Below are 54,398 nucleotides of genomic sequence, written 5' to 3' on the forward strand. Positions count from 1 at the left end.
ATCACGGAGAAGTACCGCCACCACGGCAAGGACGTGAAGATCGTGGGTCTCAACGACGCCAGCGTCCGAATGCGGGAACGGCTCGGCGGGAAGCTCGGCGCGGGGCACTGATCCCCGACGGCGTGCCCCGGGTCTGAGTTCAGGGCCTACGTCCCGGGCTTCGAGTCCTTGCCGTCGAGCCACAGGGTGTCGGTGGCATCGCTGTGCGCGCCCGTTGTGCCGACGTGCTTGGCGCTGATGCCCGGGCCGTGCTTGAACACATGCACCAGGGCCATCCCGTGGCCGCGGCCCAACCCGTAGTCGGCCTTGAGCCAGTCGAGGATCTCCCCGGCCTTCACGGAGGTGCCCGTCAGGCCCCGCTGGTGGGCGGCATTGAGGAACTCCCTGGGGGTGAGTCCGGTTTTAGCCTCGATGGAGTCAAGGTAGGCCTGAAATGACATCGATGTCCCTTCGTTGGACCGTCTTTTGAGCGTTTGGGGGCCACTCTAGGCACGGGGCGGGGGCCGCGCCAGAGCCGGAGGGGCCCTCCATGCGGGCCTTCGAGAGCTTCCGGCGGGTTTCGGGCGGGCCTCCGGCGGGTCCGACGACGTGCGTCCCATCCCGCCCGCCCGCGGATCATCGTGGCGCGGCATGCCGCCGGGTGTTTTACTAAGGCCATGACTGACGCCACGCTGCACGCCAACGAACCGCACGACGAGAGCATTGCCGCCAGGCTGAACTGGTTGCGGGCCGGCGTCCTCGGCGCGAATGACGGCATTGTTTCCGTCGCCGCGACCGTGGTGGGCGTGGCAGGTGTAACGAACGATGTCACCCCCATCCTGGTGGCCGGCGCGGCCGCCGTCGTTGGTGGCGCGGTATCTATGGCTCTTGGGGAATATGTCTCCGTCAGCAGCCAGAGCGACAGCCAGCGAGCCTTGATCGAGAAGGAGCGCCGCGAATTGGCGGAGGATCCCGAGGGCGAACTGGCGGAGCTCGCCGCGATCTACCAGGCGAAGGGACTCTCGGCGGCTACGGCCCAGACGGTGGCACGGGAATTGACCGACCATGACGTGCTGGGTGCGCACCTTGAGGCCGAGCTGAAGATCGACGAGCACGAGGTGGTCAGCGCCTGGCACGCCGCCATGGCCTCGGCCATCGCCTTCACCGTTGGCGCGATCCTGCCGTTCCTGACCATCATCCTGACCCCCGCGGAGGTGCGCATCCCGCTGACCTTCGTCGCCGTCGTCATTGCACTGGCCATCACGGGCACCATCAGCGCCAGGATCGGCGGCAGCTCCAAGCGGAAGGCCACCCTGCGCCTGGTGATCGGCGGTGCGCTGGCCATGGCGTTCACCTACGCCGTGGGCCTGCTGCTCGGCACCACCGGCATCGCGTAAAGCCCCTGCCGGAGGTCAATGACAGCGGCGGCGTCGCCCTGAGGCGTTCCCTCGGGTGGGTCAGCGGGAGAGGACGATGCTGGCGGACACCGCCGCGGCGAGCAGGAGGACCGCACCGGCGGCCGTGCGGAGCAGGGCGGCGGACGGGGCGTCGGTGCCGCGCCGCAGGACCCGGGCCCGGACAATGACGCAGCCCGCGATCAGCACCGTTGCCGCCGCGGCGGCCGCGGCGGCAATTCCGAGGCCCAGCGCGTAGCCGCCGGGTCCGCCCTGTTCGGGGATGTGTTCCTGGCCGTGTTCCAACCCAAGGTGAGTGAGCCAGGAGCGCCAGATGAAGAAGTCCGCCACTAGGAGCGCCAGCAGGGTCCGCCGCCAGGCCAGTGAGGTCCGCTCCGGCTGGAGGCCGGGGTCCCGGCCCGGGACCGTTCCGCCGTCGGCCGCGGCGCTCATCGGCCCAGCAGAATCAGGACTGCGAAGACGACGGCGGCCGCGGCGATGACTCCGGTCATCGCCACCAGCAGCCAGGCATGTGGGAGTTCGCGGTTGTTCCGCATGGCTTGTTCCTGCAGGGCCCAGCGGCGGTAGGCCTCGACGGCCAGCAGGGCGCCAATGACCGAGAGCACCAGGCACAGCACCACCCGCACAGGCTGGGGTGCGATCTGCGGCGTGAGCTGGTCGATGGCGATGGCCCCCGCGAGGATGGCCATCGCGGTGCGGATCCAGGCCAGGAAGGTACGTTCGTTGGCCAGGGAGAACCGGTAGTCGGGCATCTGCCCCTCCCGACGCCAGCCGGGTTCGCGGGACAGGATCTTCTTCACGGGACTCCCTTCCCCGGCCTGAGGGCCGGCGGCGGCCCGGGTGGCCACCGGATCTAGGCTAGCCCGGACATGGCAATGGCGGGGGAGCCGACCAGGTCAGCACCCCCGCCATTGCCGGGTTACGCGGTACTTAGACGCGCGAGGATCGTCCACGGACGAAGTGGAAGATCAGGACGATGACGGCGACGACGAGCAGCAGGTGGATGAACCCGCCGCCGATGCTGCCGAGCAGGCCGAGCAGCCAGAGAACGGCCAGGATGATCGCGATCCAAAGCAACATGATGACTCCTTGATGACTCTTTGGGTGAAGATATGGATGGTTCTTGGTGAGTCCCGGCCCGGGGGCCGCTTCAGAGGAAATAGTAAGGGTGCTTGCGATCTTTTGCCAAGCGGCGCGCCGATGATGCGTCTGGCATGGATCCGCAGGTCAGGTGGGTCAGCCCGTGCGGCCGCCGGTGGTCAGGATCCTCCTTCTAGAACTGAGTGGTTCCCCGTAGCTGTCGGGGCCGGCCATCCGGGTCGACGATGAGCCGGTAGAGCGGGTCCGCCCAGAGCCGCTGCAGCCGGGTCACGGTCTCGACGGTGTGGCGGCGCACCTGGCCCGCGGGTCGGGGCCCCGTGCGGCCGCCGTCGTGCCAGTGCTGCAGGGCGGCGGCCGTCCCATTCCAGAGGTCTCCGCAGGAATCGGCGTCGTCCATCCGGGGGTCGGCCGGGTCCAGGCCCAGGTGCTCGGCCCAGAGTTCGTGCCGGAGCTGCCGGGCCAGAGCCGGGGCCACGACGGCGCAGGTCAATTCGCTGTCCGTGGTCCAGGACCGGAGGTTGAAGTTGTCCGAGCCGCACGTGAACCAGGTGTCGTCGATGATGCAGACCTTGGCGTGGACGTACACCGGGGTTCCGGCGGCGTTTTCCAGGTCGAACACGGACACCCGGTCCGGGGCGGCCCGGTGCAGCCGGTGCAGGGCCTTCAGCTGGCCAAGCCGGCGCGGCGGACCGCCCAGGGTGCCGTCGGAGTCGGGATAGCGCGGCACGACGGCGATCACCCGAAGGTCGGGATTGCGTTCCAGGGCCTCGGCGATCCCGTCCGCCACCTCGAGGGACCACAGATACTGGTCCTCGATGTAGATCAGCGACCTCGCTCGGCCGAACGCCTTCGCGTAGGCGCGGGCGATGCTGCGTTCGCCGTCGGGCGCAAACGGGAAAGGCGGCCGCTTTACCCCGTAGGTGCGCAGCAACTGGACCGCGTGGCCCCCCGCCGGTGGGGGCGGCGGGGCTGTCTCCGGAAGCGGTTCTGGATGCCGCGGCATCCGGGCCAGGCGCTGCAGCAGCATCCGGTAGGGGGTCTTGCGGTCCAGGGGGTGGGGATCGTTCCAGCGTTCGGCGAAGACGGCCAACACGTCCGCCACGACGGGACCGCGCAGCTCCAGGGCGGCGTCATGCCACGGCGGGCGGTCACCATAGCGCGGGTCCATCTCGACGGCCTGCGGATCCCCGGCGTGGCCGGCATCGTCCCTGCGGCTGTGCGACAGGTCCAGGCCGCCGACGAACGCCACGTCCCGGGCCGGATCATCCCGGCGACGGATCACCACCAGTTTCTGGTGGTGGGAGCCAAACATCCTCACCCGCTGGTCGAGCAGGACTTCGCCGCCGGCGTCATTGATCTCACGGCCCAGCAGTTCGTTGGAGCGGCCGCTGATCGGTGCGGAGATGCGCTCACCGTGGGAGCGCCACACCAGGCCGCGGACCTCGACGCCGGAGCGCGCCAGGGATGCCAGCAGGTCGCCGATGGTGGGGCCGTCGGGCACCAGGCGTTCGTCGGCGTCGCCGCGCCAGTCCGTGAACCAGACGCGGTCGCCGGCGGTCAGTGAGGACAGTTCCTCGTGCAGGCGGGCGAAGTAGGTGGCCCCGTGCACTAGGGGCCGGACCAGGTTCCCCTCCGACCAGGCGGGACCTCCGTTCCGGCCGTCCTGGACTTCGCTGGCGGGGTTTCCCCGCTCCGGGCCGCTGAGGAACCATGCACCGGCGTCGCTGTCCATCCAGACCTTCTTTCGGCTGTCGGGGCGGGAGGTAGCCTGCCGCCTGCCTCCAAAGGTAGCCGCTGGCGCGCCCGGACGGGTTCGTCCTGCCTTTGCCCGGGCGGTGTGTGGATCCGTGCCTGAGGTCCGGGGGGCGGGGCCAGGCCGTAGGATGTGGCCGTGAAGCCGCTGATTCGACCCGCCCTTGAGGCCGACTTCGAGGCCATCGAGCGGATTGAAAACTCCGCTGACCACCTCCTGACCGACTGGCTGAAGGTCGGCCCCTGGGATCCGGCGCCGATTGGCGCGGAGCGGGCGGCCGAACCGGGATTCCTCCTCATCGCGGAATCCCCGGAGGGCGGCGCCTCCGGATTCGTTCATGTCATCGAACGGGACGGTGCTGCGCACCTTGAGCAGGTGTCCGTCCTTCCGGAGCATGGCCGTCGTGGAGTGGGCACCGCCCTGGTGCTTGCCGCGAAAAACGAGGCGGCGGCCAGGGGCTACCTCGAGCTGACGCTGCGGACCTTCGTTGACGTGCCGTGGAATGCACCGTTCTATGCCCGGCTCGGGTTTGTCCCGTCGGTGCCCACGACGTCGCTCCAGCGACTGCTCCTTGAGACGGAAGGGCGCCTGGGCCTGGAAGGCTACGAGGCCCGGCAGCAGATGACGGCTAGTCTCGAAGCACACCGCCCCTGATACCGCCGGAGGAACCCGCACCCATGACCGCCGACAGTCCCACCATCCTCGCCACGTCCGGCGGCCTGCGCCCCGGCACCCGGACCCGTTTCGAGTTCAACAAACTGGTGCATCACGCCGTCGAACTGTCGGGGGTCTCCGGGCGGGCGCCGCGGATCAGCCATGTCGGCACGGCCAGCGGCGACCAGCGCTGGTTCAACCACGAACTCAGCGAGGCCAGCAGGGTAGCCAAGTTCGACCTCAGCCACCTGAACCTGTTCACCATGCCGAACGTCGGGAACATCGAGGAGTACCTGCTAGGCCAGGACGTCGTTTGGGTCAACGGCGGCTCGGTGGTCAATCTCCTGGCGGTCTGGCGCGCACACGGCCTGGACGGCATCTTCCGCCGCGTCTGGGAGGCCGGCGTCGTCCTCGCCGGGGTCTCCGCCGGCTCCATCTGCTGGTTCAAGGGAGGCACCACCGACTCGTTCGGCCCGGAACTCCGGGCCGTGGACAACGGGCTGGCACTGTTGCCGTACGACAATGGCGTCCACTATGACTCCGAGGCCGCGCGCCGTCCAACGGTGCACAGGCTGGTGGCGGACGGCACGCTGGGGGAGACGCACTGTACCGACGACGGCGTGGGCCTGGTCTACCGCGGCACCGACCTCGCCGACGTGGTCACCGAAGCCCCAGGCAAGGCGGCCTATCGGGTCCGGCTCGAGCGGCCCGGAACACCCGACGCCACCGTGGTCGAGGAGAAGCTGGAGCCGACGGCCCTCTAGCTCCGCTGTGTCCTACCCCTTGGTGAGTCGGTAACGCTCGATCTGCTTCAGGCGGCGCAGCAGGCTGTCCCGGCGGGGGTGCGGCACTGTATCGGCGGGCTCGGCCGTGAGGTCGATGTGAGCGTGGCCGTACTCCCAGAGCAGCAGGTCATCGAGCAGCCGATCCGGCCCGGGCGAGTAGCGGTGGTCCAGGGCCTTGCGGACCTCGGTGATGCGGGCAGCGCTCAGCAGCCCCGCTAGTTCCACGGTCTGGTTCAGCCCGTGGGCCGCCATCAGTTCCGCGGCCCAGCCCCAGTCGTCGTCGACCTTCCGGTCAACGTGCGGCAGCAGGGTCCGCCAGACGTCGCGGATCCGGTTCGGCGTCAGCTGCGCGGCGCCCTCGCCCTCCATGTCCCAGTAGCTGCGGACCTCCTCGTAGCGTTCGTGCAGGTCCGCGAACGCGCTTTCCACGGTCTCGAGCATCGCGGCGGTCGCGGTGAACTGCCGGTCGAACTGCGGGGTCCAGGCGCGCGGGTCCTCGGCCTTGAAGCGGATGTCGTGCTCGATCTCGCTCCAGGCGTGGGCGAAGACCGTCCGGATCTGGCATTCGAAGAAGTAGCTCCCGTTGGGCTGGGCCTCCGGGTTGAAGACCTGCTGGTACTCCTTGACCGCCTCATTCTGGATGCTGCGCAGGATCAGGTGCCGGCTGGAGTACCCGTAGGTCCCCGACTCGATCGAGCCGATGTCCTTTTCCCGGTCACCGCGGCAATCAAAGAGCTGCCGCTGCCGCTTGATCAGGTTGGCAACGACGGCATTCTCTGCCGGAAGCTTGGTGATCACCCGGATTCCCACCATGTCATTGAGCGTCCGGAACGGGTCCGGAAACTTCAGCACCGGCGGCGCCCCGGGTTCCACGGATTCCTCCACCCGGGAGATCTTCTCGCGGAAGGATTCCACCGTCTTGGTCCGTCCGGTGACGAACAGCGGGGTCACCTCGGTGCCCTTCAACATGGTCCGCAGCGTCAGCAGCACGTCCCGGGTCACGAGTTTCAGGGCAGGGCGGACCCGCTCGTAGAGCTCCACGTTTTCCTGCACCGATTCGCGCAGTGCGGGGTCCAGACGGTCCCAGTTGCTTGCCATGCGCCCCAGCATACGGTGCGGCACCGACAGCGTGCCCGGACCCCGCCGCCCTCCGGTTCCCCGCGGAGACGTCCGCCCGGGCCTCCGCCGTCCGGCCTCGGGCCCACGGTAGGCTCTGGGCATGGCTGATCTGCGGCGTCGGGTGTTGCTCGGTGCCGCGGCTACGGCGGCTCTGGGGGCCGCCGCCGTGGCATGCTCACCCGGCCCCCGGGAGGACACCGTGAAGCGGCAGAAGTATCACTACGGGGACGACCCCAGCCAGTGGGCCGAGTTGTTCCTGCCCGGCGGCACCGAAACCAGGGGCGTGGCGGTGGTCATTCACGGCGGCTACTGGCGTTCCCAGTACGGGGCCGAACTGGGCGAGCCGCTGGCCAAGGACCTCGCGAGCCACGGCATGGCCGCCTGGAACCTCGAGTACCGACGGGCCGGCAACGGCGGCGGCTGGCCGCAGACCTTCGCGGACGTCCTGAACGGCATCGACAAGCTCCGGGATGCCGCCGGCGAGCACGGCCTGGGCCTGGACCGCGTGGTGGCGCTGGGCCACTCGGCGGGCGGCCACCTGGCCGTCTGGGCCGCGGGGCGGAGCCGGCTGGGCGCGCTGGGACTTCCGGACGCGGACCGGCAACTGCAACGCAACGACGACGGCGCCGCGGTGCACCTGACGGGCGTGGTGAGCCAGTCCGGGCTGCTGAACCTGGCCGAGGCGGACCGGCTGGACCTCAGCAACGGGGCCGTCAGCAACTTCCTGGGCGGCTCTTCGGAAAGATACCCCAAACGGCATAAGTATGCGGACCCCATGACCGCTGTGCCCTTGGACGTGCCCGTCGTCGCGCTCCACACCACGGAGGATGACACCGTCCCGATCAGCCAGTCCGAGAGCTATGCCGCCGCCGGCCGGGCCGCCGGAGCCGCGGTTCAGCTGGTCAAGGTCCCCGGCGACCACTTCGCCCTCATCGATACGAAGGCGCCGGCCTACCGGAAGTCGCGGGAACTGGTCCAGCAGCTGCTCGCCTGAGCCGGCGGCCGGAGCGGCCATCGGTGAGCCGGGCCCATCGCCTAGACTGGAGTCAGGTGCGCCGGGAAGTCTGGTCGGCATGATTTCGTCGAACCCACCGTGAGGACTTCCCAGATGAGCCAGACACCCACGACCCCTTCCCCGCAGCCGCCGGGCCCGGGGACGCCGGGACCGAAGCAGCCCGCCTCCCGTCCCGCCCTGTTCAGCCGCGGCAGCTACGCCGAATCACTGCGCATCGGCGAAATCCTTCGCAAGGAAACCGTCGGCGGCGCGCTGCTGGTGGCCGCCGCCGTTGTCGCCTTGATCTGGGCGAACTCCCCGGCGTCGGGGAGCTACTTCGCGCTCCGTGACCTTACCATCGGCTACGAACCCTGGCATCTGAACCTGAGCCTCGGCGCCTGGGCAGCGGACGGCCTGCTGGCGATCTTCTTTTTCCTGGTGGGGCTCGAACTCAAGCGCGAGTTCATTGCCGGCGACCTCCGGCAATTGAACAAGTCGATCGTCCCGGTGGCGGCCGCTGCCGGCGGTGTCCTGGTGCCGGCGGTGCTGTACGTGCTGGTGAACCTGGGCAACGCCGAGACGCTCCGGGGCTGGGCCATTCCCACCGCAACGGACATCGCGTTCGCCGTTGCCGTCCTGGCCATCATCGGCTCGCACCTGCCCAGTGCCCTGCGGATCTTCCTGCTCACCCTCGCGGTGGTGGATGACCTGATCGCCATCACCATCATCGCGGTGTTCTATTCCGGGGAATTGCACGTGCTGCCCCTGCTGCTGGCGCTCGTGCCGCTGGGCCTCTACACGTTCCTGGCCCACCGGTACCGGCGATTCTTCGGCCTGAAGGCTCCCGCCGCCTGGCTGATCCTGCTGCCCCTGGGTGTCATCACCTGGGCCCTGGTCCACGCCTCCGGAATCCATGCCACGGTGGCCGGCGTGCTGTTGGGCTTTGCCATCCCGGTGATCCGTTCGCGGGCCAGCGGCGGACCCGAGGCCGGGCCCGGCCTCTCGGAGATCTTCGAACACCGCTTCCGGCCCATCTCGGCCGGCGTGGCCGTCCCGGTCTTCGCGTTCTTCTCCGCCGGGGTGGCGGTCGGCGGCTGGGAGGGCCTGGGCTCGGCGCTGACCGATCCGGTGGCTCTGGGCATCATCGTGGCGCTGGTCCTCGGGAAGCCGATCGGCATCCTGGCGACCACGTGGCTGCTGACCAAACTGACCCGCGCCCGGCTGGACGGCTCGCTGCGCTGGATCGATATCACCGGGGTGTCCATCCTCGCCGGCATCGGGTTCACCGTCTCGCTGCTGGTGGCAGAGCTGAGCTTCGGCCAAGGCAGCCCCCACGACGACCACGCGAAGGTGGGCATCCTGGCGGCCTCATTCATCGCGGCCCTGCTCGCCGGCGCGGTGCTCACCACCCGGAACCGGCAGTACCGGATCGCGGAGGAAGAGGAGCGCCGGGACTCGGACCAGGACGGCATCCCGGACGTCTACCAGCGGGACGCGGCGGGTTCCTAACGACGACGGCGGGTTCCTGACGACGGCGGCGGCCGGGACGGGGCGCGACGGCGGCCCCGCCTTGCGGTCGTTTAGCGCCGGTGGTCCGTGCCGCGCATCCGCAGGGCTACCACCACGCCGGACGCCGCGGTGAGGGCGGCCACCACCATGATCGTCGACGGAATCCCGTAGGCGTCGGCCAGGATGCCGGACAACAGTGCGCCCACGGCGAAGCCGCCGTCGCGCCAGAGCCGGTAGACGCCCACGGACCGTGCCCGCCAGCCCGGATGGGCGACGTCGCCGATCGCTGCCAGCAGCGTGGGGTAGACCATGGCCGTCCCGACGCCCATCAGCACGGCGGCGGCCAGCCAGACGCCGAACCCGTGGCCCGCCGCGACCATCACCAGGCCCACCGCCTGCACGCCCATCCCGCCGGCGATCAGCCACTTTCGGCCGAAACGGTCGGACGCCGCCCCGGTGACCAGCTGCACCGCGCCCCAGACCGCCGGGTACACGGCGGCCAGGATCCCCACCTGCTCCAGCGGCAGGCCGGCGCCGGTGAACAGCACCGGAAACAGTCCCCAGGCGAGGCCGTCGTTGAGGTTGTTCACCATGCCGGCCTGGCTCACGGCGGACAGGGAGCGGTCCCGGAAGCTGGTGAGCGTGAAGACCTCGCGGCTGCTGAGTCCGCCCGAACCCGCCCTGGAGTCCGCCGTCGCAGCCGGCTGGCTCTCCGCCACGGAACCGGAGCGTGATGCCGCCTCGGCCTTGGCGTGGTGGTGCGTTTCGCGGACGGTGAGGATGGACAGGCCCAGACCCACGGCAATGAATGCGGCGCCCAGTAGGAACGGGGCCGGCCGCAGGCCGTAGGTCGCCGCGAGATAGCCGGTGAAGAGTGCGGTGCCGGCGACACCCAGGTAGCCTGCCGCCTCGTTGAAGCCCATGGCCAGGCCCCGGCGGTGCGGTCCCACCAGATCCATTTTCATCACCACGGTGGTGGACCAGGTCAGGCCTTGGCTCACGCCCAACACCACGTTGGCGGCAACGATCCAGGACCAGCTGGACCCGAAGATCAGCAGCAGCGGCACCGGGAGGGCGATCAGCCAGCCGGCCACCAGCACCGGCTTGCGCCCGAACCGGTCCGACAGTGTTCCGGCGGCGTAGTTGGTGGCCGCCTTGGCCAGCCCGAAGGCCAGAATGTACGTCAGGGCGGAGCTGTAGGAGTCAAGGTGGAACACGTCGCCGGCCAGCAGCGGCAGCACGGTGCGTTCCTGGCCCAGGGTTCCTCCCACCAGGGCGTTGACCGCCACCAGCAGCAGGAACTGCGGGAGGTTGCTGCGCAGGCCAAGGATGACGGCGGAACCGACGGCATCGCGGCGCGCGGCATGGCTGGGGGCGGAAGTCGACATGCCTCAATGATATACCCCGGGGGGTATTGTACGAAAGTCGCCCGGGAGCGGCGCCGTGCAGGATTCTCTGGCAGAGTATGACCATGCTCACAGTCATTGGCGAGGCCTTGGTAGATGTCGTCCAGCGGTCCTCCGGCACCCGGGCCCACGTCGGCGGCAGCCCCTTGAACGTCGCCATCGGTTTGGCCCGGCTGGACCACCCTGTCCAGTTCATCGGCCGCTACGGACGGGACGAGTACGGCGACGCGGTGGCGGCCCACCTGAAATCCGGCTCCGTGCTGCTGCCTCTCGGCCCCGATGACCTGCCCACCTCGGTGGCGACGGCACTGATCGACGACGCCGGGGCGGCCAGCTACACCTTCGACCTCGCCTGGCAGCTGCCGAACCTGACCGAGCGGCTGCCGCTCATGCTGCAGGCCACCACTCTGCTGCACACCGGTTCCATCGCCACCATGCTGGCGCCCGGCGCCGCCGCCGTGTTTGCCGCCGTCGAACGCGCCCATCCCTCCGCCACCATCGGCTTCGACCCCAACTGCCGCCCCAGCATCATCACCGACGCCGACTATGCCCGGCACCAGGCCGAAAAGTTCGTCGCCCTCGCAGACGTCGTCAAGGCCTCGGACGAGGACCTCGAATGGCTCTACCCCGGCGTGGATCCGCTGGATTCGGCGCGGCGCTGGCTCACGCTGGGCGGCTCCGAGGGTCCCGCGCTGGTGGTGGTCACCCGCGGCGCGGACGGCCCCTGGGGCGTCAACGCCGACGGCGAAGCGCAGGCCCCGGCGCCGCGGGTCAAGGTGGCGGACACCGTGGGGGCGGGGGACTCCTTCATGGCGGCGCTGCTGTCCGGCATCGTGGACCGCGGCCTGGACGGTGCGCAGAACCGCGGCGAGCTGCGCTCCCTTTCCGCCGGCAGCCTGCGCGAGCTCCTGGTGCACGCCGCGGCGGCCGCCGCCGTCACCGTCTCCCGGGCCGGCGCCAACCCGCCCGGCCGCGCGGAACTCTCCGCAATGGAACTTGGTAGCGTGAACACCAGCACGGCCCCGTAAGCTCCCGACCTCCGCGTTAGACCTGAAAGGCAGCCATGACCTCCCACGACCCGTATGCCCCGCTCCCGGACGTTCCCGCCTTCGACCTCCGCAGTGAATCCTTCGCCGACGGGGAAACCCTCCCGCCGCCGCAGCGCAGCGGACTCATGGGCGCCGGCGGCAAGGACGAATCCCCGCAGCTGAGCTGGAGCGGCGCCCCGGAAGGCACCAAGAGCTACGCCGTCACCGTCTACGACCCGGACGCGCCGACTGCCAGCGGCTTCTGGCACTGGGCCGTCCTGAACATCCCCGGGGACGTCACCTCGCTGCCGGCCGGCGCGGGCTCCAAGGACGGCGCGCACCTGCCCCAGGGTGCCCTGCAGCTGAAGAACGACGCCGGATTCGCTGGCTTCGTGGGGGCAGCGCCGCCCAAGGGCCACGGTCCCCACCGCTATCTCGTTGTGGTGCACGCCGTCGACGTCGAACACCTCGACGTCGACGCGGACGGCAGCCCCGCCTTCCTTGGCTTTAACCTCTTCAGCCACAGCATCGGACGGGCCCGGCTGACCGGCATCTACGAACAGCACTGAGACTTTCCGAACAGCACTGAAGCGTCGGCGCCCCGGGCCACCGCCCGGGGCGCCGACGTAGACTGGCAGCATGCGGCTGGTAGCGAGCGATATCGACGGAACGATCCTGGGACACGACGGCAGGATCAGCGAACGGACCGTCCGCGCCTTCCACGCCTGCCGCGACGCTGGCGTTGAGCTGGTGTTCGTCACCGGCCGGCCGCCGCGCTGGCTGCACCCCCTCCGGGACCAGCTGGGCCACACCGGAACCGTGATCTGCTCCAACGGGGCCGTGGTCTGGGACCTGGAATCCGACCGGGTCATCTCCTCCCGCGCCTTGGCCCTCGAATCAGTCTTCGAGGCCCGGCGGATCATCCAGGGCATCCGGCCGGACGCGCTGTTCGCCGCCGAAACCCTCGACGGCTTCCACCTGGAGCCGCACTTCCTGGGCGGCAACTCGGCCGGCCTGCTCGACGAGGTCACCCCGGCCCCGCTGCACGAGACGCTCCGTCCTGGCGATTCCGTGGTGAAGCTGATGGCGATCATCCGGGAAGGCACCGCCGACGAGTTCCTCGCGGACGTCTCGCCCGCCGTCGCCCACCTGGCCGCCGCCACTCACTCCGCCCCCAACATGGCCCTCCTGGAGCTCTCCCTCCCGGGCGTGAACAAGGCCGTGACCCTCGCCGAATATGCCCGCGCCCTGGGCCTCGGCGCCGAGGACGTGGTGGCTTTCGGGGACATGCCGAACGACATCGAGATGCTGCGCTGGGCCGGCCACGGCTACGCCATGGCCAGCGGCCACCCCGACGCCATCCGCGCCGCCGCGCACACGGCCCCGCACTTCGACGACGACGGCGTGGCCCAGATCCTGGAGGCACGGCTCGCCGACCTTGGTGTCCGCCAGCCCTGACGCTCCGCCTTCTGTCCTGACCCGCCGCGCCGCGCTGACCCGCCGCGCCGCGCTGACCCGCCGTCGCGCCGCCCGCCCCGCCGTCGCGCCGCCCGCGCCGCGGACATGTGATTCCCAGCTGGCGGCCAACTGCCGTTCACCTTGGCCTCCTACGCTCAAATCACTGAACGGATCGGATGACTGAGGGCGGGCAATCATGGCCAGGAACGTGAAGCGACACATTGACGACCAGCCGCTGCGGCGCGTCACCCCGGACGCCCACTGGCGGAGCCTGCGCCAGGGCGACCGGGTCCGGGTGCGGCTGTCCCCGGGCTACGAGGCGGCCGGATTCGTGGACGCGCTCACCGTGGACCACACCACGGTCTGGGTGGACCTCGACGGCGGCGGACGCACCCTGCTGCACTGCAGCGACGGCGTCGAAATCCTGCCCCACGGCTAGGACCGCGGCTTCGGTACGCTGACCGGATGAGCGCAGAGCACCCCTTCCTCGCCCGCGACGGCGCCCCCGACGCCCCTGTGGCCATCGCCCACCGGGGGTTCTCGCCGGAGGGTGCGGAAAACTCGATGGCCGCGTTCCGCGCCGCCGTCGGCCTCGGCTACCGGTACCTGGAAACCGACGTCCACACCACCGCCGACGGCGTGCTGCTCCTCTTCCACGACGAGACCCTGGACCGGGTCACCGACGGGGCCGGACGGGTGTCCGAACTCTCCGCCGAGACGGTAGCCCGGGCCCGGATCGCCGGCACCGAACCCATCCCGGAGCTCGCCGAACTGGTCGCCGAACTCCCCGACGTCCGGCTGAACCTGGACGTCAAGGACTGGAACTCTGTGGAAACCCTCGCAGCCGCGATCGAACGGCACGGGCTGCACGACCGGGTGCTGGTGGCCAGTTTCTCCGACCGCAGGCGCCGCGCGGTCCTCCGCCGCCTGAGCCGGCCGGCCGCTAGCTCCGCCGGCATGGCCTCCAACGCGCTGTTCGTGCTGCTGGGTCCGCTACTCCCGGCGCCGGTGCTGCGGCGCGTGACGGCGCGGGCCCTGCGCGGGGTCCACGCCCTGCAGGTCCCGGTCCGGTTCGGTGCGGTCCCGGTGGTGACGGCGGGCTTCGTCCGGCGCGCCCACCTCCATGGCCTGCATGTCCACGTCTGGACCATTAATGAGGAGGCGGAGATGCACCGGCTCCTGGACCTCGGAGTCGACGGCATCGTCACGGACCGGGCGGACCTGCTCAAGGCCGTGCTCCAAGACCGCGGCCAGTGGCGGGACTGACGGCACGTCCCTGGCTGTCTGCCCCGGCTGGCAGGATGGACCCATGCGCATCCTGATTGCCCCGGACAAGTTCAAAGGCAGCCTCACCGCGGCCGAAGCCGCCGCCGCCATGGCCGAGGGGGCCCTCCGGGTCTACCCCGAGGCCTCCGTGCTGCAGCTGCCCGTCGCCGACGGCGGCGAGGGGACGCTGGAGGCCGCAGTTGCCGCGGGCTACGAGGAGCGGCTGAACGCCGTCGTCGGGCCCATCCTGGCGCCGATCGGCGCGGCCTGGGCGCTCAGGAAGGACGCCTTCGGCGGGGCCACCGCCGTGATCGAGACCGCCCAGGCCTCCGGGCTCGCCCACATGGAACCCACGCCGGAAAACGCCCTGCGTGCCCACAGCTACGGCTCCGGGCAGTTGATCGCCGCCGCCCTCGACGCCGGCGCCACCGAGATCATCCTCGGCGTGGGCGGGTCCGCGATGACCGACGCCGGGAGCGGCGCCCTGCGCGCCCTGGGCCTCAAGCCGCTGGATGCCAACGGCAACGTAGTGCCCCTCGGCGGCGGCTCGCTGGCTGACGTCGTGGCCGTCGACGTCAGCGGACTGGACCCCCGGCTGTCGGCCGTGACGCTGCGCATCGCCGTCGACGTGCAGAACCCGCTGTACGGCTCCGACGGCGCCGCGCACGTCTTCGGTCCGCAGAAGGGCGCTGACGAGGACGCCGTCGAACGGCTCGACGCTGGCCTGCGGAACTGGGCCTCCGTGCTCCGGCAGGCCACCGGCCGGGACGTCAACGTCCCCGGCGCCGGCGCGGCCGGGGGCTTCCCCGCGTCGTTCCTGGCCTTCAGCAACGCGGCCCTGGAGAGCGGTTTCCAGCTCGTGGCGGGCCTCACCGGCCTCGCCGACAAGCTGCGCGGCGCAGACCTGGTGATCACGGGGGAGGGGTCCCTCGACGAGCAGTCGCTGACCGGCAAGGCCCCCGTGGCGCTGGCCGACGCCGCGCACGCCCTCGGCATCCCGGTGATCATGGTCGCCGGCCGGATCCTGGTCACCCCGGAAGACCTGGAACGGCGCGGCGTGGTTGCGGCGGCGCAGCTTGTGGACACGGCCCCTTCGCCCGAGGAGGCGCAGGCGAAGGCGGCCAAGTACCTCGCCTGGACCACCAGCCAGGTGCTCGAGGGCGCCTAAGTGGCGGTGAAGACTCTGGTTTAGCGGCTCCCCGCTGAATAAGATTGCTTCATTGGGGGCCGTGACCCCCTGCCAGGGCCACGCGCATACCGGTGGCCGTGACAGGAGATCCGCATGTCCATGAAGCGCAGCACCGCCCGCCGCCCCAAGCTCCGCGAACGGCGGCTCGAGGTCGAACACATCAATGTCGTGGACCGGCGCGTGATGCGCAAGGCCCTCGGCGGAACCATCGTCGGCAACACCATGGAATGGTACGACGTCGGCGTGTTCGGCTACCTGATCACCACCATGGGCCCGGTCTTCCTGCCCGAGGCGGACAAGACCGTCCAAAACCTGTTCCTGCTGGGAACCTTCGGCGCCACCTTCGTGGCCCGGCCGCTCGGCGGGGTCTTCTTTGGCTGGCTCGGCGACAAGATCGGCCGTCAGCGGGTGCTCGCCATGACGCTGATCATCATGGCCGCGTCCACCTTCGTGGTGGGCCTGCTGCCCGGGTACGCCACCCTCGGCATCTGGGCTGCAGTGCTGCTGGTCGCCACCAAGCTGATCCAGGGGTTTTCCACCGGCGGCGAATATGCCGGTGCCACCACGTTCGTCAGCGAGCACGCCCCGGACGCCCGGCGCGGTTTCTTCGCCAGCTTCCTGGACCTGGGTAGCTACATGGGCTTCGCCATCGGCGCCGCACTGGTCACGCTGCTGCAGGTCACCCTCGGCGAGGACACCATGCAGGCCTGGGGCTGGAGGCTCCCGTTCCTGATCGCCGGCCCGCTGGGCCTGATTGCCATCTACTTCCGGATGAAGATCGAGGAATCCCCGGCATTCCAGGCCAGCCTCGATGCGCAGACCGGCGGAGCGGAAGGCGAATCTGCGGACGCCAAGGGCCCGGTAGCCATCTTCGCCTCGCACTGGCGCGGAATCCTGTTGGCGATGATCCTGGTGGCCGCGGCCAACACCGTGGGTTACGCGCTCACCTCCTACATGCCCACGTACCTGACCTCGAACAAGGGCTACGACGAACTGCACGGCACCCTGCTCACTATCCCCATCCTGGTCCTGATGTCCGCCGCGATCCCGCTGACGGGCAAGCTTTCGGACCGGATCGGCCGCCGTCCGGTGCTCTGGATCGGCTCGCTGGGCACCGTGGTCCTGGCCCTCCCGGCCTTCCTGCTGATCGGTATCGGCGCCATCTGGTCCACGCTGCTGGGGCTGGCGTTGATCGCCTTCCCGCTGACCTTCTACGTGGCCAACCTCGCCTCCACGCTTCCGGCGCTGTTCCCGACGGAAAGCCGCTACGGCGCCATGGGTATCGCCTACAACTTCGCCGTCGCCATCTTCGGCGGCACAGCGCCGTTCATCATCGCCTCCCTCATCGCCGGCACGAACAACGAGATGATGCCCGCCTACTACCTCATGGCCACGTCTGCGGTGGGTGCGGTCGCCGTCTACTTCATCAAGGAAACGGCCGGCCGGCCGCTGATGGGCTCGATGCCGAGCGTTGACACGGTCGAAGAGGCCCACGAACTCGTGGCGGGGCAGGAGGATAACGAGCTGCTGGATCTCAACGAGATGCCGTTCGACGAGACCTATCATCCGGCCGAGTCAGACCATCCGGCCTCGGACCAGCGCGCGTCGGACGCGTCGGACCGGGAGGGTGACGCCGGTCGAAGGGAACACCCCGCCGGCTAGTGGTCAGCGCCATTCACGGTGCTGCGCCCCGGGGCCTTCCGCCGAAGCCGGTCCGGCACCAGGACCAGTAGCACCAGCAGGACCGCCAGGAGCGCTGCGCCGGCCACAATCCCGGCGGTCCGCCCGATCGTGACGTCGAAAACCAAAGCCGACGTCCCGACGCTGAGAAGGGCGACGGCGGCCAGGGCGGTCTTCGCGATCCGGTCCGCGCTGGAGACCAGAACCTCCTTCAGGCCCTGCCGGAACAGCCGGCGATGAGCGCTGACCGGCAAGAGAATCAGGGCCGTGGTGAGCGCAGCGAGGACCACGTTGCAGAGGTAAAGCCCGATCTCGAAGCCGTCCAGCTTCTCGAAGCGGCTCTGGAACGGCAGCGTCAGCAGGAAGCCGGCCAGGATCTGCACGCCCGTCTGCAGCACCCGGAGTTCCTGCAGCAGCTCGCCCCAGTTGCGGTCCATCTTCTCGTCAAAGGTCTCACTCCGCCCGGCCTCCCGGGACTCATCGGCGCGCGCCATCGCTGCTCCTCACCTGAGATTTCGCTCTGGTACTAAGCTTACTGACGATTTTCGGGTACGGTGGAAGAGCAGGGAAATTCTGCCAGGCTGACCGCCGGCCGCCGCTAACCAGGAGGAAGCACATGTCTGAAGACCAGCACCGCGTCGTCGAGGAAGAAGCAGGCGGCTACGGCACACCCACCGCCGAGCAGGAGATGCCCGGCGGCGACACCAAGAGCTTCGCCCAGCCGCGCGACGAAGAAGCGTTCGACGCCGCGGGCCTGAACCAGGACAGCCCGGACGGTGAGACCTTCCCGGCCGGCGCCCCGGATCTGAGCCAGTTCGGCGCGGAAGACCAGGACAGTGCAGGAGAACCCGGAGCGGGACGCTTCGGAGGAACGGAGGAGCAGATGAACGCGGAAAACGAGAGCACCGAGCAGGGCTTCGAGTCCGGCGACGAGACGGCAGCCGAGAACGGCGGCGCCGTGCCGTCGTCGGAAGCTGACATGGACTCGGCCAACACCGAGGAAGCCGAACCGGGCCGCCCGTTCTCCTCGGAGTCCGGGCAGGACGCCGCCGGCATTCCGGACGGCTCCGGCACGGACCTGCCGGAGGAGCACTCACCGAAGGATCGCGACGACGAGGACAAGGAGTCCTTCAACGCCGGCTAACCACCGGCTTCGGCAGCAGTAAACACCAAGGGCGGCGCCACTCCTTCCCGGGAGAGGGGCCGCCCTTGCCGTGTTCCAGGCCGCGGGTCCACGCTTAGCGGCGCTTCTTGGGGGCGCGCTTGGCGGCGGCGTTCACGGCGCCCCGGGCAGCGGCGGCGACTGTGCCGTCCCCGGTCTCCGGTTCGGCGACCGTTCCGCGGGCCTTCGCGATGGCCTTCATGCCGTGGTAGATCACCAGGGCGGCGGCCGAGCCGAGGGCGATGCCGGTGAACTTGAGGTCGCCAATGGTCCAGGTGTAGTCCGCGATGCCGACGATCAGGGCGACGGCGGCCGTGGTGAGGTTGACCGGGTTGGAGAAGTTGACCTTGTTCTGCACCCAGATTTTCACGCCGAGGACGCCGATCATGCCGTACAGCATGGTGGCGGCGCCGCCCAGGACACCTGCCGGGACGGTGGCGATCAGTTCGCCGAACTTCGGCGAGAAGCTGAGGATCACGGCGAAGAGGCCGGCAACCCAGTACGCCGCCGTCGAATAGACCTTGGTGGCGGCCATGACGCCGATGTTTTCGGCGTAGGTGGTTGTGCCGGAGCCGCCGCCGAGGCCGGCGAGGACCGTTGCGGCGCCGTCGGCCATCAGTGCGCGTCCGGAGACGCCGTCGAGGTTCTGCCCGGTCATGGCGGAGACGGACTTCACGTGGCCGATGTTCTCGGCCACCAGCACCAGGACCACCGGCACGAAGAGGCCGACGACGCCGAGGTGGAACTCGGGCGTCTGGAAGTGCGGCAGGCCGATCCAGGCGGCGGCGTCGACCTTGGCAAAGTTGACCTCGCCGCGGATGATCGCGACGAGGTAGCCGACGACGACCCCGACCAGGATGCTCAGCCGGCCGAGGATGCCGCGGAAGAAGACGCTGACCACGATAATGACGGCGAGCGTGATCAGGGCGGTGATGGGGGCGGCGTCGAAGTTGTTCTTGGCCGCGGGGGCGAGGTTCAGGCCGATCAGGCCGACGATGGCGCCGGTGACGATCGGGGGCATCAGGCGGTTGATCCAGCCCGCCCCGAACTTCTGCACAATCGCGCCGATGATGGCGAGGCCGATGCCGGCCATCACCACGCCGCCGAGCGCACCGGGGATGCCGAACTGCTGCTGCGAGGCCATGATCGGGGCGATGAAGGCGAAGGAGGAGCCGAGGTAGCTGGGGACGCGGCCCTTGGTGATCACCAGGAACAGCAGGGTGCCGACGCCGGAGAAGAACAGGGTGGTGGCCGGGGGCATGCCGGTGATGATCGGAACCAGGAAAGTGGCGCCGAACATGGCCACGACGTGCTGCATGCCGACGCCGATGGTCAGCGGCCACGCCAGGCGCTCGTCGGGCCGGACGACCTCGCCGGGGCGGATGGACTTGCCGTTTCCGTGGATCTTCCAGTTGGTTCCGAGCATGCTCATGGCAGTGAGCCTTTCAAAAAGGGTGTCGCGGGGCTGGGAAGGAATCTTCCGGGTGACACTTTACCGCGACGGCGTCAGCGGGCGGCGGTCCGTGGCTGCGGTCCGGTGTCTTTGTGGAAAAGGAGCACGGCCTGGGGCTGCTTCTCCGACTCCCTCGGCGGCCGGAGCAGTTGCTCCAGCGGCGCGAAGCCGTGGGCGGCGAAGCTGCGCGTGACGTCGCCGGGGTTGTGCAGTTCGGCGCGGAGCACGACGTCGTGCCCGTACGCGCGCGTCACGGTGCGGGAGCCGCTTCCGGCCTGGAAAGCGACCAGCGCGGCGCCGCCCGGCCGGAGGACCCGCGCGAACTCGCGGGCGACGGCCGGTATGTCGCCGGGCTCGAGGTGGATGATCGAATACCAGGCCACGACGCCGTCCACGGACCCATTGTCGGCCGGCAGTGCGGTGAGCTCGCCCGCTGCGAACTCGATTCCTGGGTGCAGACGCCCGGCCACCCGGACCATGGTCGGTGAGAGGTCGACGCCGGTGACGTTCAGCCCGGCGCCCGCGAGGTGGGCGGCGAGCCGGCCGGTGCCGCAGCCGGCGTCGATCACGCTTCGGTCCGGCGAGGCGCCGACATCCTTTACGAAGCGCTGGATCATGGCCAGATCTTCGGCGGATTCGAAGCCTAGGTCCGGCAGGACCCGGGCGTAGGTTTCAGCCACCGTGTCATATGCGGACCGGACGGCGGCGTGATCGGCGGGCTCCGGCATGGCCCGAGCCTACCGCGGCATGACAGTGCCGCCCGGCGATGCCGCTGTATCGTGGGCCCGATGACGACGACTGAGCTCCTCGCGGCCTATGACCAGCAGCTTCGCACCGACGCCGAAACCCCAAGTGCCGTGGCCGTCGAACGGTTGGGTCCGCTGCGTCTCGTCACCTTTTCCGGCGGCCGGGGGTTCGTGACCTACCGGGATCTGGACGGGGCAGATGCGCCGGCGATCGCCGGGTGGGTGGCGGAGACCGTCGAGTATTACCGCGCCCAACCCGGGATTGACCGGTTCGAGTGGAAGACCCGCGGCCACGATCACGCCCCCGGCCTGCATGAGGCGCTTCTCCAGAACGGTCTGGAGGCCGACGAGACTGAGTCGATCATGATCGGCGCGGCCAGCGGCTTGGCGGCCGACGTCGACCTCCCGCCGGGTGTGACCGTCCAGCAGGTGTCCGACGAGCCGGCCATCCGGGCGATGTGCGCCATGCAGGACGAGGTCTTCGGCAGTCCGGCCTCTGACGGCAACGCCGAGGCGGTGTTGCGCCGCGCGGCCAGCGAGGACGGGATGCAGCTTTGGGTGGCCGAACACGACGGCATGATCATCAGCGCCGGGCGCCTGGAACCCGTCCCCGGAACCGATTTCGCCGGCATCTGGGGTGGTGCAACCCGGCCGGAATGGCGCGGCCGGGGCATCTACCGCGCTGTCACCGCCGCCCGGGCGCGTGCGGCGCTGGACCTGGGCAAGACGCTCATCCACAGCGACTCGACCGAGTTTTCGCGTCCCATCCTGGAACGCTCCGGACTGGTCCGGGTGTCGACCACGACGCCGTATCTCTGGCGGCGTTCGTCCGGAGCCGACGGGAACTGATGACCGAGGAGGCTGCCTCGGCCTGAGGAAATCCAAGTTGGTGGCTCCTTGCCCTCGGACTGACCGCCGGGCTTCAGCGGAGTCCGTGCGCCGCAAGTGGCCGTCGCCGTTACCGCAGCCTCTGCCCACGCAGGCAGTTGCTTCTGCGGCGCGCCCTTCTCGAGTCAGTGCCTTGTAGATCGGCGTGACGCTCCATACCGTCCGCGCCCGTCCGGTCTGCCTTCACTATGTGAAGTAGTGGTTTTGTCGGGGTTTTTGGTGGGGGTCGAGGTGGGGTGGCGGGATGTACCAAGGGGTTCCGGCCCGGGATTGGATGGTCCATTGTTCTTTGTGGATCAGGTGATGGTGGTGTGAGCACAACAGGACACCGTTGTCGGTACTGGTTGGGCCGCCGCGGGACCAATAGTCGATGTGGTGGGCCTCGCACCAGGGAGCGGGGATGGTGCAGCCGGGGAAGGTGCAGCCTTTGTCGCGGGCGGTGATGGCTTTGCGGATGTGTGGTGGGAAGATTCTGCTGGTCCGGCCGATGTCCAGGACGCGGCCCTCGCTGCCGAGGAGGACGGGGATGATGTCTGCGTCGCAGGCGATTTTGCGGATGGTGGCGGCGGTGACGGGTCCGGTGAAGGCCAGCGTCCCGGTCCCGGCCAACCCGAGGGGCCCGGTTCCGGGCTCGTTCCGCACGTGGCTAGCGGTGCCGCCGTCGGCAGCCCCGGCGCCGGTGGTGAGACGGGTGAGGAGGTCGCGGTAGTCGATGGTGACAAGGACTTGGGGCCGGAGGCCTCCGGTAGCGGGCAGGCCGCCGGAGGCGAGGGAGATTTTGGAGCCGGCGACCACGCCGTCGAGCAGCCGTTGTGGGCGGGTCCGGAGGTCCAGCCGCTCGTCGGGTACGCCGGGTTCGGCGGCGAACGGGTCCCCGGCCCCGGCCGGTGTCCCTGCAACCTGACTGGTTCCGGTGCGGGGGTTGGTGGCGGTGTTCATGACCGTGAGGAGTTGTTCGAACTGGTCGGTGGTCGCGAAGATTTCCAGGTGCTGGAGACCGTGCCGGGGACGGCGGATGAACGCGCCCTGTAACTGGCGGAGGAGTTCTTCGGTGGGTTCGGTGCCGTCCTGGTCGAGGCCGTCGATCCAGCGGCGGGCGACCCGGGTGAGGAAGTCCGGGTCGTGAACCGCCGCGACCATGGTGAGGGCTTCTTCCATCCGGGCCACGGTGGCGCTATCGGCCATAACCCGGACCCGGTCCAGTGCCTGGGTGATGATGGTCGCGGACCGGGACGGGACCTCCCCTTCCGCGAATGCTGCGGCCAGTTCCTCGTGAACGGCTGGGATTGGCTGGCCGGTCAGCCCAACCCGGGGCAGCAGGTCCCCGGCCAGGCACAGGCGACGGTGCGCCTCGGCGGTACTGATCCGCAACCGATCGCGGAGGAAGTCCGTGGTCCGCCGATACCCGTCACCCACCGGCCCAGCGACCGTGGATTTCAGAGCGGCGCCTGTTCCGCCGGCCTCGTCCTCACCGGTCAGCCCCGCGCCGCCGCGCGTGGATGCTGCCGATATCGCCGCTCGAGCGCGCGTTCGGTCGACCGCACCCGCGGCAACAACCTGCAGGAACTCCACGGCTCGGGCGAGCTCCTCCACGTCCCCGGCGAAAGCCGCCGCCTCGGCGAAACCCAGCACCCCGGCGTCGTCGACCGCCGCCGCGCAGACCTCCCGCAGCGAGGCGGCGATACCCCCCAATGCAACACCGCCGCGCCCGCCAGCGACCGGTCCGGGGACCGGTAGAAACGAAACTGCAGCCGTTGCGTTCATGGGTTAAGCCTGCCGCCGACCTCTGACAATTAAGCCCGCCCGCCAACCGGGGCAGCCAAGCCCGCCCGCCCCGCCCGCCCACCAGAAACCAGCACCAAGCCCCGGAACCGCATAGATTGGTCCGGTGGAGAATGAAGAGGTCCTGGACGGCGGCAACTCGAGCGTCGTGGTGCGCGTGGTGGACACTGTCCGCCGCAACACCGGTCCATGGACACCCGCGGTACATGACTTCCTCCACGCCCTCCACGCCGGCGGCGTCACCAACGTCCCGGAAGCGCTCGGCCTCGACGAGCAGGGCCGCGAGATCCTCACGTTCGTGCCGGGCGACGTCGTCCGCTACCCACTCCCCGCCTGGATCTGGCACCCGGACATCCTCCGCGACGCCGCCACCATGCTGCGGAAAATCCACGACGCCGGAGCCCACCTCGCGGACACAAGCCGGCCCTGGCTTTTGGCCACCCACGAACCGGCAGAGGTGGTCTGCGCCAACGACTTCGCCCCCTACAACATGGTCTTCCGGGACCGGAAACTCACCGGGGCTTTCGACTTCGACGCCGCCTCTCCCGGTCCCCGCATCTGGGACGTCGCCTACCTGGCCTATCAGCTGGTGCCCTTGATCGAGGGGACCGGTTCCGGGGAACCCGCCGAGGAGGAAAAGCCCGGCCGGCTGGACGATCTCATCGAGGCCTACGGTCAGCCCTTCGCCCACGCCGACATCTTTGAAACCCTCGGCCGGCGGCTGCTGGAACTCGCGGAGTACTCCGACCAGCGCGCCGTCGAGACCGGACGCACGGAACTGCACGAGCATGCCGCGGGCTACCGCCGGGACAGCGCCCGGATGTTCGCCCGCGCACAGGCGTCGGATGTGGCTGATCTCACGCCCTGAGGCGGGAAGCGGCCGGTGAAGGCGCCGGTTAATTCCTAGGACAGCAGCGCTCCCAATGCACGGACAACGCGCGGAAATCCACGGACAACGCACGGACCGGGCCGGGAAGCAGCAACGCAGACCAGGGAAAAGAGACGCACATGACCATCGCCCACGAAGAAGCAGTAATCGACGCCGAGGCGGTAGACGCCATCTTCGCCCAGGCACGCACCGCTAACGCCTTCACCGGCGAGGTCACCGACGAGCAGGCCCGCGCCATTTACGAACTGACCAAGTTCGGCCCCACCGCCTTCAACTCCCAGCCGCTGCGCATCACCTACGTCCGCTCGGACGAGGCCCGCGCCACGCTAGTTGACGCCCTGTCCGCCGGTAACCGCGCCAAGACCGCCTCCGCTCCGCTGGTCGCCATCCTCAGCACCGACACCGCTTGGCACGAACAGTGGGACGCCTTCCTCCCCGGTTACAACGCCCCGAAGGCCATGTACGACGCCTCCCCGGACCTCGCCGCCGCCACGGGCAACAACAACGCCCACCTGCAGGCCGGTTACTTCATCCTCGCCGTCCGCTCCCTCGGCTTCTCCGCGGGCCCCATGACCGGCGCCGACTTCGCCGCGATTGACGCCTCGTTCTTCCCCGACGGTAGCCAGAAGAGCTTCATGGTGGTCAACATCGGCCGTCCCGCCGAGAACGCCTGGGGTGCCCCGAAGCCGAAGTTCGCCTACGAGGACGTCGTCCGCACCGTCTAGCTCGGTGGCAGACTGGGCCCATGCGGAACCTGGTGGCCGTCGTCTTCGTAGAACCCGTCAGTGCGGGGCAGGTCTTCGCCCGCGACGCGTGGCCCCTGCACATCACCCTGGTGCGCTTCGACGTCGCGGACCCGCCTGCGGAGGCAAAGGACGACGACGGCGGGTACCGGGCCCCGGCATCGGGCGCGGCGCCCTCGGCGTCCGGGAGTCCGGAGACTGGCCCGCAGGAGGCCGACCCGTTGGCGGACGAGGTCGCCCGGCGGATGGACCCGGTGGTGCGCGCCGCGCTCGGTGAGGTCCTCACGGCCGGGGAACCGGCCAGCTTCGGCCGTAACGGCTCCATCCCGGTCACCCTGATCGAACCCAACGAGCGCCTGCAGCAGCTGCACGAAGGGCTGCTCGACATCGTCGAATCGCTGCACGGGCGGGTCGCCACCAGTGCCTACACCCGGTCCGGCTACCGCCCCCACGTCTCCCACCAGGGCGCCAGACTACTGAAGACCGGTGGCCGGCTGGTACTCGACCGGGTCGCGCTGGTGGACATGGCACCGGGCGGAACCCACAGTTCCCGCAAGGTCCTGACGCTGTGGGATGCCACATTGTGAATGAAGCTCTTCATTTTTATCCCGGGGTGCCATACTGGGGGCACATGGGGAGTCTGACACCGCTGAAATGGGGTCACCGGGTGCTGGCGGGAGAAAAAGCGGATGGTGCTTGATACGTCGACCCTGCGAGTTTCCTTGGCCGTCGTCACGCTGACGCTGCTCTTCCTCTTCTTCTTCATTACATACCGCAAAACCCGCTCGGCCTACAGCGCGTGGTGGTGTTCCGCGCTGCTGCTGTTCCTAACAGGCTCCGCCTCCTACCTGCTGGACGGAACCGTGCATCAGGAGTGGGCCAACCCGCTCGGGAACACCCTGCTGGTCGGCGGCGCGGGGGCTATGTGGGCGGGGGCCCGCTCGCTGCGCTACACCAGTCCCAAAATCTGGTATCTGATCGCAGGTCCGGTTCTCACCGGTTTGGTATCCATCTTCGACAGCCCGGCCACCAACAACTGGTCCGGTGGACCAGTGATGCTGGGCTTTATGGCACTCATGCTGGGGCTGTCCTCGCGGGAGCTCTTCCTCCTCGAGGTCGACTACTCCCGCGTTCACCGGCCGCTCGCCTACGGCTCCGCCCTGCTGACCGTCTTCTACGTCGGCCGCCTGGTGGTGTTCCTGCTGCAGGGGCCGAACAGCCCGGTCTTCGAAACGTATTTCGGTTCGGTGGTGACCACCATCCTGACCACGATGGTCCTGGTGGTGGCCTCCTTCACCATGGTGGAACTGAGCAACGAGCAGCTGACCCGTGACCTCCGGTCAAGGGCGACGATGGACGGCCTGACCGGGTTGCTGAACCGGACCGCGTTCATGGACCTCGCGGCCGAGGAACTTCGCCGGCTCAGCAACGCCCGGACGCCTGCCGCCCTGGTGCTGGCCGACCTTGACCACTTTAAGACCGTCAATGACCGGTACGGCCACGCCGCCGGCGACGTGGCGCTGCAGGCATTCGCGGAGGCGTGTACCGAATCTGTCCGCTCCACCGACCTGGTGGGCCGCTACGGCGGCGAGGAATTCATCCTGCTCCTGCCCGGCGTGAGCCCCGAGCGCGCCGAGGACATGACCGCCGCCATCAGCAGGCGGCTGCAGGAGAAGCAGCCTCGGGTGGAGGCCAGGCTTCCCACAGTGAGCTACGGGATCACTGCCACCGGGACCGGCCGGGCGGACCTGAAGGCCCTGGTGGAGTGCGCCGACGCTGCGCTCTACCGCGCCAAGACCCAGGGCCGCGACCAGTCGGTGCTGGCGGCCACCCTCCGCGAGGAAGAAACCGCCGGCACCGTCTGAGCGGGCCGGGTCAGGAAACCGGGGCGCCGCAGCGCCCAAGCGTCCGCCGAAGCGGACGCGCACGCCAGGACCGGGGCGCCGCAGCGCCCCGGGGAACGGGTCAGGAGATGACCGAGTCCACCAGCGCCTTCGCCTCGGCCTGGACCTGCTTGAGGTGTTCCTCGCCCTTGAAGGACTCGGCGTAGATCTTGTAGACGTCTTCGGTACCCGACGGGCGCGCCGCGAACCAGGCGTTCTCCGTGACCACCTTGAGGCCGCCGATGGCCGCACCGTTGCCCGGGGCCTCGGTCAGCTTTGCGGTGATCGTCTCGCCGGCCAGTTCCGTCGCGCTGACGTCCGAGGAGGAGAGCTTGCCAAGGGCGGCCTTCTGCTCGCGGGTCGCGGCCGCGTCGATCCGGGCGTAGACGGGGTCCCCGAACTGGTCGGTCAGGCCCTTGTACAGCTCGGACGGCGAGCTCCCCGTGACGGCGGTGATCTCGGAGGCCAGCAGGGCCAGCAGGATGCCGTCCTTGTCGGTGGTCCAGACGCTGCCGTCCATCTTGTTGAAGGAGGCACCGGCGGATTCCTCGCCGCCGAAGGCACCCTCGCCGGAGAGCAGCCCGGGGACGAACCACTTGAAGCCCACCGGTACCTCCACGAGCTTCCGGCCCAGGCTTTCGGCGACCCGGTCGATGATCGAGGAGGAGACGAGGGTCTTGCCGATCACGGACTGGGGGTTCCAGCCGGTGCGGTGCCGGTACAGGTAGTCGATGGCGACGGCGAGGTAGTGGTTGGGGTTCATCAGCCCGCCCCGGCCGTTGACGACGGGCGTCACGATGCCGTGGCGGTCGGCGTCGGCGTCGTTGCCCGTAGCGATGTCGAAGGGGGCGGCGCCGTCCGCGCCCGCTCCCATCCGCTGGATCAGGGACGCCATGGCGGCGGGGGAGGAGCAGTCCATTCGGATCTTCTCGTCCCAGTCGAGCGTCATGAAGGCCCACTGCGGGTCGACCGTGGGGTTCACGACGGTCAGGTTCAGGTGGTGGCGTTCACCGATCTCGCCCCAGTAATCCACGGAGGCGCCGCCCATCGGGTCCGCGCCGATCCGGACGCCGGCATCGCGGATGGCGTTCAGGTCCAGGACGGAGGGCAGGTCGTCGACGTAGCTGGAGAGGAAGTCGAACTTGCCGGTGGTGCCGGCCGCCATCGCCTCGGCGATCGGAACCCGCTTGACACCGCGGAGGCCGTTCTCGAGCAGCTCGTTGGCGCGGTTGGCGATCCAGCCGGTCGCGTCGGTGTCCGCCGGGCCGCCGTGCGGGGGGTTGTACTTGAAGCCGCCGTCGCCGGGCGGGTTGTGGCTGGGGGTCACCACGATGCCGTCGGCCTGCGGGGCCCCGGCCGCGGCTTTGTTGTTGTGCGTCAGGATCGCGTGGCTGAGCGCCGGCGTGGGCGTGTAGCCGTGGCGTGCGTCGATGAGGACGTGCACGCCGTTGGCGGCAAGGACCTCCAGCGCGGAGTTCTGCGCCGGCTCGCTCAGGGCGTGGGTGTCCTTGGCCAGGTAGAGCGGGCCGGTGATGCCCTGCCCGGCGCGGTATTCCACGATTGCCTGCGTGATGGCGAGGATGTGCGGCTCGTTGAACGAGGCCTTGAGGCTGGAGCCCCGGTGGCCGGAGGTGCCGAACACCACCCGCTGGCCGGGGTCTTCGAGGTTCGGCGCGACGTCGTAGTACGCGTCGAGGAGCGCTGTGAGGTCAACAAGGTCCTGGGGTTGGGCAACTGTGCCCGCGCGGCTAGCCATGGCTCCAGCATGCCAGAACCGCGGGCCCGGTGGCACGGTTTGGTCGCAATGCGGCCGAGGGTGACGGCGTAAACGACGGCGGGGCGGCCGCGGGTGACGGCGGGAACTGCTGCCGCCCGCGCCGGCATCGCGGCGGTACGCTGGACGAACACACGTCAACAAGGGGAGTGCCATGACCGAGCAGACCGGGCCCGGGTACGACGGCGGCTACCGCGGTCAGGTCCCGCCGATGCCGCCGTCCGCGCCCCACCAGGGAAGCCCCGCCGGCGGTTACGGCCCGCCTCCGGGAGCCTATGGCCCCGGCGCCTACGGCCCCCCGGACTACCGGGGAGGCGTCCGGCAGCAGCCTCCCGCCGTCGACGCCTACGGCCAGCCGCTCTACTACCCGGTGCCCGCGGCCCCGAAGGGCCTCAGCATCGCCAGCCTCTGTTGCGGCATCGCGGCCTTCCTGGGCCTGGGCTTCTTCCTGCTCCCGCAGCTCGCCGCCGTGCTGCTGGGGCACTTGGCCCTGCTCCGCGAACCGGGCGGCCGCGGCCTGGCCATCGCCGGACTGGTCCTCGGCTACATCGCGATCGCCATCACGCTGCTGGTGGTCATCGTCCTGGGTGTCGCCTTCTCCAACGCGGATTTCGTTACCCGCTAAGGGCCTCCAGCAGCCGCCCGGCGTTGGCCTCCAGCCAGTCGCGCCGGCGCAGGATCAGTCCGCCCACGCCCTCATCCCACATCCTGGCCCAGCCGCCGCCGAGCGTCCGGGCCCGCTCCTGCATCCGGCCGTAGCTCAGCTCCGCCGCCTCGATGCCCAGGGCGGGCACCCGGCGTCGTTCTTCCGGGGTCCAGCCGTAGGCGTCGGCGAAGATGCGGAGCCGGCGAAAGGGGTCCGTGTCGGCCCAGCCGGGCCACACGTCCTCGGGGGCACGCAGCGGAACCCAGTGCATCGCGGCGTTGTATGAATCGCGCAGGGCGGTGGCGGGACCGGCCAGGTCGAAGTCCACCAGCCCCAAGGCCAGGCCGTCCCGGACCACCACGTTCTGCGGCGTCACGTCCAGGTGGCACACGAGGACCGGGCCGTCGGCGGCAGCGGAGGCAGTGGCGCCGGAATCAGGAACAGGGAACGGCCGGTCCGGGAAGGGGTGGGCGTCCGGGACGAAGCCGGCGGAGGCCCCGTGCAGCCGGCGGACCAGCCGGCCCACGGAGGCCAGCAGCTCCTCGGACTGCACCCAGGATTCCGGCTCGGCCCCGGCGCACGCCCCCGGCAGGAAGGTCAGCACGTCCCGGCCCTGGGCGTCGCGGCCCAGGAACCGCGGCGAACCGTCAAACCCTGCGTCCTCCAGCCAGTCCAGGTACGCCGCGACGGCGAGGCTCTGGGACTGGTGCGGCCGACGGATGGTCCCGCCGACCCGCACCACCCCCTCAGTAACATCGCCCGCCGGCATGAGCTCGACGTCGCACGTCTCGCCGGGGGCGGGGACGTAGACGCGCGCCTCAACCGGCGGGCGATGCGGGGTGCTCATTCGGCCTAGCGTACGCCGCCCATGAGCTTCTTGATGGCCGGGGACGCCGCCGCAAGGCCGACCGCCAGGATCATCGCGGTTCCGCCGACACCGATGAAGTACGGCAGCTCATCGTCCGGGTTGTAGAGGCCCGAGAGGATGCCGGCCACCGTGGTTCCGAGCGACACCGACAGGAAGAACAGCGCCACCATCTGGGTGTGGAACGCCTGCGGGGCCAGCTTGGTGGTCACGGACAGGCCGATCGGGGAGAGGAACAGCTCCGCGAGGGTGAACAGGAACAGAATCCCGATCAGCGCCAGCAGCGGGGTCTTTCCGCCGCCTGCCAGCGGAATGAACGCCAGGAACGCCAGGCCCATCACGAACAGGCCGATGGAGAACTTCAGTGCCGAGCCGGGCTGCTTGCGGCCCAGCCGGGTCCACAGCGCGGCCATGACGCCGGCGAAGATGATGATGAACACCGGGTTGATCGACTGGACCCAGGCGGCGGGCATTTCCCAGCCGAAGAGGTTCCGGTCCAGCTTCTCCTCCGAGTACACGGCGATGAAGGTGAACTGCTGCTGGAAGAGGGCCCAGAACGCGGCCGAGGCGATGTACAGGGGGATGAACGCGGTCACGCGGCCGCGCTCCAGCGTGGTGACCTTCTTGCTGCTGTAGATCAGCACGAAGTACAGCACCGAGGCGCCGATCGCTGCATAGGCCATGGACATGGCCAGGTTGTTGGCGTTCACCGCGCCCGTGCCCAGCAGCAGGGCGATGACGACGACGATCGCCGCGAAGATCAGGCCGTAGCGGGTGCGATGGGTGGCCGGCAGCGGGTTGGGGACGCGGTGCGCCTCGGCCGGGAGCTTACCGCGGCCCATGGCGTAGATGCCCAGGCCGATCGCCATGCCGATGGCGGCCGCGCCGAAGCCCCAGTGGAAGCCCTGGCTTTCCTGCAGCCAGCCGGTCACCAGCGGGCCGATCAGGCCGCCGGTGTTGATGCCCATGTAGAAGATGGAGAAGCCGGCGTCGCGGCGTTCGTCCTTTTCCCGGTACAGGCTGCCCACCAGCGCGGTGGCGTTGGCCTTCAGGCCACCGGAGCCGATGCCTACCAGCACCAGGCCGGTGATCAGGCCGGGGATGCCCGGGATCAGCGCCAGGCCGATGTGGCCTGCCATGATCATGATCGCGGAACCGAAGAGGACCCGCTCGGAGCCGAAGAGCCGGTCGGCGAGCCAGGCGCCGAGGATGGTGGAGAGGTAGACGCCGCCGCCGTACGCGCCAACCAGGCTGGCGGCGAGGGCCTTGTCGATCTCGAGGCCGCCCTGGGTGGCCGAGAAGTACATGTAGTACAGGAGGATGCCCTGCATTCCGTAGAAGGAGAAACGCTCCCACATTTCTACGGAGAAGAGGCTGGCCAGCATTTTCGGGTGGCCAAAGAAGGAGGTGTCGCCCGGCGTAGTCGCGGGGGGATCAGCTAAATGAGTTGTGCTCATTTACTTAATGCTGACACCGCAGCCCGGGATTGTCACATTCGGAAAGGCCCCGGCGCAAGTCAATACCGGGGTGTTTCGCGATGTTTCCGCACGTGGATCCGCTAGTCGGCGTCGAACAGGATGACCTGCCGCACGGCCTTCCCGTCGGCCAGCTGGTCCATGGCCTCGTTGATCCCGGACAGGCTGATCCGCGAGGTGATGAGCTCCTCCACCGGCAGCTTGCCCTCCCGCCAGAGCCGGGCGTAGGTGGGGATGTCGCGGGCCGGGACCGCGGAGCCGAGGTAGCTGCCCACGATGGTCCGGGCCTCCGCCGTGATGGTCAGCGGGGAGAGGTGCGCGAGAGCGTCCGGGGCGGGCAGGCCGGCCGTGACGGTGGTGCCGCCGACGGCGGTGGCCGCGAACGCGGTCTCGAAGGCGCGCGCGCTGCCGGCGCACTCGATGACGAAGCGCGCCTTCACGCCCAACTCGGACAGTTCCTGCGGGGCGTACGCCTCGTGGGCTCCGAGGCGACGGGCGTGTTCCAGCTTCTCCGGGAGCGTATCAACGGCGATGATGCGGGAGATCCCCTGGGACACGGCGGTGATCAACGCGGCCATGCCGACGCCGCCCAGGCCCACGATCATCACGCTGTCCTCGGGGCGCGGCTTCGCGGCGTTCAGGACCGCCCCGCCGCCCGTGAGGACGGCGCAGCCAAGCACGGCGGCGATGTCGGCGGGAATGTCGTCGTCCACGGGCACGGCGGAGGCGCGGTCGACCACGGCGTGGCTGGCGAAGCCGGAGACGCCGAGGTGGTGGTGGACCGGTTCGCCGTCCCGGCTCAGGTGCCGGCTGCCGTGCAGCAGGGTGCCCTCGTTGTTGCTCTTGGAACCGGCGGTGCAGGGGAGCCGGCCGTCGGCGCCGCAGTTTTCGCACTGTTCGCAGCGCGGCAAGAAGGACATCACCACGCGCTGGCCGGGCGCCAGGTCCGTGACCTCGGCGCCGACCTCCACCACCCGTCCGGCCGCCTCGTGGCCGAGCAGCATCGGCACGGGCCGGACCCGGTTCCCGTCCACGACGCTGAGGTCCGAGTGGCAAATGCCCGCGGCCTCAAGCTTGACCAGGATTTCGGTGGGGCCGGGGCCGGTAAGTTCCAGGTCCGCGATGCTGATGGGTTTGGACTCCGCGAACGGGCGGGACCGGCCGATCTCATCAAGCACTGCTCCGGTGATCTTCATCGATCCCTCTTCCGTCGTCGGGGCCGCCAGTGGCCGTGTCCGCTCCAGTAAACCGCAGGCGGGGGCGGCCGGGAAAATCCGCGGCTCCGGCCCGGTGGTTCAGAAAGCCGGCGTCAGTAGTCCAGTTGCGCCGCGACCTGCAGGAGCAGGGCCTCCGAGCCCATCGGCCCGACCAGCTGGATGCCCATCGGCAACCCTTCGCCCGGCCGCCCGCCGGTCCAATACACCGGGATGCTGATGGCAGGGAGCCCGCAGACGTTGATCATCGAGGACCAGGGCGCGAACTGGCACTGCCGGCGGTAGTCCTCGTCGGCGTCGCGGGCCCACTCCGCGGCGGGCCAGTACCCGTCGCCGTGCACGGCCCCGGTGAACCAGCCCACCGGGCGCGGGGTCTGCGCCAGCGCGGGCATCAGCATCAGGTCCCACGTCGCGTACTGGGCCAGGGTGTCCCGCTGGAAGGTCCGCAGGAAAGACAGGGCCTCCTCCAGCTTGGCCGCGCTCCGCTGCTGCGCGCGGCGCCGGAACGTCCGGGTCAGCGGGGTCAGCAGCGGTTCGCGCTGCGGCGGGATCCGGGCGCTGCCGACGCCGGCCGTCCAGGCGGTGGTGAAGGCCGCCGGGTACCGGTTGTCGTACCGGATGGACGCCTCGCCGGTCCGGTGCCCGGCCCGCTCCAGCAGGTCGATTCCCGCGGCCAGCGCGGCCAGAGCCTCGGGCTCGGGGGCGATCGGGTAGGCGGCCTGCCACGGGCTGTCCAGGCTGACGCCGATCCGGAGCGGGGGAGGAGCCTGCCCGGTGCGCTCCAGATAGCCCTGCCGGCCCGGCTCGGGCGGTGCGAGGGCGTCCAGCAGGAGCGCGGCGTCCCCGGCGGAGCGTGCCAGGGGCCCGGCCACCACCAGTCCGGCCCGGTCGCCGGGGCTCTCCCCGGCGGGCACCAGTCCGCGGCCGGGCTTGAGCCCCACCAGGCCGCAGGCCGACGCCGGGATGCGGATGGACCCGCCGCCGTCGGAGCCCGGCGCAAACGGCAGCAGCCCCGCCGCCACGGCCGCCGCGCTGCCGCCGGAGGAACCGCCGGAGCTGCGGCTCAAGGAATACGGATTACGGGAGGGCGGGGCGATCCGGTTCTCGCTGTACGCGGTCAGCCCAAACTCCGGAACCTGGGTCTTGCCGAGGGACACGACGCCCGCGCCCTTCAACGCCGCGGCCAGGGCACCGTCCTCCGCCGCCGGCCGGGCTTCCAGCGCCGCGCTGCCGTGGCTGGTGGGGACCCCTGCGACGTCGGTCAGGTCCTTGAACGCGACCGGCACGCCGTGCAGCGGCGGGAGCGAGTCCACGGCGCCGGCCTTGGAGGCCCGGTGGAACGCCGCGTCGGCGTCGTCGGCGTCTCTGACGGCCTGCTCCGCGGTGACGGTGATGAAGGCGCCCAGCCGCGGATTCTGCTCCCCGATCCTGGCCAGGAAATGCGCCGCTGCCTCGCGGGCTGACAGCGCGCCGGCGCGGAGGGCGTCCCGCAGCGCCACGGCGGACAGTTCGTGGATCTCAGCCAAGGTTCGCTGCCATCGGTCTCCCTACGTTGTCCCAGAAGCGTAACCTGACGCGGCGGACGCGGGAGGGTGCGGGGCTGGCGATACGCTGGAGGCACACCTGGTACTGCGGAGAGGACTGCCATGAGTGACATCGATACCGTGACCGTTTCCGACATCCCCGAGTCGGCCAAGATTCTGGATGTCCGCGAAGACTACGAATGGGCCGCCGGCCACGCCGAGCGCGCGCTGCACATCCCGCTCGACCAGCTGCCCGGCCGCATCGACGAACTCGACCCGGACGAGGACCTCTACGTCATCTGCCGCACCGGCGGCCGCTCCTTCCGCGCCGCCCAATGGCTGGTGGGCCAGGGCTACTCGGCCCTGAACGTCGCCGGCGGCATGGACCAGTGGCTGGAGACCGGCCTGCCGCTGGTGTCCGACAACGGCCTCAAGCCCGTTATCCTCTAACCCCAAGGGACCCCATGCCTGCCGCACCGCACACGTACACGTTCCTGGGACCGGAAGGAACCTTCACCGAGGCGGCCCTGCTGCAGGTTCCCGGCGCCGCGGAGGCCATCCGCGTCCCGGCGTCGAACGTCAATACTGCCCTGGACAAGGTCCGCGGCGGCGAGGCGGACGCGGCCATGGTGCCGATCGAGAACTCGGTGGAGGGCGGCGTGACCGCCACCCTGGATGCCATCGCCTCCGGCCCCGAGCTGCGGATCCTGCGTGAGGCGCTGGTGCCGATCACGTTCGTGCTGGTGGTCCGGCCCGGGGTGCGGCTCGAGGACGTCCGCCGGGTCTCCACCCACGGCCACGCCTGGGCGCAATGCCGGCTCTGGGTGGACACTCATATTCCCCATGCGGAATACATTCCGGGGTCGTCGACGGCGGCCGCCGCCATGGGCCTGCTCGACGGCGCCCCCTACGACGCCGCCATCTGCGCGCCGATCGTCGCGGCGGAACAGCCCGGCCTGCAGGTCCTGGCGGAGAACATCGGCGACAACCCCGGTGCCGTCACCCGGTTCGTGCTGGTGGGACGTCCCGGTGAGCTGCCGGCGGCCACCGGTTCGGATAAGACCACCGTGGTGGTGCCGCTCCCGGAGGACCGGCCCGGCGCGCTGATGGAGATCCTGGACCAGTTCGCCACCCGCGGGGTCAACCTGAGCCGGATCGAGTCCCGCCCCACCGGGCAGTACCTGGGGCACTACTTCTTCAGCATCGACGCCGACGGCCACGTGCTCGACGCCAGGGTGGCCGACGCCCTCGCCGGATTGCACCGGATCAGCCCGGCCACCCGCTTCCTTGGCTCCTATGGCCGTGCGGACGGTCAGCGCACCGAGGTCCAGCCGCACACCTCGGACCAGGCATTCCGCGCCGCCCACGCCTGGGTGGAGGGCCTCCGCTCCGGCACTGCCCCGGATTCCGACGGGGAAACCCTGCCCGCCGGATAGCGCTCCCCGGCATTCGCCCAAAGCGTAGACAAATGCCCCATCCTGCACTTTCGCCCCTCGTAAACGGGCGTATGCTGGCGGGAACCAAACCGGGATAGACCTCGACTGGAGGGAGCAGGGCATGTCAACGACGAGCAACGACAACGATGGCCAGGGGATGATCGTCAACCCCAAGCCGACGGCGGAGAACCAGGACTGGGACGGTGACGACGCAGACCGCGCGGACCGCCTGCGCTTCGAAGAGGAGCAGGCAATGATCCGCGAACAGAGCGAGGCGCGCGCCGCCAAGGCCGCCGAGGACGCGAAGAAGGCCGAAGAGGCCGGCAAGGAAGCCAGCTAGGCTAGACGGCTTCGTCTTCCCGGACCCGCACCAGCAGGGACCGGGGGGCGATCTGGACGGTGACCTTCGTGGCCTCGCCCGAGGGGTCACCGTCCACCTGCGTCGGCATCGGCTCGGCGCAGGTGATGACGACCTTGCCCGAGCGGTAGTAGGTCATCACGGGCAGGTTCCGCTTGTGCTTGAGCACGATCTTCCAATACATCGCCAGCCAGCCGATTGCGCTGCGCGGGCTCATCACCACCACGTCCAGCATCCCGTCGTCGATCATTGCCTGCGGAATGAAGTCGATGCCACCGGGAATCAGCCCGCAGTTGGCGAACAGGACGCTGCGGATCTTGCGTGACTGCTCCGGTTCGTCGTCCAGGGAGATGGACACCCGCTTCCGCCGGCCCGGCAGATGCCGCACCCCGGCCTCGGTGTAGGCCAGCCAGCCCACCGCCTTCTTCAGGCCGTCGCTGGTGTCACTGACGACCTCTGCGTCCATCCCGATCCCGGCGATCACCAGGAAGGCGTGCTCCGACGACTGTCCGGTGATGCCGTTGGCCACCTTCATCCGGGCGGTGTCGATGAAGCGCTGGTGCCCGAACAGGGCGGTCTCCACGCAGGAATGCAGGTTCCCGATGTCCAGGTGGATGTTGCGGGCCAGCAGGTTTCCGGTGCCCAGCGGCAGCAGCCCCATGGCGATGTCCGAGTGGGCCAGGACGTCGGCGACCACCCGCACGGTGCCGTCCCCGCCGCCCACGAGGACGACGTCGGCGCCGGACGCGACGGCGGCACGCGCCTGCGAGAAGCCGGGATCCTCCGCCGTGGTCTCGTAGAAGAGCGGGGCCTCCCAGCCGGCCGCCAGGCACGCCCCTTCCACCAGGGCTCGCGCCTCGGCCGCGCGGGCCTTGATGGGGTTGAGCACCACCGCGACCTTCTGCCGCTCCAGGCCCGGATGGTGGGTCTCCTCCCAGGCGGCGCTGCGCGTGTGTTTGGCCTTGAGTCGGCGCACGCCCCACCAGCTGGAGACGGCAAAGGCCAGGGCTCCAGCGATGACGAGGTAGAGCAGCCAGTCGCGCATGGTGCTCCAACACTAACCCGGGCCCGCCCCGCGGCCGGACTGCCCGGCGTCACCGTGCGGATTCGATACTCTTGTCTGGTGATCGACGTAAAAGACCTCAGCGAAAATCCGGACAAGTTCCGCGCCAGCCAGCGCGCCCGCGGCGCCGACGAATCCGTGGTGGACGCGATCATCGCCGCGGACGCGTCCCGGCGGGCGGCCCTGATCCGCTACGAGAATCTCCGCGCCGAGCAGAACGCCTTCGGCAAGAAGGTGGCGCAGGCCAAGGGCGAGGAGAAGCAGGCCCTGCTGGCCGAGGTCAAGGTCCTTGCCGCGTCGGTCAAGGAAGCGTCCGCCGAGGCCGACGCCGCCCAGACCGCCCAGGAGGAGCTGCTGCGCGGCATTCCCAACCTGGTCGAGGACGGTGTCCCCGAGGGCGGCGAGGACGACTACGTCGTGGTCAAGACCGTCGGCACCCCGCGTGAGTTCCCCGATTTCGAGCCGAAGGATCACCTGGAAATCGGTGAGCTGATCGGTGCCATCGACATGGAACGCGGCGCCAAGGTTTCCGGTTCCCGCTTCTACTTCCTCCGCGGCGTGGGCGCCCGGCTGGAGATGGCGCTGCTGCAGATGGCCATGGAACAGGCCATCGACGCCGGCTTCGTCCCGATGATCACCCCCACCCTGGTCCGTCCCGAGACCATGCAGGGCACCGGCTTCGACGTCAAGCACGACGCCGAGATCTACCGCCTCGCCGAGGACGACCTCTACCTGGTGGGCACCTCCGAGGTGGCCCTCGCCGGCTACCACGCGGACGAGATCCTCGACCTCTCCGCCGGCCCGATCCGCTACGCGGGGCAGAGCTCCTGCTACCGCCGCGAGGCCGGCTCGCACGGCAAGGACACCCGCGGCATCATCCGCGTGCACCAGTTCAACAAGGTGGAGATGTTCATCTACACCACGGTCGAGGAGGCCGCCGCAGAGCACGCCCGGCTCCTGGCCTGGGAAGAGGAAATGCTGGCCAAGTGCGAGCTTCCCTACCGCGTGATCGACACCGCCGCGGGCGACCTCGGAACCTCCGCGGCGCGGAAGTTCGACTGCGAGGCGTGGGTCCCCACCCAGGGCGCGTACCGCGAGCTGACCTCCACCTCCAACTGCACCACCTTCCAGGCGCGCCGGCTCAACATCCGCGAACGCGTGATCACCGAGGACGGCACCGCCAAGGGCACCCGCGCGGTCGCCACGCTGAATGGCACCCTCGCCACCACCCGCTGGATCGTGGCCATCCTGGAACACCACCAGAACCCGGACGGCTCGGTCAACGTGCCGGCCGCGCTGCAGAAGTACCTGGGCGGGATGACCGTGCTGCCCGTCCTCTGACCATCCGCTCCAACCCCCTCCGCCAGCCTCCCGCCGTCGGCCCCGGTAGTCAGTCACCCAAGTGTTCACGGGCGCTTCATGTCGTGCTGTGGCGCGCGTCCTAGCTGGTTGTCGGGGGTGTCTGCTCTACTTGTTAGATGACTACATTGACTGAAACCTCAGTCGCTGGCAACGACGACCAGCGCAACGCCAACGACAAAATGATGATCGCCCTCGACGTCGACGGAACCCTCGTCGACCACGACGGCCACATGTCCGTTCCCGTCCGAGAAGCCGCGCAGGCCGTGGTGGCCGCGGGGCATGAGGTGATGATCGCGACCGGCCGCTCCCTCGGCGCCACGCTGCCCATCATCGAGCACATCGGCATCGAGACCGGCTACGCCGTCTGCTCCAACGGCGGCGTCACCCTCCGCGTCGACTCCGGCCTCGCCGACGGCTACGAGGTGCTGCACAGGGCCACCTTCGATCCCGGACCCGCGCTGCGGGCACTCCGGAAGCGGCTGCCCTCCGCCAAGTACGCGCTCGAGGACGCCGACGGCAACTTCCTCTCCACCGAGCGCTTCCAGGACGCCAGCTTCGGCGTCGAGGCGATCGGCGTGGACTTCCAGACCATGCTGGAGGCCACCGCCGTGCGCGTCGTGGTGTTCAGCTCGGAGAACACCCCGGAGGAATTCAACGCCGCGATCCGGCACGTCGGGCTCGCCGGCGTCACCTACTCGGTGGGCTGGACCGCCTGGCTGGACATCGCCGCGGCCGGCGTCACCAAGGCCAGCGCGCTGGAGCAGCTCCGCGGCCGGCTGAGCATCGGGGCGCACCGCACCGTGGCGGTCGGCGACGGACGGAACGACATCGAGATGCTGACCTGGGCCCGGCGCGGGGTGGCCATGGGCCAGGCTCCTGCCGAGGTCATTGCCGCCGCGGACGAGGTCACCCACTCGGTGTTCGAGGACGGCGCGGCCCACGTGCTGCGCAGTCTGCTCTAGCGCACCTCGAGGATCAGGGACAGCAACCGGGCGGCCGCGGGCCGTGCGGCGTGCTCCTCGTTCCACTGGGCCCGCGCCACTGCCTTGCTCACCGCCTGCGTGGTGATGCCGAGCTCCTCGGCCACGGCCTTCTGCTGGCCCCGGACGCCGGGCGTCAGCAGGTCCAGGACCCGCCACTCCGCCGCGCTCCGGTCGTGCACGATCTGGCCCAGCAGGCGCAGCACCGCCTCCGCCTCCGCGGCCAGCTCGGCCAGCGGACCCTCGACGGCCACCGGGATCCGCTCCTTGCCGTTACGCAGCCGGTCCACGGCCCGCCGGGCGTAGACCAGCCCGTGGCCGGAGGCGTCCTTGATCTGGTTGGGCAGCGGTTCGTTGACCGGCCCGACGCCGATCCCGACGTACCAGGCGCCGGTGCGCAGGGCGATCAGCGCGGCGTCCACGGCCTGTCGCGGGCAGTCCACGATGCCCTGGACCTCATCCTCGACGGACCGGTCGAAATCGAGGCGCGCCGGAATGTGCCGCAGGTCCTTGAGGAGCTGCGGCACGCGGTCGCCGTCGTGACGGCTGTCGGTCTGATTGATCGTCAGGGTGAACATTCTGGATGCCACACTACCCGGTGGCCGTGTCGCCGCAAACGGAAAGCATCCGCGCTCCCGCGGCGTTTATCCGGCGTCCACGAGGGCCTCCAGGCCGCCCGTTGGCACGTGGATCCAGCCCTCGGTCCGTGCCGCCGCGGCGTGGGTTTCATCTGGCCCGACGGTTGCCCCCACCGCCACGGCCCGGGCCGTGAGGGCCGCGATGACGGCGTCGAACAGGTCATCGGACCCGGCCAGGCGTTCCTCATGGCCGGCAAGGTCCAGCCACGGCGCAGCGTCGCGCAGCGCGGCCAGCAGCCCGCCCAGCCGCTCCGCCTCGGGGCCGCCCCGGCCCTTGTACCCGCGGGCCAGGAGCCCCCAGGTCTTCAGCGACCCCGCCGGGTACACCTCGGCCAGCCGGCCGCTGCCATCCCGCGGCTGCAGCCCGTGCTCCCGGGCGATCTTGGCCTGGATCACCGCGCAGCGCATCGCCGGGTGCGCCAGCCGGTCCGCGGACACACTCAGCGGGATCAGGCCGGTCAGCCCGGTGGTGAAGCGGTCCGTCTCCCGGTACGCGAGCAACCGGCGGCCCTCGATGCCGTCATAGTCCAGCACAGGGTGCGGCTCGCCGGCCAGGTGCGCGGCAATGAAGGGCAGGAACGCGTCGGGCCAGCCCACCGGGCAGTCGATGCCCGTCATGGCACAGCTGCCGAAGAGCCGGACAATGTCGGCGTCGTCAACGTCGAGGGCCAGGTGCACCAGCCGGGCGGATCCGCCCTCCCACTCGAGGATGGCGGCCGCGGTCTTCTTGGTCGCCGCGGCGAGGTCCACCCCGAGGGTCCGCACGGCTTAGACCGCCCGGTAGCGGAGCGCGCCGGGGATCCCGCCGTCGGCGTCGAGCTGTTCACCGGAGGCGAAGCGGGCCCAGAGCGCCCGCATCGCCTTGCCCGGGACGTTGACGTCCTCCCAGCTGGCGCCCGCGAGCAGGCCTACCCCGGCCCAGGTCTGCTCGTCGCCGAAGAGCAGCGGCAGGTCCACGGTGTGGGCGGCCCCGTAGATGTTCCCCGGGGCGTGCCAGGAGAGCAGGTAGCGGTGCGCGCGGCCGCCCGCGCGGACATGGCGGCGGGCGAACTTCCGCGTCGCCCTGCCGTAGACGGCCTCCGTGACGGCCCAGTTGACGGCCTTGACGACGGCGTTCCCCAGCACCGGGACCCGGCCGATCCGGCTCACGACGCGGTTGCGCGGCAGGAACATCCGCGCCTCCTCCGTGGTGTGTCCGATCAGGACCTCGATCCCGGGGGCTGCGGCGTCCCAGGCCTCTTCGATGGCGGCCTCTGGCGGCAGCGGGTCGTGGCCGTACTGGGTGCCGAACGGCATGGCTGAGGCGAGTCCGAACTTCCGGGCCGTGCGCGCCACACTGGCCTCGGCGGCGACGACATCCAGTGCCGGGGTGTCTTCCGTGATGTGTTGGGCCGCGGCACCCATGGCGGCGCTCATCTTGTCGCGTCCGCGGGTGATGCCCAGCGGGGCGCTCTGGATGATGGCGCGGCGGAACAGCGACGGCGCCTCCGGCACGGCCATCAGGTGGGCTACGGCATCCCCGCCCGCGGACTGGCCGAAGGCGGTCACGTTCTCCGGGTCGCCCCCGAACGCGGCGATGTTGCGGCGGACCCAGCGGAAGGCCTCCAGCTGGTCCAGCAGGCCCAGGTTCGCCGGGCGCCCGTCGCCGGCGGCGAGGTAGCCGAAGAGGCCCAGCCGGTAGGTGACCGAGACGACGATCACCCGGTTCTCCGCCACCAGGGCCTTGGGGTCGAAGATCGCCAGGTCGCCCGAGCCGGAGGTGTAGGAGCCGCCGTGCAGCCACACCATCACCGGAACTTTTTCTCCCGGCCCGAGGCCTGCCGGGATGGTGATGGAGAGTCGCTGGCAGTCCTCGCTGCCGGGCAGTTCGCCGTACCGGGTGCCCAGGATGTCGTCCAGGAACGGCACCGGGGCCTGCGGGCACGCGGGGGAGAGGGCGGTCGCGGCGAAGGGCGCGGTCCACTCCGGGGCCGGTGCCGGCGGCTGGAACCGGGCGGCCGTGGCGTAGGGGATGCCGGTGGCGCGCAGCACCTCGCCGTCGTGCCAGCCGGTCACGGGGCCGCAGGGCGGGTTAAACGCGGGCTCGGTGGTCATGAACCAACGATTTCACATCTTCCTGATTCGCGGCTGGCAGTGTCCGCCGCTGATCAAGACTCGGCTGTTAAACGCCGGAGGCCACCCGGCACCGCCGCCCCTGATGGGCGGTCGGCGCGGGTGGCCCCGGCACGGAAAACTCGGTCCGTGACCGACGCGGCCCTAGTGAGCGTGCGGAACGAAGCGCTTGATCGAGGCTTCCAGCTCGGCTTCGGCGGCGGCGCGGTCGCCCCAGCCCTCGGCCTTGACCCACTTGCCCGGCTCCAGGTCCTTGTAACGGGTGAAGAAGTGCTCGATTTCCTTGATCAGGAACTCGCTGACGTCGCTGATCTCGTTGATGTGGTCGAAGCGTGCGTCGGCCGGCACGCAGAGGACCTTGGCGTCCCCGCCGCCGTCGTCGGTCATGTTGAACACGCCGATCGGGCGGGCCTCGACGATCACGCCGGGGTGCAGGTCGAAGTCCTGCAGCAGGACCAGGGCGTCCAACGGGTCGCCGTCCTCGCCCAGGGTGTTCTCGAAGAAACCGTAGTGCGTGGGGTACTGCATGGAGGTGAATAGGACACGGTCCAGGCGGACGCGGCCGGTCTCGTGGTCGACTTCGTACTTGACGCGCGATCCCTTGGGGATCTCGATGGTCACGTCATGCTTCATGGAATGCTCCTCGACGGATTTAAGGGGGTGCGCGGCACGGGCTGGCGCCCCAAAAAGGCCACCCGGTACCGCCGACTATTATTGAGGATATAGCGACAGGCCCTGGTTTCAGGAACTAGTGGGGACATTTCGGAACTAAGGACCATCAGCACCATGACACGCACAACGAGCCCGCGCGGGCAGGATTCCCGGGCCGCCGGGTGGCGCCGGAGCGTTCCGGCCGTGCTGCTGGGGCTGCTGGTCATCGCGCTCGTGATCCCCGCCGGCTTCGCCCTCGGCCCCGGATTCGCCGGCCCGTCCCGTCCCCCGGCTAAGCCCGCGGCGGGCCCGTGGCAGCTTCCGCCGTCGGCCCTCACCGCCGTCCCCGGCGCGGTTAAACCGCTCGACGACGCCGCCCCCTTCCCCAACGCGGCCACCCTCGCGGACCGGCTCAACGCCACCCTGAAGACCGACGGCGGCGGCACCTTCACCGGCATGGTGCAGGACGCCGTTACCGGTGAGGTCCTCTTCGACCGGGCGGGCGACGAGGGCCGGGCGCCGGCATCCAACATCAAACTGCTCACCGCGGCCGCGGCCTTCCGCACCCTTGGTCCGGACCGCCGCTTCACCACCCGGGTGATCGCCGGCGGCACTCCCGGCACCGTGGTCCTCACCGGCGGCGGGGACGTGCTGCTGGGCGCCGGGGATTCCGCCCCGGATGGGGTGCTGGGCCACGCCGGCCTGGCGACCCTGGCCAAGTCCACCGTCACGGCCCTCCGGCAGGCAGGTGTGACCGGTCCGGTCACCGTGCAGCTGGACGATTCACTCTTCACCGGCCCGTCCCTGAGCCCCGCCTGGAGCCCGGATGACGTGGCCGCCGGCGAGGTGGCGCCGCTGTTCCCGCTGGCACTGAACGGGGCCCGGTTCGCGCCCGGCAGCACCGCCGGGGCCCGGCCTCAGGACGCGGCCATGACCGCCGCCGAGGCCTTCGCCGCCCGGCTCGGCGAGGCCGGCATCACCGTGGCACCCGGCGTCGTGCGCGCCAAGGCGCCCATGCAGGAAGCGGGCGCCAAGGGCAAGGGGAACAAGGATCCGGGAGAGAAGGGCGCCGGCGTCGCGTCCGACGGTTCGTCAGATGGTTCGTCCGAAGCGGCGGATGCCGGCCCTCGCGCCGGGGCGGTGCTGGCCGTGGCCGAATCCGCGACCGTCGGCGAACAGGTGGACCTGCTGCTGCGCACCTCGGACAACTACCTCGCCGAGGTCATGGGCCGGATGGCGGCACTGGCCAGTGGGCAGCCGGGCAGCGGCGAAGGCGCCATCGCCGCCGTCTTGAAGCAGCTGCAGGAACTCAAGATCCCCACCGACACCCTGCACGCCGCGGACCTGGCCGGGCTCACCCTGGAGAACCGGGTCACCGCCCGGCAGCTCACGGAACTGGTCCGGGCCATGACCAACGGCCCCGACACCCGGCTCCGCTCCGCCCTGGCCGGCTTCCCGGTGGCCGGTCTGACCGGCACGCTCGGCAGCCGGTACACGGATGCCACCACCGCCGCCGGCGCGGGCCTGGTCCGCGCCAAGACCGGAACGCTGAACTCCGTGATCGCCCTCAGCGGCTACGTGGTGGACGCCGACGGCCGGCTCCTGGTCTTCTCCTTCATCGGCAACGGCCTGACCCCCGGGGCTACCGGGAACAAGGAAGCCCTGGACCGGACCGCCTCCACCCTCGCGGCCTGCGGCTGCCGCTGAGCAATTGCCCGAACCGTCGAAACGGGCCCGGTCCGGGACGGATTCCTGTGCGGTGGCCCGGGCCCTGTGATCTGATGGGGACTATGGAGACCCCCTCGCGCGCCGGATCAGCAGAGACGTCAGCCCAGGCCCAGGCCCTGGTGAATTGGGAGCTCGCGGCGTCCACTGCCGCGCGGCTCACGCCGGCCGGTCCCACGCTCGGGGCCAAGGAAATCGGAGCCGCGGTGGAGAACCTCCGCCTGATGGCCGACCTCTCCGTCCCGCACGTCCACGACATCACCGGCCTCGAGGCCGCCCGGGACCTGCGCGACTCCTCCGTCCTGGTGGTGGACCGCGCCTCCTGGGCCAAGGCCAACACCCAGAGCTTCGCCGTCATGCTGCAGCCCGCCATCGAGAAGATGCTGGAGGGCCGCCGCGGCAGCATCAGCCCCGGCAGCGCGAGCGTCGGCGGCGCCATCACCGGCAGCCAGCTCGGCGCCATCCTGGCCTTCCTCTCCAGCAAGGTCCTCGGCCAGTACGACCCGTTCTCCGCCCTGGCCCCCGGCTCCACGGCCCCGGCCGCCGGCCGCCTGCTGCTGGTGGCGCCGAACATCATCTCGGTGGAGCGGGAGCTGAACGTCGCTCCCGAGGACTTCCGGCTCTGGGTCTGCCTGCACGAGCAGACCCACCGGGTCCAGTTCGCCGCCGCGCCTTGGCTGCGGCACCACATGCTGGACCAGATCGAGGGCCTCAGCGGGCACCTGCTGGGCAACGTCGACTCGATCATGGAACGCGCCGCCGCGGCGGCCAGGTCGCTCAAGGACCGGTCCGCTCCCGGCGCAGCCCCCGGCCGCGGCGCCATCCTGGACCTGCTGCAGGACCCCGAGGAGAAGGCCGCGATCTCGCACCTGACCGCCGTGATGAGCCTGCTCGAGGGCCACGCCAACGTGGTCATGGATGCGGTGGATGCCAGCATCGTGCCGTCGGTGAAGACCATCCGGCAGCGCTTCAACGCCCGCGGCAAGGACCGCGGCGCGGTGGAGAAGTTCATCCGCAGCCTGCTCGGCCTCGACGCCAAGATGCGCCAGTACAGCGATGGCTCCAAGTTCGTCCGCGAGGTGGTGGACGCCGTCGGCATGGCCGGTTTCAACCGGGTCTGGGAGTCCGCGGACCACCTGCCCACCGAACCCGAAATCCACGACCCCAAGCTCTGGGTCGAACGGATGGGCCTCTCAGCGGCATGAGCCCCACGAACGAACCCGCCACCGCGGACGCCCACGCCGACACCACCCAGCCCGCCAGCGAAAGCGCCGTACGTCCCGCCGGCCGGCGCCGGCCCGGCCGCCTCTCGCCCGTGCTCGGCAAGGCGCGGAAGCTGCTCGAGACGGCCCTCGCCGACGCCGGCTACCCCGAACGCGTACTGGTCGCCTGCAGCGGCGGCCCGGATTCCCTGGCCCTCGCGGCCGCCGCGGCGTACTTCGCCCGCCGCGGCCACGTGCACGGCCACCCGATCAGCGTCGGCGCCGTCGTCGTCGACCATCAGCTGCAGCCCGGCTCTGCGGAAGTCGCCCGGGCCGCCGCGGCGGCGCTGCGGGAGCTGGGACTGGCTCCCGTGGAGATCCGGACCGTCACCGTCGCCGCCACCGGGATGGGGCCGGAGGCCGCCGCCCGGGAGGCCCGGCATGCCGCCCTGGACGCGGCCGCGGATGACGCCGGAGCGCAGGCCATCCTGCTCGGCCACACTCTGGACGACCAGGCCGAGCAGGTCCTGCTGGGCCTGGCCCGGGGCTCCGGCACCCGCTCCCTGGCCGGCATGCGGCCGGCTCGCGGGCGGCTGCTCCGGCCGTTCCTGGGCCTGCGGCGGGCCGAGACGCTGGAAATCTGTGCGGCCGAAGACCTGGACCCCTGGCACGATCCCAGCAACGCAGACCCGGCCTTCGCCCGTTCCCGCACCCGGGTAGAAGTCCTGCCGATGCTGGAGGAGAAACTCGGCCCCGGCGTCGCCGAATCCCTCGCCCGCACCGCGGCCATCCTGCAGGCCGACGCCGACTACCTCGACGCCGTGGCGAACGACACGTACCTCACGCTGAAGACCTACGACGGCGGCGACCTGGGCCTGCCCGAGGACGAGCTCCGCGCCCTGCCGGCCGCGCTCAGGTTCCGGGTGATCGCGAAGGCCGCGGCCGAGGTCGGCGGCCAGCAACCCAGCCACCAGCGCCTGCTCGCCGCGGAGGACCTGCTGCGCCGCCGGGGATCGGCCGGACCCGTTCAGCTGCCCGGCGGCGTCAGCGTCTACCGGCTCTCGCTCGCCCAGCTCCAGGCGGCGGGTCAGTCGGCGGGTCAGGCGCCCGGCCACCCCGCGGAGGGCGGCCCGGCCGCCGGCGGCGTTCCCCGCGAGGCGGCCCGCTGTGGGAAGCTAGTATTCCGGCCTCACAAACGGCCCCAAGATTAGTCGCACCCGCATCTACACAGGAGCCATTGGTGGATTCAAACGACGTCCAGGCGGACCTTAAGCACGTTCTCTACTCCAAGGAACAGATCCAGTCCCGCATCACCGAACTCGCCGCAGAGATCGACCGGGACTACGAGGGCCGCGAGCTGCTGATCGTCGGCGTGCTCAAGGGCGCCGTGATGGTCATGGCCGACCTCGCCCGCGCGCTGCACAGCCACGTCTCCATGGACTGGATGGCCGTTTCCTCCTACGGCTCCGGCACCCAGTCCTCCGGCGTCGTCCGGATCCTCAAGGACCTGGACACGGACCTGATGGGCAAGGACGTCCTGATCGTCGAGGACATCATCGACTCCGGCCTGACCCTGTCCTGGCTCAAGACCAACCTGGAATCCCGCGGCACCGCGTCGGTGGAAATCTGCACCGCCTTCCGCAAGCCCACCGCGGCCAAGGTCCAGATCGACGTCAAGTACGTCGGCTACGACATCCCGAACGAATTCGTCGTCGGCTACGGCCTGGACTACGCAGAGAAGTACCGCAACCTGGACTTCGTGGGCACCCTCGCCCCGCACGTCTACGAGTAAGTCCGCCGCGCCGCCGCCGGCGCCCACGGGACCCGGCGGCCGGGCCGGACCCCGCCCTCCGCTACGCCCATAGGGAACTTTTGATCCCGACCGTGCGTGAGGTACAGCGACGGTGTATAGCTAGACTGACGCAGCACCACACGCGCGCCCATGGGACGCCGTGCAGCACTACCAGGAGGGACGGGGCCAGCCCCCGATCAGATGAAAGCTAAGAGTTTCTTCAAGGGCCCCGGCATCTGGATTGTCGTCGTCATCGGCATGCTCCTGCTGGCCTTTGCCACCCTCGCCCCGGGCGGGTCGAGCCGCATCGACACGGACAAGGGCCTGGCGCTCCTGACCGACGGCGGCAAGGTTGAACAGGCCAAGATTTTCGACGCCGAGAACCGAGTGGACCTGGTCCTGAAGGACAATCTGCAGATCGACGGCCAGGACAAGGGCAAGAACGTCCAGTTCTACTTCGTCAACGCCCGCGCGGCCGACGTCGTCAAGGCCGTCACGGACTCCAAGCCGCCGAGCGGCTTCACCGACCAGCCGGTCGAGAGCAACTGGTTCTCCGGCCTGTTCTCCCTGCTGGTTCCGGTCCTGCTGCTGGGTGTGCTCTTCTGGTTCCTGCTCTCCCGGATGCAGGGCGGCGGCTCCAAGGTCATGCAGTTCGGCAAGTCCAAGGCCAAGATGGTCAACAAGGACATGCCGCAGGTGACCTTCAGCGACGTCGCCGGCGCGGACGAGGCCGTCGAGGAACTCCAGGAAATCAAGGAATTCCTCCAGGAACCGGCCAAGTTCCAGGCCGTCGGAGCCAAGATCCCCAAGGGCGTGCTGCTCTACGGCCCTCCCGGCACCGGTAAGACGCTGCTGGCCCGCGCCGTCGCCGGCGAGGCCGGCGTCCCCTTCTTCTCCATCTCCGGCTCGGACTTCGTTGAAATGTTCGTCGGCGTCGGCGCCTCCCGCGTCCGCGACCTCTTCGAACAGGCCAAGTCCAACTCCCCGGCGATCATCTTCGTCGACGAGATCGACGCCGTCGGCCGTCACCGCGGTGCCGGCATCGGCGGCGGCAACGACGAACGCGAGCAGACCCTCAACCAGCTCCTCGTGGAGATGGACGGCTTCGACGTCAAGACCAACGTCATCCTGATTGCCGCCACCAACCGGCCCGACGTGCTGGACCCGGCGCTGCTGCGCCCCGGCCGCTTCGACCGGCAGATCTCCGTCGAGGCCCCGGACCTGATCGGCCGTGACCAGATCCTCAAGGTTCACGCCAAGGGCAAGCCGATGGCTCCCGGCGTCGACCTCAAGGCTGTGGCTAAGAAGACCCCCGGCTACACCGGCGCGGACCTGGCCAACGTGCTCAACGAGGCCGCGCTGCTCACCGCCCGCTCCAACGCGAACCTGATCGACGACCGCGCGCTGGACGAGGCAATCGACCGCGTCATGGCCGGCCCGCAGAAGCGCAGCCGCGTCATGAAGGAACACGAGCGCAAGGTCACCGCCTACCACGAAGGCGGCCATGCCCTCGTCGCCGCGGCACTGCGGAACTCCGCCCCGGTCACCAAGATCACCATCCTGCCCCGCGGCCGGGCCCTCGGCTACACCATGGTGGTGCCGGAGAACGACAAGTACTCCGTGACCCGCAACGAGCTCCTGGACCAGATGGCCTACGCCATGGGCGGCCGCGTCGCCGAGGAACTGGTCTTCCACGACCCCTCCACCGGCGCCTCCAACGACATCGAGAAGGCCACCGGCATCGCCCGGAAGATGGTCACCGAGTATGGCATGAGTGAGCGCGTCGGCGCGGTCCGCCTCGGCCAGGGCGGCGGCGAGCCGTTCCTGGGCCGCGACGCCGGGCACGAGCGCAACTACTCGGACCAGATCGCCTACGTCGTTGACGAGGAGGTCCGCCGCCTGATCGAAAACGCCCACGACGAGGCGTACGAGATCCTGACCGCCAACCGCGACGTCCTGGACCAGCTGGCCCTGGAGCTGCTCGAGCGCGAGACCCTGAACCAGAACGAGATCGCGCAGGTCTTCGCGGATATCCGCAAGCGCGACTTCCGTGAGATCTGGCTCTCCAAGGAGACCCGGCCCATCCACGATGTCGGCCCGGTGGAGTCCCGCCAGGAGAAGGCCGAGCGTGAGGCGCAGGAGGAGGCCACCAAGGCCCGCCTGGAGGAGCCGCTGGACACCCGGCCGCCGCACGCCCAGGGCGTCCCCTCCCAGGAGCCCTTCCAGGGCGGGACCACGGATCTGGGGCCTGACGGCCTTCCCGGCTAGGCTTCTGCTGTGACTTCCTACTTCGACGACGACGACGTTTCGGCCGCCGCCGATCCCTTCCGCCCGGAGAATTCCGCGGCGAAAGGGGCCGACGGCGGCACCGCCACCCTGGTGGACCGGCCCCGGATCGAGGCGGCGGTGCGTGAAATCCTGCTCGCCATCGGCGAAGACCCGGACCGCGGCGGCTTGCTGGACACCCCCAAGCGGGTGGCCAAGGCCTACGCGGAAATGTTCGCCGGCCTGCACCACGACCCGGCCGAAATCCTCGCCACCACCTTCGACCTGGACCACGAGGAACTGGTCCTGGTCAAGGACATCCCGTTCTACTCCACCTGCGAACACCACCTGGTGCCGTTCCACGGCGTCGCGCACGTCGGTTACATCCCCTCGCACGACGGCAAGGTCACCGGCCTGAGCAAGCTGGCCCGGCTGGTGGACCTGTTCGCCCGCCGTCCGCAGGTGCAGGAACGGCTCACCACCCAGATCGTCGAGGCGCTCACCACCCACCTCAAGCCCCGCGGCGCGATCGTCGTCGTCGAATGCGAGCACCTGTGCATGTCAATGCGCGGCATCCGCAAACCCGGCGCGAAGACCGTCACCAGCGCGGTCCGTGGGCAACTGCATGACCCGGCCACCCGTGCCGAAGCCATGAGCCTCATCCTCGGAAGGTAAGAAAGACACACTATGGACTCCCTCGCCGCAGCCCCCGGAACCGGGCCTGCCACCTCGCCGCTGCCCGTGCTGCGGAAGCCGAGGCCGGCCGCCGCCTTCAAGGACCTGCCCACGAACCGCACCCTGGTCATGGGAATCCTCAACGTCACCCCCGACTCGTTCAGCGACGGCGGCCGCCACGCCACCCCGGAACAGGCCATCTCCGCCGGGCTGCGGATGTACTACGCCGGCGCGGACATCATCGATGTCGGCGGCGAGTCCACCCGCCCCGGCGCCGCCGAGGTCACCCCGGACGAGGAACAGCGCCGCGTGTTGCCCGTGATCGAGGCGCTGGTGAAGGCCGGCGCTTTGGTCAGCATCGACACCACCCACGCCGCCACGGCCGAGGCGGCCCTGGCCGCCGGCGCCGCTATCATCAACGACGTCTCCGGCCTGACCATCGAACCGGAGATGGTGGAACTCGTGGCCCGCAGCAACGTGCCCTACGTCCTCACACACCGCCGCGGGGACGCCCGCACCATGGACTCCCTGACCGACTACCGGGACGTCGCCGCCGACGTGGCGGCCGAGCTGGCCGGCGTCCGCGACAAGCTGGTCGCCGCCGGCGCCGCGCCGGAGCAGATCATCGTGGACCCGGGACTCGGCTTCGCCAAGAACGAGGCACAGAACTGGGAGCTCCTGCAGCACTTGGACGTTCTGCAGGCGATGGGCCACAAGGTGCTGGTGGCCGCATCCCGGAAGCGTTTTTTGGGCAGCCTCCTGACGGTCGTCGGCAAGGCCGCCGCCCCCAAGGACCGCGACGCCGCCACCGCCGCCATCACCGCGATCAGCGCCTTCCGCGGCGCCTGGGCCGTCCGGGTCCACGACGTCGGGCCGAACCTCGACGCGGTCAAGGCCGCCGCCCGGATGACCCCGTCCGGCAACAGCTAGGCCGGCGGAACCATGGACCGGATCACGCTCAGCGGCGTCACCGCCGTCGGGCACCACGGCGTGTTCGACTTCGAACGGCGCGAGGGGCAGCCCTTCGTCGTCGACGCCGTCCTGCACCTGGACTTCACCGCCGCCGCCGCGAGCGACGACGTGCTGGACACGGCGCATTACGGTGAGGTGGCCGAATGCATCCGTGGCTGGATCACCGGTGCGCCGGTGAACCTGATCGAGGCCTTGGCCGTCCGGATCGCCGAGGACCTGCTGGAACGCTTCCCTGTCACCGCCGTGGACATCACCGTGCACAAGCCCAAGGCCCCGATCCAGGTCCACTTCGGCGACGTTGCCGTCAGCGTGCACCGGGAACGCCCATGAGCTCCGCCGCCCACGCCCCGGCTACGCCGGAACCCGCCACGTACACCCGCGCCGTCCTGGCCCTCGGCAGCAACCTCGGCGCCCGGAACGACACCCTCTCCGCCGCCGTCGCCGACCTCGTCGACCCGCCGGAGGTGCGGTTGCTGGCCATCTCGCCGATCGTGCAGACCAAGGCCGTGGGCGGACCGCCCAACCAGCCTGACTTCCTGAACATGGTCATCGCCGTCGAGACCTCCCTATCCCCGCGCCAGCTCCTGGACCACTGCCACGCCGTGGAACGCAAGCACCACCGGGTCCGGGAGGTCCACTGGGGCCCCCGCACCCTGGATGTGGACATCGTCACCTACGGCGAGCTGGTCAGCGACGACCCGGTCCTGACGCTGCCGCACCCGCGCGCGGCCGAGCGGGCCTTCGTGCTGTACCCGTGGTCCCTGATCGACCCCGCGGCGGAACTGGGCGGCGAACGCGTCGCCGACCTCGCCGTCCGGGCCGCCGACTTCCGGGACCTGGCCCCCTTCGACGGCTTCGAGGAACTCAACGGCGCCAACGGCCCGGCGGTGTCGTCATGAAGTTGACCAACCCGCTGGTGCTGCTGGTGATCGGCGTCGGCCTGGCCGCCGCCGGCTGGGCCGCGACCCTGCTGGCGGCCCGCTACAGCCTGGCCACCCCGGTACTGCCGCTGACCGGCCTGATCACCATGGGCGTGATCGTGGTCCTTACCCTGGTGCTGGGCATCCGGGTGCTGCGCTGGCGCAACGGCAAGAAGAAGCAGCTGCTGAACCCCATCCTGGCCGCCTGGACCCTGGTCCTCGCCCAGGCCTGCGCCTACACCGGGGCCATGCTGCTCGGCTGGCACGCCGGGATCTTCATGGACCAACTCCGGCTCTGGAATGTCCGCAGCGGCCAGGCCATCACCTGGCAGATTGCGGCCATGGCCGGCGGCGGCCTGGTGATGATCGTGGTGGGGCTGATGGTGGAGCGGTTCTGCCGCATCCCGCCGGAGGACGGCGACGCCGGCAAACCCCCGGGGGTGGCCGGGAAACGCGGAAAACCGGAAGCCGAAGGCGAATATGCCTACCGAGGCGATTGATCCGCCGGGCATCTCCTGGCTGCGGGTCTCGCCGCGCTACCTGACGGCCCGCCTGCTGGGCTGGGGCGCCGAGACCGTGCTCGTCACCGCAGCCCTGGCCGTGCCCCTGGCGCTGGTGCTTGCTGGAGCGTGGCGGTGGCCGCCGCTGTGGTTCGCCGTCGCGCTGCCGTCCGCCTACCTGCTGTTGGCCCTCTGGCGGCTGGTGCTGATTCCGCGCCAGGTCCGCGCCGTCGGCTACGCCGAACGCCTCGATGACCTGCTGATCCGCCGCGGCATCCTCTTCCAGCGCACCCTGGTGGTGCCCTACGGCCGGATGCAGTACGTGGACATCGCGGCCGGACCCGTGGAGCGGGCGCTGGGGCTCTGCACGCTGAAACTCCACACCGCCTCCGCCGGGACCAGCGCCGTGATCCCGGGCCTGCCCGCCGCGGAGGGCGCCCGGCTCCGGGAGCAGCTGACCGCCCGCGGCGAGGCCCGGCTGGCCGGACTGTGAACGGCGGCACCGACAACTGGCAGCGGGTGCACCCCGCCTCGCCGTTTGTCCGCGGCTGGCTGGCACTCGCGGCGTTGTTCTTCTTCTTCGGCCGCGACGCCGCCGAACGGCTGCTGCGCGGCGGCCCGGTCTTCGACGAGCGCTTCGCGGGCCGCGCGCCCTGGCTGCTGTTGGGCGGCGGGACCATGCTGCTGCTGGTGGTGGCCGGCTTCGTCCTGAGCTGGTACTTCACCCGCTATCAGGTGGCGGGCGGCTTCGTCCGGGTCACCACCGGCGTTCTGGTCAAGCAGCACCGGCAGGCGCGGCTGGACCGGGTCCAGGCGATCGACGTCGTCCAGCCGCTGCTGGCCCGCATCTTCGGCCTCGCCGAGTTGCGCTTCGAGGTGGCCGACGCCGGGCAGTCGGCGGTGCACCTGGCCTACCTGCGCGTCGCGGAGGCCCGCCGGCTGCGCGCCGCCATCCTCGACGCCGCCGTCCTTGACGCCGCCGTTGGCGAGGCCGCCCTGCGGGGCGCTGCGGGACAGGCCGCCGCGGTACCCGTCGCCCGGGGACATGATGCACAGGTGCCTGCGGCGCTGCCGGGACCGGACGCGCCCGCGGAGCCGCCCGAACGGCCGGTGCTGACCGTCCCGCCCCGCCGCCTGGCCGGTTCACTGCTGCTCAGCGAGCAGGCCGTGGTCCTGCTCTTGGGCGCCGCGACGTCAGTGCTGCTCGCCGCTTTCACGGAGAACCGTAGTTTCTCCTTCTACCTGGTCCCCGCCGGAATCGGCATCCTGGCCGGCTTCTGGGCCCCCTTCAGCAAGGGCTACAACTTCACCGCGGCTGCCTCCCAGGCCGGAATCCGGCTCCAGTACGGGCTGCTGGACACCCTCGCC

The 54,398-nt window shown here is 70.1% G+C and carries 58 protein-coding genes (2 of these 58 only partly in view); 37 read left to right on the plus strand and 21 right to left on the minus strand.

Annotation, left to right across the window (positions count from 1 at the left end; all coding sequences use genetic code 11):
• Positions 1-111 carry the 3' portion of a SulP family inorganic anion transporter gene (locus ACFUCU_RS04975; protein ID WP_377971075.1) on the plus strand. The gene continues 1,413 nt to the left of window position 1, outside the view, so only the last 111 of its 1,524 coding nucleotides appear in the window; its start codon lies off the left edge, out of view; it ends in the stop codon at positions 109-111.
• Between the two features lie 35 nt (positions 112-146).
• Here the strand turns inward: ACFUCU_RS04975 and ACFUCU_RS04980 are convergent, their stop codons facing one another.
• Positions 147-440, minus strand: coding sequence for a DUF4287 domain-containing protein (locus ACFUCU_RS04980; RefSeq protein WP_290257064.1), 294 nt, complete (start codon positions 438-440; stop codon positions 147-149).
• A gap of 216 nt (positions 441-656) precedes the next feature.
• Between ACFUCU_RS04980 and ACFUCU_RS04985 the strand changes: the two genes are divergently transcribed.
• Entirely contained in the window at positions 657-1,376 is a 720-nt protein-coding gene (locus tag ACFUCU_RS04985; RefSeq protein WP_364138007.1) for a VIT family protein, read from the plus strand.
• A 60-nt stretch (positions 1,377-1,436) separates the two neighbouring features.
• Here ACFUCU_RS04985 and ACFUCU_RS04990 read toward each other — a convergent pair whose 3' ends face one another.
• The 4 genes from ACFUCU_RS04990 to ACFUCU_RS05005 form a co-directional block, all read right to left on the minus strand.
• Entirely contained in the window at positions 1,437-1,826 is a 390-nt protein-coding gene (locus tag ACFUCU_RS04990) for a DUF202 domain-containing protein (protein WP_377971077.1), read from the minus strand.
• Positions 1,823-2,194, minus strand: coding sequence for a YidH family protein (locus tag ACFUCU_RS04995; RefSeq protein ID WP_377971079.1), 372 nt, complete (start codon positions 2,192-2,194; stop codon positions 1,823-1,825). The genes ACFUCU_RS04990 and ACFUCU_RS04995 overlap by 4 nt, the downstream gene beginning before the upstream one ends.
• Positions 2,195-2,324: 130 nt before the next feature.
• Positions 2,325-2,474: a lmo0937 family membrane protein gene (locus tag ACFUCU_RS05000; protein ID WP_290257060.1), complete on the minus strand. Its 150-nt coding sequence runs from the start codon at positions 2,472-2,474 to the stop codon at positions 2,325-2,327.
• A 193-nt stretch (positions 2,475-2,667) separates the two neighbouring features.
• Complete coding sequence (locus ACFUCU_RS05005; protein ID WP_377971080.1) at positions 2,668-4,227, minus strand: phospholipase D-like domain-containing protein; 1,560 nt, start codon at positions 4,225-4,227, stop codon at positions 2,668-2,670.
• 159 nt (positions 4,228-4,386) lie between these two features.
• Here ACFUCU_RS05005 and ACFUCU_RS05010 point away from each other — a divergent pair, with 159 nt between their 5' ends.
• Together ACFUCU_RS05010 and ACFUCU_RS05015 are read left to right on the plus strand one after the other, a co-directional pair.
• Entirely contained in the window at positions 4,387-4,902 is a 516-nt protein-coding gene (locus ACFUCU_RS05010; RefSeq protein WP_377971082.1) for a GNAT family N-acetyltransferase, read from the plus strand.
• Between the two features lie 23 nt (positions 4,903-4,925).
• Positions 4,926-5,666, plus strand: coding sequence for a Type 1 glutamine amidotransferase-like domain-containing protein (locus ACFUCU_RS05015; protein ID WP_377971084.1), 741 nt, complete (start codon positions 4,926-4,928; stop codon positions 5,664-5,666).
• Positions 5,667-5,678: 12 nt separating this feature from the next.
• On the opposite strand, the gene ACFUCU_RS05020 is transcribed toward ACFUCU_RS05015, so the two are convergent.
• Complete coding sequence (locus ACFUCU_RS05020) at positions 5,679-6,785, minus strand: (p)ppGpp synthetase (protein ID WP_364137999.1); 1,107 nt, start codon at positions 6,783-6,785, stop codon at positions 5,679-5,681.
• Between the two features lie 220 nt (positions 6,786-7,005).
• On the opposite strand from ACFUCU_RS05020, the gene ACFUCU_RS05025 reads away from it, so the two are divergent.
• Together ACFUCU_RS05025 and nhaA are read left to right on the plus strand one after the other, a co-directional pair.
• Positions 7,006-7,800 (plus strand): alpha/beta hydrolase, encoded by a 795-nt coding sequence (locus tag ACFUCU_RS05025; protein WP_364138441.1) that lies wholly within the window; start codon positions 7,006-7,008, stop codon positions 7,798-7,800.
• A gap of 114 nt (positions 7,801-7,914) precedes the next feature.
• The gene (gene nhaA / locus ACFUCU_RS05030; RefSeq protein ID WP_377971087.1) at positions 7,915-9,309 is read left to right on the plus strand and encodes a Na+/H+ antiporter NhaA; all 1,395 of its coding nucleotides are present in this window, start codon (positions 7,915-7,917) and stop codon (positions 9,307-9,309) included.
• A 71-nt stretch (positions 9,310-9,380) separates the two neighbouring features.
• Here the strand turns inward: nhaA and ACFUCU_RS05035 are convergent, their stop codons facing one another.
• Complete coding sequence (locus tag ACFUCU_RS05035) at positions 9,381-10,697, minus strand: MFS transporter (RefSeq protein WP_377971089.1); 1,317 nt, start codon at positions 10,695-10,697, stop codon at positions 9,381-9,383.
• 83 nt (positions 10,698-10,780) lie between these two features.
• Between ACFUCU_RS05035 and ACFUCU_RS05040 the strand changes: the two genes are divergently transcribed.
• From ACFUCU_RS05040 to ACFUCU_RS05070, 7 genes are all read left to right on the plus strand, one after another.
• Positions 10,781-11,743 (plus strand): carbohydrate kinase, encoded by a 963-nt coding sequence (locus ACFUCU_RS05040; RefSeq protein ID WP_377971091.1) that lies wholly within the window; start codon positions 10,781-10,783, stop codon positions 11,741-11,743.
• 35 nt (positions 11,744-11,778) lie between these two features.
• The gene (locus ACFUCU_RS05045) at positions 11,779-12,312 is read left to right on the plus strand and encodes a YbhB/YbcL family Raf kinase inhibitor-like protein (RefSeq protein WP_377971093.1); all 534 of its coding nucleotides are present in this window, start codon (positions 11,779-11,781) and stop codon (positions 12,310-12,312) included.
• A gap of 70 nt (positions 12,313-12,382) precedes the next feature.
• Positions 12,383-13,201 (plus strand): HAD family hydrolase, encoded by an 819-nt coding sequence (locus ACFUCU_RS05050; RefSeq protein ID WP_377971095.1) that lies wholly within the window; start codon positions 12,383-12,385, stop codon positions 13,199-13,201.
• Between the two features lie 196 nt (positions 13,202-13,397).
• Complete coding sequence (locus ACFUCU_RS05055) at positions 13,398-13,640, plus strand: hypothetical protein (protein WP_377971097.1); 243 nt, start codon at positions 13,398-13,400, stop codon at positions 13,638-13,640.
• A 26-nt stretch (positions 13,641-13,666) separates the two neighbouring features.
• Positions 13,667-14,467 carry a glycerophosphodiester phosphodiesterase gene (locus tag ACFUCU_RS05060; protein ID WP_377971099.1) on the plus strand — a complete coding sequence of 267 codons (801 nt, stop codon included), beginning with the start codon at positions 13,667-13,669 and terminating at the stop codon, positions 14,465-14,467.
• A 43-nt stretch (positions 14,468-14,510) separates the two neighbouring features.
• Positions 14,511-15,635 (plus strand): glycerate kinase, encoded by a 1,125-nt coding sequence (locus tag ACFUCU_RS05065; protein WP_377971101.1) that lies wholly within the window; start codon positions 14,511-14,513, stop codon positions 15,633-15,635.
• 114 nt (positions 15,636-15,749) lie between these two features.
• Positions 15,750-17,318 (plus strand): MFS transporter, encoded by a 1,569-nt coding sequence (locus ACFUCU_RS05070; protein WP_377971103.1) that lies wholly within the window; start codon positions 15,750-15,752, stop codon positions 17,316-17,318.
• Here ACFUCU_RS05070 and ACFUCU_RS05075 read toward each other — a convergent pair.
• Positions 17,315-17,830 (minus strand): DUF6328 family protein, encoded by a 516-nt coding sequence (locus ACFUCU_RS05075; protein ID WP_377971105.1) that lies wholly within the window; start codon positions 17,828-17,830, stop codon positions 17,315-17,317. The two genes, ACFUCU_RS05070 and ACFUCU_RS05075, sit on opposite strands and share 4 nt — an antisense overlap.
• Before the next feature lie 122 nt (positions 17,831-17,952).
• Here ACFUCU_RS05075 and ACFUCU_RS05080 point away from each other — a divergent pair, with 122 nt between their 5' ends.
• Positions 17,953-18,480: a hypothetical protein gene (locus ACFUCU_RS05080; protein WP_364137981.1), complete on the plus strand. Its 528-nt coding sequence runs from the start codon at positions 17,953-17,955 to the stop codon at positions 18,478-18,480.
• Positions 18,481-18,574: 94 nt separating this feature from the next.
• Here ACFUCU_RS05080 and ACFUCU_RS05085 read toward each other — a convergent pair whose 3' ends face one another.
• On the minus strand, positions 18,575-19,930 hold the full coding sequence (locus ACFUCU_RS05085; RefSeq protein WP_377971107.1) for a uracil-xanthine permease family protein: 1,356 nt from the start codon (positions 19,928-19,930) through the stop codon (positions 18,575-18,577).
• Positions 19,931-20,004: 74 nt separating this feature from the next.
• Positions 20,005-20,679 carry a class I SAM-dependent DNA methyltransferase gene (locus ACFUCU_RS05090; RefSeq protein WP_377971109.1) on the minus strand — a complete coding sequence of 225 codons (675 nt, stop codon included), beginning with the start codon at positions 20,677-20,679 and terminating at the stop codon, positions 20,005-20,007.
• 60 nt (positions 20,680-20,739) lie between these two features.
• Here ACFUCU_RS05090 and ACFUCU_RS05095 point away from each other — a divergent pair, with 60 nt between their 5' ends.
• Positions 20,740-21,546, plus strand: coding sequence for a GNAT family N-acetyltransferase (locus ACFUCU_RS05095; protein ID WP_377971111.1), 807 nt, complete (start codon positions 20,740-20,742; stop codon positions 21,544-21,546).
• Between the two features lie 225 nt (positions 21,547-21,771).
• Here ACFUCU_RS05095 and ACFUCU_RS05100 read toward each other — a convergent pair whose 3' ends face one another.
• Positions 21,772-23,277: a DUF222 domain-containing protein gene (locus ACFUCU_RS05100; protein WP_377971113.1), complete on the minus strand. Its 1,506-nt coding sequence runs from the start codon at positions 23,275-23,277 to the stop codon at positions 21,772-21,774.
• Positions 23,278-23,473: 196 nt separating this feature from the next.
• Between ACFUCU_RS05100 and ACFUCU_RS05105 the strand changes: the two genes are divergently transcribed.
• The 4 genes from ACFUCU_RS05105 to ACFUCU_RS05120 all read left to right on the plus strand — a co-directional run bounded on the left by ACFUCU_RS05105 (position 23,474) and on the right by ACFUCU_RS05120 (position 26,864).
• Positions 23,474-24,235 carry a phosphotransferase gene (locus ACFUCU_RS05105; protein ID WP_377971115.1) on the plus strand — a complete coding sequence of 254 codons (762 nt, stop codon included), beginning with the start codon at positions 23,474-23,476 and terminating at the stop codon, positions 24,233-24,235.
• A 140-nt stretch (positions 24,236-24,375) separates the two neighbouring features.
• A complete protein-coding gene (locus ACFUCU_RS05110) occupies positions 24,376-24,981 on the plus strand; it encodes a malonic semialdehyde reductase (protein ID WP_290257041.1) in 606 nt (201 codons plus the stop codon).
• 20 nt (positions 24,982-25,001) lie between these two features.
• A complete protein-coding gene (locus ACFUCU_RS05115; protein ID WP_377971117.1) occupies positions 25,002-25,586 on the plus strand; it encodes a hypothetical protein in 585 nt (194 codons plus the stop codon).
• 102 nt (positions 25,587-25,688) lie between these two features.
• Positions 25,689-26,864 carry a GGDEF domain-containing protein gene (locus tag ACFUCU_RS05120; protein ID WP_377971119.1) on the plus strand — a complete coding sequence of 392 codons (1,176 nt, stop codon included), beginning with the start codon at positions 25,689-25,691 and terminating at the stop codon, positions 26,862-26,864.
• A 100-nt stretch (positions 26,865-26,964) separates the two neighbouring features.
• Here ACFUCU_RS05120 and pgm read toward each other — a convergent pair whose 3' ends face one another.
• Positions 26,965-28,638 carry a phosphoglucomutase (alpha-D-glucose-1,6-bisphosphate-dependent) gene (gene pgm, locus ACFUCU_RS05125; RefSeq protein ID WP_290257038.1) on the minus strand — a complete coding sequence of 558 codons (1,674 nt, stop codon included), beginning with the start codon at positions 28,636-28,638 and terminating at the stop codon, positions 26,965-26,967.
• 172 nt (positions 28,639-28,810) lie between these two features.
• Here pgm and ACFUCU_RS05130 point away from each other — a divergent pair, with 172 nt between their 5' ends.
• Entirely contained in the window at positions 28,811-29,281 is a 471-nt protein-coding gene (locus tag ACFUCU_RS05130) for a DUF4190 domain-containing protein (RefSeq protein ID WP_377971121.1), read from the plus strand.
• On the opposite strand, the gene ACFUCU_RS05135 is transcribed toward ACFUCU_RS05130, so the two are convergent.
• The 4 genes from ACFUCU_RS05135 to ACFUCU_RS05150 all read right to left on the minus strand — a co-directional run bounded on the left by ACFUCU_RS05135 (position 29,271) and on the right by ACFUCU_RS05150 (position 34,382).
• Entirely contained in the window at positions 29,271-30,149 is an 879-nt protein-coding gene (locus ACFUCU_RS05135; RefSeq protein WP_377971123.1) for a phosphotransferase, read from the minus strand. The genes ACFUCU_RS05130 and ACFUCU_RS05135 overlap by 11 nt on opposite strands.
• 5 nt (positions 30,150-30,154) lie before the next feature.
• Complete coding sequence (locus ACFUCU_RS05140) at positions 30,155-31,624, minus strand: peptide MFS transporter (protein WP_377971125.1); 1,470 nt, start codon at positions 31,622-31,624, stop codon at positions 30,155-30,157.
• Between the two features lie 101 nt (positions 31,625-31,725).
• Entirely contained in the window at positions 31,726-32,838 is a 1,113-nt protein-coding gene (locus ACFUCU_RS05145) for an alcohol dehydrogenase catalytic domain-containing protein (RefSeq protein ID WP_377971127.1), read from the minus strand.
• A 113-nt stretch (positions 32,839-32,951) separates the two neighbouring features.
• Complete coding sequence (locus ACFUCU_RS05150) at positions 32,952-34,382, minus strand: amidase (RefSeq protein ID WP_377971129.1); 1,431 nt, start codon at positions 34,380-34,382, stop codon at positions 32,952-32,954.
• Between the two features lie 120 nt (positions 34,383-34,502).
• Here ACFUCU_RS05150 and ACFUCU_RS05155 point away from each other — a divergent pair, with 120 nt between their 5' ends.
• The 3 genes from ACFUCU_RS05155 to ACFUCU_RS05165 all read left to right on the plus strand — a co-directional run bounded on the left by ACFUCU_RS05155 (position 34,503) and on the right by ACFUCU_RS05165 (position 36,155).
• Positions 34,503-34,829, plus strand: coding sequence for a rhodanese-like domain-containing protein (locus ACFUCU_RS05155; RefSeq protein WP_290257031.1), 327 nt, complete (start codon positions 34,503-34,505; stop codon positions 34,827-34,829).
• Between the two features lie 14 nt (positions 34,830-34,843).
• Entirely contained in the window at positions 34,844-35,815 is a 972-nt protein-coding gene (gene pheA, locus ACFUCU_RS05160; RefSeq protein WP_377971131.1) for a prephenate dehydratase, read from the plus strand.
• A gap of 121 nt (positions 35,816-35,936) precedes the next feature.
• The gene (locus tag ACFUCU_RS05165; RefSeq protein ID WP_290257029.1) at positions 35,937-36,155 is read left to right on the plus strand and encodes a hypothetical protein; all 219 of its coding nucleotides are present in this window, start codon (positions 35,937-35,939) and stop codon (positions 36,153-36,155) included.
• Between the two features lies 1 nt (position 36,156).
• Here ACFUCU_RS05165 and ACFUCU_RS05170 read toward each other — a convergent pair whose 3' ends face one another.
• The gene (locus ACFUCU_RS05170; protein ID WP_377971133.1) at positions 36,157-37,218 is read right to left on the minus strand and encodes a diacylglycerol/lipid kinase family protein; all 1,062 of its coding nucleotides are present in this window, start codon (positions 37,216-37,218) and stop codon (positions 36,157-36,159) included.
• 78 nt (positions 37,219-37,296) lie between these two features.
• Here ACFUCU_RS05170 and serS point away from each other — a divergent pair, with 78 nt between their 5' ends.
• Together serS and ACFUCU_RS05180 are read left to right on the plus strand one after the other, a co-directional pair.
• The gene (gene serS / locus ACFUCU_RS05175) at positions 37,297-38,577 is read left to right on the plus strand and encodes a serine--tRNA ligase (protein ID WP_290257027.1); all 1,281 of its coding nucleotides are present in this window, start codon (positions 37,297-37,299) and stop codon (positions 38,575-38,577) included.
• A 137-nt stretch (positions 38,578-38,714) separates the two neighbouring features.
• Complete coding sequence (locus ACFUCU_RS05180) at positions 38,715-39,560, plus strand: HAD family hydrolase (RefSeq protein WP_290257026.1); 846 nt, start codon at positions 38,715-38,717, stop codon at positions 39,558-39,560.
• On the opposite strand, the gene ACFUCU_RS05185 is transcribed toward ACFUCU_RS05180, so the two are convergent.
• The 4 genes from ACFUCU_RS05185 to ACFUCU_RS05200 form a co-directional block, all read right to left on the minus strand.
• Complete coding sequence (locus ACFUCU_RS05185) at positions 39,557-40,156, minus strand: hypothetical protein (RefSeq protein WP_290257025.1); 600 nt, start codon at positions 40,154-40,156, stop codon at positions 39,557-39,559. The genes ACFUCU_RS05180 and ACFUCU_RS05185 overlap by 4 nt on opposite strands.
• Positions 40,157-40,222: 66 nt before the next feature.
• Positions 40,223-40,981 carry a DUF429 domain-containing protein gene (locus ACFUCU_RS05190; RefSeq protein ID WP_377971136.1) on the minus strand — a complete coding sequence of 253 codons (759 nt, stop codon included), beginning with the start codon at positions 40,979-40,981 and terminating at the stop codon, positions 40,223-40,225.
• Positions 40,982-40,984: 3 nt separating this feature from the next.
• Complete coding sequence (locus tag ACFUCU_RS05195) at positions 40,985-42,310, minus strand: carboxylesterase family protein (protein ID WP_377971138.1); 1,326 nt, start codon at positions 42,308-42,310, stop codon at positions 40,985-40,987.
• 162 nt (positions 42,311-42,472) lie between these two features.
• Positions 42,473-42,961, minus strand: a complete 489-nt coding sequence (locus ACFUCU_RS05200) for an inorganic diphosphatase (protein ID WP_290257022.1) — start codon at positions 42,959-42,961, stop codon at positions 42,473-42,475.
• Positions 42,962-43,114: 153 nt separating this feature from the next.
• Between ACFUCU_RS05200 and dacB the strand changes: the two genes are divergently transcribed.
• The 12 genes from dacB to ACFUCU_RS05260 form a co-directional block, all read left to right on the plus strand.
• A complete protein-coding gene (gene dacB / locus ACFUCU_RS05205; RefSeq protein ID WP_377971141.1) occupies positions 43,115-44,686 on the plus strand; it encodes a D-alanyl-D-alanine carboxypeptidase/D-alanyl-D-alanine-endopeptidase in 1,572 nt (523 codons plus the stop codon).
• 74 nt (positions 44,687-44,760) lie between these two features.
• Positions 44,761-45,909: a zinc-dependent metalloprotease gene (locus ACFUCU_RS05210; RefSeq protein ID WP_377971142.1), complete on the plus strand. Its 1,149-nt coding sequence runs from the start codon at positions 44,761-44,763 to the stop codon at positions 45,907-45,909.
• A gap of 131 nt (positions 45,910-46,040) precedes the next feature.
• The gene (tilS, locus tag ACFUCU_RS05215; protein WP_377971340.1) at positions 46,041-47,117 is read left to right on the plus strand and encodes a tRNA lysidine(34) synthetase TilS; all 1,077 of its coding nucleotides are present in this window, start codon (positions 46,041-46,043) and stop codon (positions 47,115-47,117) included.
• Between the two features lie 29 nt (positions 47,118-47,146).
• On the plus strand, positions 47,147-47,698 hold the full coding sequence (hpt, locus tag ACFUCU_RS05220; protein WP_290257019.1) for a hypoxanthine phosphoribosyltransferase: 552 nt from the start codon (positions 47,147-47,149) through the stop codon (positions 47,696-47,698).
• A 201-nt stretch (positions 47,699-47,899) separates the two neighbouring features.
• A complete protein-coding gene (ftsH, locus tag ACFUCU_RS05225; protein WP_377971145.1) occupies positions 47,900-49,966 on the plus strand; it encodes an ATP-dependent zinc metalloprotease FtsH in 2,067 nt (688 codons plus the stop codon).
• A 9-nt stretch (positions 49,967-49,975) separates the two neighbouring features.
• Positions 49,976-50,638, plus strand: a complete 663-nt coding sequence (gene folE / locus ACFUCU_RS05230; protein WP_377971146.1) for a GTP cyclohydrolase I FolE — start codon at positions 49,976-49,978, stop codon at positions 50,636-50,638.
• Positions 50,639-50,650: 12 nt separating this feature from the next.
• Positions 50,651-51,568 carry a dihydropteroate synthase gene (gene folP, locus ACFUCU_RS05235; RefSeq protein WP_377971148.1) on the plus strand — a complete coding sequence of 306 codons (918 nt, stop codon included), beginning with the start codon at positions 50,651-50,653 and terminating at the stop codon, positions 51,566-51,568.
• Positions 51,569-51,580: 12 nt separating this feature from the next.
• Positions 51,581-51,940: a dihydroneopterin aldolase gene (gene folB, locus ACFUCU_RS05240; RefSeq protein ID WP_290257016.1), complete on the plus strand. Its 360-nt coding sequence runs from the start codon at positions 51,581-51,583 to the stop codon at positions 51,938-51,940.
• Positions 51,937-52,509, plus strand: a complete 573-nt coding sequence (gene folK / locus ACFUCU_RS05245) for a 2-amino-4-hydroxy-6-hydroxymethyldihydropteridine diphosphokinase (protein WP_377971151.1) — start codon at positions 51,937-51,939, stop codon at positions 52,507-52,509. The genes folB and folK overlap by 4 nt, the downstream gene beginning before the upstream one ends.
• A complete protein-coding gene (locus ACFUCU_RS05250; RefSeq protein WP_364135908.1) occupies positions 52,506-53,030 on the plus strand; it encodes a DUF3180 domain-containing protein in 525 nt (174 codons plus the stop codon). The genes folK and ACFUCU_RS05250 overlap by 4 nt, the downstream gene beginning before the upstream one ends.
• Complete coding sequence (locus ACFUCU_RS05255; protein WP_377971152.1) at positions 53,011-53,523, plus strand: PH domain-containing protein; 513 nt, start codon at positions 53,011-53,013, stop codon at positions 53,521-53,523. Before ACFUCU_RS05250 ends, ACFUCU_RS05255 begins: the two co-directional genes overlap by 20 nt.
• On the plus strand, positions 53,520-54,398 hold the 5' portion of the coding sequence (locus tag ACFUCU_RS05260; protein ID WP_377971154.1) for a PH domain-containing protein. The gene runs 723 nt beyond the window's last position; 879 of the gene's 1,602 nt are visible here — the first part of the coding sequence; the start codon lies at positions 53,520-53,522; its stop codon lies off the right edge, out of view. Before ACFUCU_RS05255 ends, ACFUCU_RS05260 begins: the two co-directional genes overlap by 4 nt.

Source organism: Arthrobacter sp. NPDC057259 (assembly GCF_042668995.1).
Taxonomy (GTDB): domain Bacteria; phylum Actinomycetota; class Actinomycetes; order Actinomycetales; family Micrococcaceae; genus Arthrobacter.

What these genes read in the sequence shown, in the direction of transcription:
- ACFUCU_RS04980 (WP_290257064.1), bottom strand. Translation starts at nt 440, where the DNA reads ATGTCATTTCAGGCCTACCTTGACTCCATCGAGGCTAAAACCGGACTC.
- ACFUCU_RS04985 (WP_364138007.1), top strand. Translation starts at nt 657, where the DNA reads ATGACTGACGCCACGCTGCACGCCAACGAACCGCACGACGAGAGCATT.
- ACFUCU_RS04990 (WP_377971077.1), bottom strand. Translation starts at nt 1,826, where the DNA reads ATGAGCGCCGCGGCCGACGGCGGAACGGTCCCGGGCCGGGACCCCGGC.
- ACFUCU_RS05000 (WP_290257060.1), bottom strand. Translation starts at nt 2,474, where the DNA reads ATGTTGCTTTGGATCGCGATCATCCTGGCCGTTCTCTGGCTGCTCGGC.
- ACFUCU_RS05005 (WP_377971080.1), bottom strand. Translation starts at nt 4,227, where the DNA reads ATGGACAGCGACGCCGGTGCATGGTTCCTCAGCGGCCCGGAGCGGGGA.
- ACFUCU_RS05015 (WP_377971084.1), top strand. Translation starts at nt 4,926, where the DNA reads ATGACCGCCGACAGTCCCACCATCCTCGCCACGTCCGGCGGCCTGCGC.
- ACFUCU_RS05020 (WP_364137999.1), bottom strand. Translation starts at nt 6,785, where the DNA reads ATGGCAAGCAACTGGGACCGTCTGGACCCCGCACTGCGCGAATCGGTG.
- nhaA (WP_377971087.1), top strand. Translation starts at nt 7,915, where the DNA reads ATGAGCCAGACACCCACGACCCCTTCCCCGCAGCCGCCGGGCCCGGGG.
- ACFUCU_RS05035 (WP_377971089.1), bottom strand. Translation starts at nt 10,697, where the DNA reads ATGTCGACTTCCGCCCCCAGCCATGCCGCGCGCCGCGATGCCGTCGGT.
- ACFUCU_RS05040 (WP_377971091.1), top strand. Translation starts at nt 10,781, where the DNA reads ATGCTCACAGTCATTGGCGAGGCCTTGGTAGATGTCGTCCAGCGGTCC.
- ACFUCU_RS05045 (WP_377971093.1), top strand. Translation starts at nt 11,779, where the DNA reads ATGACCTCCCACGACCCGTATGCCCCGCTCCCGGACGTTCCCGCCTTC.
- ACFUCU_RS05050 (WP_377971095.1), top strand. Translation starts at nt 12,383, where the DNA reads ATGCGGCTGGTAGCGAGCGATATCGACGGAACGATCCTGGGACACGAC.
- ACFUCU_RS05055 (WP_377971097.1), top strand. Translation starts at nt 13,398, where the DNA reads ATGGCCAGGAACGTGAAGCGACACATTGACGACCAGCCGCTGCGGCGC.
- ACFUCU_RS05060 (WP_377971099.1), top strand. Translation starts at nt 13,667, where the DNA reads ATGAGCGCAGAGCACCCCTTCCTCGCCCGCGACGGCGCCCCCGACGCC.
- ACFUCU_RS05065 (WP_377971101.1), top strand. Translation starts at nt 14,511, where the DNA reads ATGCGCATCCTGATTGCCCCGGACAAGTTCAAAGGCAGCCTCACCGCG.
- ACFUCU_RS05070 (WP_377971103.1), top strand. Translation starts at nt 15,750, where the DNA reads ATGTCCATGAAGCGCAGCACCGCCCGCCGCCCCAAGCTCCGCGAACGG.
- ACFUCU_RS05075 (WP_377971105.1), bottom strand. Translation starts at nt 17,830, where the DNA reads ATGGCGCGCGCCGATGAGTCCCGGGAGGCCGGGCGGAGTGAGACCTTT.
- ACFUCU_RS05080 (WP_364137981.1), top strand. Translation starts at nt 17,953, where the DNA reads ATGTCTGAAGACCAGCACCGCGTCGTCGAGGAAGAAGCAGGCGGCTAC.
- ACFUCU_RS05085 (WP_377971107.1), bottom strand. Translation starts at nt 19,930, where the DNA reads ATGAGCATGCTCGGAACCAACTGGAAGATCCACGGAAACGGCAAGTCC.
- ACFUCU_RS05090 (WP_377971109.1), bottom strand. Translation starts at nt 20,679, where the DNA reads ATGCCGGAGCCCGCCGATCACGCCGCCGTCCGGTCCGCATATGACACG.
- ACFUCU_RS05095 (WP_377971111.1), top strand. Translation starts at nt 20,740, where the DNA reads ATGACGACGACTGAGCTCCTCGCGGCCTATGACCAGCAGCTTCGCACC.
- ACFUCU_RS05110 (WP_290257041.1), top strand. Translation starts at nt 24,376, where the DNA reads ATGACCATCGCCCACGAAGAAGCAGTAATCGACGCCGAGGCGGTAGAC.
- ACFUCU_RS05115 (WP_377971117.1), top strand. Translation starts at nt 25,002, where the DNA reads ATGCGGAACCTGGTGGCCGTCGTCTTCGTAGAACCCGTCAGTGCGGGG.
- ACFUCU_RS05120 (WP_377971119.1), top strand. Translation starts at nt 25,689, where the DNA reads ATGGTGCTTGATACGTCGACCCTGCGAGTTTCCTTGGCCGTCGTCACG.
- pgm (WP_290257038.1), bottom strand. Translation starts at nt 28,638, where the DNA reads ATGGCTAGCCGCGCGGGCACAGTTGCCCAACCCCAGGACCTTGTTGAC.
- ACFUCU_RS05130 (WP_377971121.1), top strand. Translation starts at nt 28,811, where the DNA reads ATGACCGAGCAGACCGGGCCCGGGTACGACGGCGGCTACCGCGGTCAG.
- ACFUCU_RS05135 (WP_377971123.1), bottom strand. Translation starts at nt 30,149, where the DNA reads ATGAGCACCCCGCATCGCCCGCCGGTTGAGGCGCGCGTCTACGTCCCC.
- ACFUCU_RS05140 (WP_377971125.1), bottom strand. Translation starts at nt 31,624, where the DNA reads ATGAGCACAACTCATTTAGCTGATCCCCCCGCGACTACGCCGGGCGAC.
- ACFUCU_RS05145 (WP_377971127.1), bottom strand. Translation starts at nt 32,838, where the DNA reads ATGAAGATCACCGGAGCAGTGCTTGATGAGATCGGCCGGTCCCGCCCG.
- ACFUCU_RS05155 (WP_290257031.1), top strand. Translation starts at nt 34,503, where the DNA reads ATGAGTGACATCGATACCGTGACCGTTTCCGACATCCCCGAGTCGGCC.
- pheA (WP_377971131.1), top strand. Translation starts at nt 34,844, where the DNA reads ATGCCTGCCGCACCGCACACGTACACGTTCCTGGGACCGGAAGGAACC.
- ACFUCU_RS05165 (WP_290257029.1), top strand. Translation starts at nt 35,937, where the DNA reads ATGTCAACGACGAGCAACGACAACGATGGCCAGGGGATGATCGTCAAC.
- ACFUCU_RS05170 (WP_377971133.1), bottom strand. Translation starts at nt 37,218, where the DNA reads ATGCGCGACTGGCTGCTCTACCTCGTCATCGCTGGAGCCCTGGCCTTT.
- ACFUCU_RS05180 (WP_290257026.1), top strand. Translation starts at nt 38,715, where the DNA reads ATGACTACATTGACTGAAACCTCAGTCGCTGGCAACGACGACCAGCGC.
- ACFUCU_RS05185 (WP_290257025.1), bottom strand. Translation starts at nt 40,156, where the DNA reads ATGTTCACCCTGACGATCAATCAGACCGACAGCCGTCACGACGGCGAC.
- ACFUCU_RS05195 (WP_377971138.1), bottom strand. Translation starts at nt 42,310, where the DNA reads ATGACCACCGAGCCCGCGTTTAACCCGCCCTGCGGCCCCGTGACCGGC.
- ACFUCU_RS05200 (WP_290257022.1), bottom strand. Translation starts at nt 42,961, where the DNA reads ATGAAGCATGACGTGACCATCGAGATCCCCAAGGGATCGCGCGTCAAG.
- dacB (WP_377971141.1), top strand. Translation starts at nt 43,115, where the DNA reads ATGACACGCACAACGAGCCCGCGCGGGCAGGATTCCCGGGCCGCCGGG.
- ACFUCU_RS05210 (WP_377971142.1), top strand. Translation starts at nt 44,761, where the DNA reads ATGGGGACTATGGAGACCCCCTCGCGCGCCGGATCAGCAGAGACGTCA.
- ftsH (WP_377971145.1), top strand. Translation starts at nt 47,900, where the DNA reads ATGAAAGCTAAGAGTTTCTTCAAGGGCCCCGGCATCTGGATTGTCGTC.
- folP (WP_377971148.1), top strand. Translation starts at nt 50,651, where the DNA reads ATGGACTCCCTCGCCGCAGCCCCCGGAACCGGGCCTGCCACCTCGCCG.
- folB (WP_290257016.1), top strand. Translation starts at nt 51,581, where the DNA reads ATGGACCGGATCACGCTCAGCGGCGTCACCGCCGTCGGGCACCACGGC.
- folK (WP_377971151.1), top strand. Translation starts at nt 51,937, where the DNA reads ATGAGCTCCGCCGCCCACGCCCCGGCTACGCCGGAACCCGCCACGTAC.
- ACFUCU_RS05250 (WP_364135908.1), top strand. Translation starts at nt 52,506, where the DNA reads ATGAAGTTGACCAACCCGCTGGTGCTGCTGGTGATCGGCGTCGGCCTG.
- ACFUCU_RS05255 (WP_377971152.1), top strand. Translation starts at nt 53,011, where the DNA reads ATGCCTACCGAGGCGATTGATCCGCCGGGCATCTCCTGGCTGCGGGTC.